This window comes from Paenibacillus sp. PK4536 (assembly GCF_028594455.2).
Classification (GTDB): domain Bacteria; phylum Bacillota; class Bacilli; order Paenibacillales; family Paenibacillaceae; genus Saccharibacillus; species Saccharibacillus nuruki.
This window is the reverse complement of the sequence record NZ_CP126313.1, coordinates 4015834-4073504: the sequence shown is the minus strand read 5'-3', so window position 1 is coordinate 4073504 and position 57671 is coordinate 4015834. Positions and strand designations below refer to the sequence as shown.

The window sequence follows — 57671 nt, the reverse complement described above, 5'->3', positions numbered from 1 at the left end:
GGTATAGAACGGAAGATCATCTTCATGCTGAAGTTGAACAACGTCATAAGCCCATTCATGAGATTGTTTGAGATAGATCGTATTCAATGAAGCATGTAGAGCCGGCTGAACATCAGAACGTAAAGAATTACCGATCATCCAAGTATCCTGACGTGGAAGTACATGAGAATTAATAATTTCTTCGAGCGCATGAATATTTTTGTGTTGACGAATAAAGATACGGGATTCGAAATAAGAGGTTAATTTCATCTGATCAATCTTACGTTGTTGAATCACCGTTTCGCCACCGGTATAAAGATATAAGGTGTGTCCTGCTTGTTGAAGAATCTCTAGCGTTTCAACCATACCCGGATAAGGTTCGACTTCTTTCTCATAGACGCTATTGCCGAGTAAACGCAATTGAGTTTCTTCTTTTTCGTTAATAGGTCGTCCAAATAATTCACTGAAATGATGATACGTTTCGACTAATGATTTGGGAAAATGTTCACTAGCAAATCCGACTCTGTGAACGCCAGCTACATCAATTTCGATCTGCTTTTGCCGAATCGCTTCCATAGTGATGTCGTGATTGTTAAACCATTCTGATAATAAGCTAATAAATTCGTCTAAAATAAGATTGAAATATTTGTTACAATGGATCAGCGTATCATCCATATCAAAGATAAGGTGCTGATGTCTGATATCTTTCATGTGAGTCACTCCTTAAATACGGATATACGATTCGAGGAACAGTTGAAGCTCAGAAGCACCGTCCTGTCGAATACTAAAACGTTCAATATCGCCTCTACCGAGGTGGATACGTAATAAGCCTGCCACTCTAAGCATCATCAGATGATGCATAAGCGATTCTTGCGGTTGTAATAGATAGTGAGCCATATCTTGCAGAGAACGCGGTTCACCGCCAATATAGCGCAGCATACGCAGACGTTCTGGATCAGATAATGCTCGTGTCATACGGAGCAACACATTTGGTGGATCTTCTTCGTCTTGTTCAGGTACATCAACCGGATATTGAATCAATAATACACCTTCATAGAAGCAATACGTATTGATCGGACGATTGTGTACAGTAGGGAATAAGATCACCGTGTTCAGTTCAGGGAAAGGATCTACCACTAAGCCGCCTGAAGCATATTCAATCAGAGCTGTAGGGTCCATTTTATCCAGCAACCCTTTTTTCTCTTTAGCGTCTTCTGTTATCAATTCAAGAATTTCAGCTTCCATATGATGAAAATAATGCTCATACCATAATTTTAACAGTGGAGCATAACTGGTCTGGATCCGTCTTGTATCAATTAATGTCATAGCCGGGAGCAGTTCATGAATCTCATTCCACATTTCATCTTCAGGTGCATTCTCTAAATGATCTAAAAAATCACGAACAGAACCGTCGGCATGACGACAGCTTGCCCAGGCATACAATACATCAAAATCATCAAAAGGCCACGAAGAAGCTTCCAGTATAGCAGAGCGTACTCCAGGGCTTAGTTGGTTGTCGATGTCTCTGATCCATTCTGAACCCAGATCGATATCACGAATCCATTTTTTGGTCACATAGACCATAAAACTTCCTAGTAAATCGTAGATCGGAGACACATCTATTTTCACGTCATAGCTCATGAAACCAGAACCCTCCCAAATAGTATCTATTCAACAATAAATGAATCTGATTTTAGATTCAACATAGTGTAACAATATAACCTGTTTGTACGTCTAATATCAAGTTATACCATCGGTTATCGTCCTGTTATTATGGCTTGTTTACTTATACATTGTCTACTATAATGTTCGGATGGTATTTCGCAAAAAAAAGATTTTATGATTCATTTACATCTTGTTTCATTACATAATTGGAGGAACCGTCGTGCTCAAAACATCGTCCCAACATTCGCAATCGATTCATTCTGTATCCAAAATTCATTTTGCTATTTTGATTATTGCTATTATAGTAGCAGGGATTAGTCAGGGAATGTTATTACCTGTACTGGCTATTTTTCTAGAAAAAATGGGCGTTTCTTCCACATTAAATGGATTGAATGCCGCAGTATTGTATATCGGTTCATTCGGTATGACACTGGTTGCAGAACGATTGTTAGGCGTTTTAGGATTTAAAAAGTTAATGCTAGGAGGATTATTGTTAGTCCTTATCACTTTGCCTCTATTTCCAGTATACCCAAGTATCGCCTTCTGGTTCGTGCTTCGGTTATTAGTCGGTATCGGAGATAGTGCTGTTCATTATTCTGCTCAATTATGGGTACTTATGGTCACGCCGTCTGAACATAGAGGACGTAACCTTTCGATATACGGGATGTCGTATGGTATAGGATTCAGTATTGGACCACTTGGTATTAAATTGTTAGATTGGGGTATCTATGCACCGTTTCTTTTACTTGCTGGATTATTTCTAATCGTAGTTATTCTGGTGATCTGGAAGTTACCGAATGGAACTCCTGAAAAAACAGCAACCAACGAACCTGCACAACGCCGTTTTGTTAAAAGTTATAGCTGGGCATGGTATGCACTTATCCCAGCATTTCTATACGGATATATGGAAGCGGCAATGAATAGCAATTTCCCTGTCTATGGATTACGAGTCGGCTTTTCCACAGGGGATATCGCCTTCTTACTTCCTTTTATCGGTATCGGAGGATTGATTCTTCAACTTCCTTTGGGAATATTAAGCGATCGCTATGGACGCAAAAAAATGCTTATGATATGTGGAGGGCTAGGCGGATTGTTGTTTTTATTCGTTCCGATGGCAGAAACAAATATGATCGCTATTGCAGCTATTTTTGCATTGGCTGGAGGTCTGATCGGTTCTTTCTTTTCACTTGGACTTGCTTATGCCGCAGATATGTTACCCAAAATGTATTTGCCGGCAGCTAATGTCTTAGCTTCGTTCCATTTTAATGCAGGAAGTATTATTGGACCGGCGCTAGGCGGAAAAGGAATCGAGATGGGCTCAACAGCTAGTTTATTTTGGGTTTTGGGTGGTTGTTATATGATTTTTGCAGCAACAGGTTTTATATTTAAAGAAAAATCGAAATAATCCGGTGCCGTAGATGGCATTTCTGTGCTTTTTCCCCTAAACTAATAAGTGATGGCTACACCTCAACACTCAAACAGTATTCACGTATATACAGATGATAGTAAACACGAATAAGTCTTAAGCAATCACTAGATAGAGAAGGGCGGCTCATAATAGATGTCGATGATCAAAATAGAGAATCTTACAAAAACGGTCGGTGAACATAAAACCAAAGTATTGGATCGGATTAACCTAGAAATTCAACACGGTGAAATGATCGCTATTTTGGGACCGAGCGGTAGTGGTAAAAGTACATTACTTAAATGTCTGGCAATGAAAGAATCATGGACAGATGGTAGTTTTCAGGTCGGTGATATCGATATTATGAAAGCAGGCTTTAGCGGTAAACGCAAAATATCGCGTGAATGGGCATATGTTGAACAAAGCCCTCAACTTCATCCTGACCGAACAGCGCTCAAAAATGTGTTGATCGGGCAAGCCGGACAAACCCCAATCTGGCGTATGCTTACAGGTATGGTGCGATCCGATGATTATATGGGCGCAATGGATGTACTGGAAAGTCTGGGCTTATTAGATAAAGCACATCAGAAAGCCAGTACGTTAAGTGGTGGGGAACGTCAGCGTGTAGCGATTGCACGATCGCTTGCTCATGGTGTCAAAGTAGTTTTAGCGGATGAACCGATTACAGGGCTTGATCCGAAGTCAGGGGAAGATGTCATCAAAACACTTCGCGCGCTATGTAGTAGTGAACGAGTCACGATCATTACAGTGATTCCATTAGAGTTAGCAGAAAAATATGCAACTCGTATTATTGGATTACAAGAAGGACATATTGCTTTTGATATTAAAGGTAGACGATTGACCAGTGCAGAACGTCGATTGTTATAACAGATTTAGTTAATGAAAAGAGTGATACTATTGAAATGGAATCTATGGGTGCGCTTGGCGACAGTCACTACATTACTGATCTTGTTGAGTGGTTGTGAACTCATTTCAGATCCGAAAGGGCTTATGCAGTTGCCACAGCTTCCTTCGGATAAACAGACATTAAGTAGCACCATCCAAGCAGCATTACCTCCGGGAGCCAAACTTGCCAATCCCAAAAATGGGAATGCTAACGATTGGATTCAACAAGCAGATCTAGATGGAGACGGCAAAATGGAAGCTATCGCTTTCTACACCACGTCAGATGCGCGAATTAACGGAATGATTTTTGAACAGTCGGGTTCTGATTGGATTAAGAAAAGAGATATTGAAGGTCAAGGATATGTGCTAGAAAGTGTAGAAATCAAAGATATTACTCATGATGGTCATAAAGACCTGATCGTCGGTTATTCGAATGCGATTAATACGATCAATAGTGGCGTAGATAGCATGCAGAAAAATCTAGTTATTTATAGTTATGACAAAGGTGAGTTGAATATTGTAGATAAAAAGCCATACACTTATTATGAGATATTAGATATGAATGGTGATGGCATTGATGATCTAACGACGATGTATATGAGTCGTAACAGTTATTTGACGATTACTAATTTCCGCTACAAAGACGGTTTTCAAGAAGTGGATTCGATTGATCTGGATTCAACGATTACTTTAGGATTCTATAATGTAGTATCTGGCAAAGTGTCTAAAGACCAGAATGGTATTATTATGGATCAATTACTAGGGATCTCCTCTGGATTCACACACCTCATTATTATGGAAAATAATAAGCTTCGAGATGTATTCCCTTTAGGCAGAGCGGCTACATTCAAAGACTCTCTGATCTATAGTGATGATGTTAATGGAGATGGATTATTGGAAATTGGAATGCTACAAATTCCATTAGGCTGGGAAAATATTGAGCCTAGCGAAATTCCATACTTTACGTATTATTATCAATGGGATGGAGATAATGGTCTGAAATTAGTCAGTCAGCAATATCGAGATGATTCGGGACGATTTGTACTCAAATTTGCGCCAGAATGGAATGATAAGATTACGCTCGATACCAAGTCTAATAAAGATCAAGATTTACGTTTTATTTTAAAAGATACGGGAGAAAAAGTAGCTGAAGTACGCTTCTTCACTTCAACCCAATGGGCCAACCAAGCGAGTAAAGATTGGGAGCTTATTACCAACTCTAATGATCAATACATTGCACTTTGGCAAAATACAAAAAATAATCTGATATTGAATTGAGGGGGCTTTTTTTATGAGTAAAGTGTTAATTATGGAAGATGAAGAGTCAATCCGTAGTTTTATTATTATTAACTTAAAGCGCAATGGATTTGAAGTGATTGAGACTGAGAACGGGGAACAAGCGCTGCATATGTTAGAAACGGTACCGGATATCGATATTGCTTTACTAGATGTCATGGTTCCGGGGATCGACGGATTCGAAGTCTGCCGCCGTATTCGTGAAAAAAATGAACGGATTGGGATTGTATTCCTAACAGCTAAAGTTCAAGAGCAGGATAAAGTCTATGCTTTATCTGTAGGTGCAGATGATCATATTAGCAAGCCATTTAGCCCAACAGAATTGATCGCTCGTATTCAATCTTTGTTACGTCGTGTGAATGTACAACGTGAATCCAATACCAAAGTATCGTTTGAATCAGGACCTTTCACTTTGGATCTTATCTCCAAACAGTTCAAGAAAAAAGGGCAACAAATCGAATTGACACCTACCGAGTTCTCATTGGTTCAATTTTTCCTAGAAAAAGAAAATACACCGCTTAGTCGTGATTTACTTTTAGATCATGTATGGGGCAAAGAATATATGGGTGATCCCAAAATTGTAGATGTAAATATTCGTCGTTTGCGTCAAAAAATCGAAAACAATCCGTCTGAACCTGAATTCCTGCAAACAGTGTGGGGACATGGTTATAAATGGAGAGGCCGGGAGTCCTAATGATCAAAAAAGGCATTAGCCGCCAGATTGTTCTACATTACTTTATTGTAGTATTTCTGGCGTTGCTCTTGGTAGAATTGGTATTTCTGTTTTCTATGCGCACGTATTATTACGACAGTATTTACAATTATTTGAATAGTTCGACAGATGTACCACAGAATTATATCAGTGATCAGTCTAGCCCTGTGAAATATCAAGAAATTATTCAACGTTATGAGCTAGGTGATACGGTTGAAGTTCAATTGCTGGATACACAGGGAAATGTGTTGCAGAACTCAACCAACTTTAGAGTCGATAAGCCAATTCAGACCGGTGATATCCCGCAAGCATTAGCAGGCTCTACTGGACGTTGGATTGGGAAGCAAGCTGGCACAGGTGAAAATGTTATGGCGGTTACAAGACAAATTCAAGTGAATGGTGATAATTATCTGGTTCGTTATGTTACTTCACTAGAGCGTGTTAATCAGAAGTTATTAACGATTACAATGGTTGCTGTAGGCGTTGGAGCCGCAGTCTTGATCATTGTACTGGTTGTAAGCTTAGGGCTGGCTAATTCAATTGTACGACCGCTGAACAATATTATTGGTGTCTCGACATTGATGGCAAAAGGAGACTTTAACGCCCGAATCAAGGGGAACTATCCTCATGAAATTGGTGAGCTTGCTTCAACACTGAATTATATGGCTGAAGAAATTATTCGCAGTAATCAGATTAAAGACGACTTTATCTCTTCGATCTCCCATGAATTGCGAACACCGCTTACCGGGATTAAAGGTTGGAGTGAAACGCTAGTCTCAGGTGGATTTGATCCAGAAGAGACTAAGCTTGGGATGAGCATTATTTCCAAAGAAACTGATCGTCTGATTGGATTAGTAGAAGAAATGCTTGATTTCTCTAAATTGCAACAAAATCAGATGAAAATGGTGATCGGGGAAGTTAATCTTAAAGAAGTATTGCAAGAGACGATGCTTAATGTCTGGGCAAAAGCAGAGCAGAAAAAAATCCAACTGAAGTTAGAACCCGGTGCTCGTCCTTTTATAGTACAAGCCGATGGTAACCGTCTAAAGCAAGTTTTTCTAAATATTGTCGATAATGCGATCAAATTCTCACCGGAAGAATCTACAATCTTTATTATGCTTACAGAAGTCTCCCCTGAACGTGTACGAATATCGATTCAAGATGCAGGAATCGGTATTAGTCAGGAACATTTGGAAAAAGTAAAAGATCGCTTCTTCCAGGTGAATCCGAACCGGGGCGGAACAGGCTTAGGGCTTGCGATTACACAGCAAATTGTACAATTGCATAATGGTGAAATGTATATTGATAGTGAGATCGAAAAAGGCACCACAGTTATGATAGAACTTCCATTAACCAAACAGCAAGAAATACTACAACTAACCTAAAACAGACTAAACAAGGGGGATCACCATTTGACATTACAGCAACCTCAAGTTAACGATTTGCCGCTTCGTATTATTAAAGCAAATCAGCAACATGCTGAACAGGTAACCTCTTTGTTAGTGAATGCAGCAGAGTGGATGGAGTCTAAAGGCATAGAACAATGGAAAAAGGAAATGTTTACTCCTGAGTTGATTCATAGCTATTTTCTAGAACGAGAAGTGTTTATTCTATACATGGCAGAGCAACCAGCCGCTATGTTTACTTTACAAGCAGGCGATCTGGAGTACTGGCAACAGCTGAATGATGAAGATTACTTTTATTTGCATCGTTTAACGGTACATCAAGATTTTCGCAGTGTAGGGCTAGGAGCTATTGCTATTCAGTGGGCTAGTGATTATGCACACAGTTCGGGTAAAAAAGGGCTTCGCCTAGATTGCATGGCGCATTTACCTACTTTGAATCGCTTTTATCAAAGTCAAGATTTTCGTTATATGGGTACACATGAGGTAAAAGGTCGCCTAGCTAGTCTTTATGAAAAGCTTGCGCCTGCCAAAGATTATCAGATTCGGTTAGAGTATTTTCTGGAAAAAGATTTCGATCAGTTGTTAGAATGGTCGGGAGATGCTGTGTTTCTACAACAATGGAGTGGATCAGGCTGGGAGTATCCGCTAGATCAAGATGATCTTAATGCTCATATAAAAGGATCGAATCATCCACGATTTTCAGATCAGTTGATCTATATAGCTGTAGATCGCATGACAAATCGTAAAATAGGGCATGTAGCGTTAAGTAAAATAGATCGTAGTAACCGGTCTGCACGTATATCCAAATTATTAGTCGGTGATCCTGAAGCGAGAGGGAAAGGCTACGGGCGACAAATGATTCAAGAGCTATTACGGATTGGTTTTGATACTTTAGGAATGCATCGTATCACTTTAGGTGTGTATGATTATAATGGATCAGCGATTCAATTGTATGAGTCTTGTGGATTTAGTAAAGAAGGATTAATGCGCGATTCTTCTTGGTTAAACGGTCAGTATTACAGTGTATACGAGATGAGTATACTCGAACACGAGTGGAAAGCATTGTAATAGCAAAATAAAAAGCGGAGCCATAAGGCTACCGCTTTTTATTTATTCTATACGTTGTATATCGTAATGATCATCATTGAATGATCTATATTTACCAAAAGGATGTAATAAATTATAATCCGCCCGCACGCAATCTAGTGGATTTATCATAAACTTCTTGAAGTAAGCGAGCAGGTTGTGTACGAACAACAGGTTTAGCATGGATAATCTCGTAAGGAGCAACAACTTTGATATCATCAGCAGTACCTTTGATGACTGCACCTTCTTTGATCACTGCCCCTTCAGCGACAATCGCATATTCTACACGAGCATTTTTGCCTACAATTGCACCTGGCATAATTACACTGTGACGAACATCGGCAAACTTACCGATTTCAGCATTGTTAAATACAACAGAACGTTGTACATCGCCTTCTAATACCGCTTGATTGCTAACCATAGAACATTGAGGGACTTGACGTTCATGAGCGATCGTATTTGTAGCATTTAAACTAGGTGAGAACATCGGCCAAGCTTCATTTTTAAGTTCAAACTGTTGATCTTGACTTAAAATATCCATATGCGCTTCCCATAAGCTATCGATTGTACCTACGTCTCTCCAGTACCCTTGGAATTCGTAAGCTACCACGATTTGGTGTTCTGCCAACATTTGCGGAATAATATCTTTACCAAAATCATGATTAGAATCTGCTTTGACTGCATCTTCGATTAGATGACGTCTAAGGTATTGCCAGTTAAATACGTAGATACCCATAGAAGCTAGATTACTTTCTGGTTGAGCAGGCTTTTCAGAGAATTTGGTAATATTCATTGAAGAGTCAGTACTCATCACACCAAAGCGACTTGCTTCTTCCCATGGAACTTCCATAACAGAAATAGTTGCCATAGCATTATGTTCTTGATGGTAGTTAATCATATCACTGTAATCCATGTGATAAATATGATCGCCTGAAAGAATCAAAACATTTTCAGGATTAAGCGCATCAAGGTAAGCGATATTTTTCGTGATCGCATCGGCTGTTCCCATATATTCACCTGTTGCTTCAGAAGACAACAGAGAGATGTTCATTTGAAGATCGGATGTGGACCAAGCATCCCCTTGATCGATATGGTCATGAAGCGATGCTGCTTCATATTGCGTCAGTACACCGATCGTATCAATGCCTGAATTCACGCAATTACTGAGAGGAAAATCAATAATCTTGAAGTCTCCGCCAAACGGAACTGCTGGTTTGGCTACAATTGATGTAAGTGGTGCGAGTCTGCGCCCTTCTCCTCCGGCCAGCAACATAGCAACACACTTTTGATTTTTCATTAACTTTTCCCTCCAACTGTATAGTGACAACGCTCATGATGATGTAATAATTTATAACCTTGAAAGATATTGGTTGAAACAAGTTTATTGTAAAATTTTTTCATTAACCAATTCTTTGTTCCCCTAATTGCGTAGAAAGGTCTTTTCAACTGGAGCAAATACGGGTAATAATTGTGGTTAGTGACTTAAATCGTTTACCTATTCTAATCAGAAGGATAATAAACTAGAATAGAAGTAGAAGATATAAAATAATGTAAAAAATAAACATACATCTACTATGTAGCGGGGGTGATTTTTTGAGTCAAAAACGAACAGTTTATGGAGAACCAACTCCTGAGGAACTTTATCTTTTTCATGAAGGCACAAATTATCATACGTATCGTCACTTTGGGTCTCATGTGACGTCAGAAAATGGTGAGTCTGGTGTACGCTTTACGGTATGGGCACCTGATGCCATACATGTCGGAGTCGCAGCAGACTGGAACAATTGGGATGGCGAACATCATCCATTACATAAGCTTCCCAACTCAGGAGTATGGACAGGATTTCTGCCGAATGTTCATGAAGGCAGTTTGTATAAATATCATATTACTCCATCTAATGGGGTGCCTTTTCTTAAAGCTGATCCGTATGCGCATTATGCTGAAGTTCGACCAGCGACAGCTTCTGTTGTTTCTTCATTAGCAGGATATACATGGAATGATGCGGTATGGAGACGCAAACGTCGCGCACCTTATCGTAAACCACTTAATATTTATGAAATGCATTTTGGAACATGGAAACAAAAAGAAGATGGGAGCTTTTATACCTATCGTGAGTTGGCAGATATCTTAATTCCTTATTTGGTAGATATGGGATATACGCATTTGGAATTGATGCCATTAACTGAACATCCGTATGATCTATCATGGGGTTATCAAAGTACTGGCTATTTTGCACCAACCAGTCGTTATGGAACGCCACAGGAATTAATGTATTTTGTAGATGCTTGTCACCAAGCGAATATCGGTGTGATCTTAGACTGGGTTCCAGGACATTTCACCAAAGACGCACATGGTCTGAGAATGTTTGATGGTACACCACTATATGAATATGCTGACCCAGATCGAGCTGAAAAGATCGGATGGGGTACGTTATCATTTGACTTTGGTAAGCCAGAAGTTCGTTCTTTTCTAATATCGAGTGCCTTATATTGGATGGAAATGTTCCATTTTGATGGTCTGCGTGTCGATGCAGTCACCAGTATGATTCGACTTGATTTTGGTAGAGAAACGGTTGGAGGCTGGAAGCCGAACGAACAAGGTGGAGCCGAAAATAAAGAAGCGATCTCGTTTTTGCAACAGCTCAACAAAACGATTTTTCAATATTACCCTCATGCTCTGATGATGGCAGAAGAATCCAGTGCGTGGCCGGGTGTGACGAAGCCTGCACATGAAAATGGGCTTGGATTTAACTATAAATGGAGTATGGGTTGGATGAACGATACGCTAGACTATGTCGAATCAGACTTCGACCAGCGCCCTAGTAAACATAATCTGTTAACGTTCCCGATCACCTATGCATTTGCAGAAAATTCCACGTTACCTCTTTCTCATGATGAAGTGGTGCATGGTAAGAAGTCGCTACTTGATAAAATGCCGGGTAGCTATGAGCAGAAGTTTGCAGGACTACGTCTGTTACTGGCTTATCAGATGACCCATCCGGGTAAAAAGTTATTATTTATGGGTGGCGAATTTGGGCAATTTATCGAATGGAAAGATCAAGATCAGTTGGATTGGTTACTGCTTGAATACGATATGCATCAGAAAATGAAAAGTTACACACGCGAGCTAAATCATCTGTATCTACAATTACCTGCTTTGTGGGAACAAGATCATGAGTGGGAAGGGTATGAATGGTTAAATGCAGACGATGCTGCACGTAGTGTGATTACGTATATGCGTAAAGGTAAGAAAACTAACGATACACTGATTATTGCGATCAATTTCCAACCGATTCCACAAGTGAATTACCGTGTAGGTGTACCGAAAGCAGGAACATATGAAGAGATATGGAATAGTGATGAGCCTCGCTTTGGCGGAACAGGTGGACGAACAGAATCATTAGTCTTTTCTGAAAAAGAACCGTTCCATCAGCAAGAGCAAAGTATAGAAATCACTTTACCACCACTTAGTGTGCTTATATTAAAGCGTCGCACTTCCAATAGACGCAAATCATAGAAGGAGGACATAAACGATGAATATTTTATTTGCAGCAGCAGAAGCGAATCCTTTTATCAAAACAGGAGGTCTTGCTGACGTTATTGGCGCATTGCCTCAAGCTCTTCAAAAAGAAGGGGCAGATGTACGGATCGTATTACCCTTTTATAAAAGTATCCCTGCACCCATTCGTGAAAAGTCTGTCTTATTGAAAGTGATTCAAGTACAAGTGGGATGGCGTAGTCAATATTGCGGTATTATGCAATATATCGAAAATGGTGTGACCGTATATATGATCGATAATGAGTATTATTTTGGACGTGATGGGATCTACGGGTATGGAGATGATGGAGAGCGTTTTGCTTTCTTTAACCGTGCTGTGTTAGATATTTTACCAGTGATCGAATTCCAACCTGATATTATTCATGCTCATGATTGGCATACAGGCATGGTACCGATGTTGCTTAAAGCACAATACCGTTATAACCCGTTCTATGCAGATATCCATAGCGTATTTACGATTCATAATCTGCTATATCAAGGTATTTTCCCTTATTCTGTATTGGGTGATTTACTTGGCATGGATGATCGTTATTTCCAATCTGAAGGAATCGAATATCATGGTAATGTAAGCTTTATGAAAGGTGGAATCGTGTTCGCTGATCAAGTGACTACGGTAAGCCCAACCTATGCAGAAGAAATCAAAATGCCTTATTATGGCTATGGATTAGAAGGATTGTTAGGCTCACTCGGTGATCGCTTGCACGGGATTGTGAATGGAATTGATACGAAGAGTTATAATCCAGCAACAGATACGTATCTAACCAGTAATTATCGTAGTGCAACAGCGAAGCGTACAGCTAATAAGTTGGCATTACAAGAAGAATTAGGATTACCAATTGATGCTAAAATCCCTATGATTTCTATGGTTACTCGCTTGGCTGAATCGAAAGGATTAGATCTCGTCACTCGTGTACTTGATGAACTATTATATTATGATGATGTACAGTTTGTTATTTTGGGGACAGGTGAGCAAGAATACGAAGATTGGTTCCGTGAAGCGCTGTCTCGTCACTCTACTAAGCTTGCGGCAGAGATTAGATTCAGTGAAGGCGTAGCACGCCGTTTCTATGCAGGTAGTGATATGTTCTTGATGCCTTCCAAATTTGAGCCTTGCGGGATCAGTCAATTGTTAGCGATGCGTTATGGTAGTATTCCAATTGTTCGTGAAACCGGTGGATTGAATGATACGGTACAATCGTATAACGAATTTACAGGCGAAGGTACAGGATTTACATTTGCTGCTTACAATGCACATGATATGTTATTCACTATTCGTCGTGCATTATCTATTTATAATCAACCTAAAGAGTGGAAAAAAGTTGTGAAAAATGCGATCACTGGCGAATATAGCTGGCAGGTATCTGCGCAAGAATATCTAGAAGTGTATCGTAAAGCATCTGAATCTTAAGGTCGTATAATGATTCAAAATAGTAGGTTAAGCTCAATGAGTGAAGCCAGAAAAGGCTACCCGCAAAATAAACGATAACGGGTAGCCTTTTCTTATTTTGTATAGGATGATTTGGTTATAACGTGCATTATCTATATGGATAAATCAATCAAGAGGTAGAGATGATTCTTGCTTTTGATTAAGTTATCGATGAGATACTCTAAATAACAGTAAAAGGTGGAAATACATATGCTTAGTCTAACCAGTACAAAATGGGAACTTCTCCACGGGCCGTATGGTAACGGTGGACATATTCCTTCACTTATCACATCATTACAACAACATTATGATCAAGAGCAAGCAAACGAATTATATTATGAAGAGTTATATCATCAGAACACAATTTATCCTAGTACGTACGTATCGGTTCCGTATTTGGTACAGATGGCACTGGAAGCTTCTGATCTTCAGACTCAACTGGATATTTATATTGTATGTGGAATGTTTGAAGCGTGGAATGAATTGCCTATAGGTGAAGACACTCATGAACCATCTAAAGAGTGGTATGATTATTTTACAGATTTAGATACTGAAGAAGTAGTGGATGTATACCGATCGTATCAACAATCAATGCAAAGATTAGATTCCGTTCTAAACAAAAATAGGACACAGATCCATCAGGTTGAAGAGAGTGAAAAGATTCATCTTTTATCTGCTACAGCTGCTTTGCAAGGATACCGACATTGGGCGAAATGTTTTCTTATGTACAGTGATGGTGAAGAATACATAGGTGCATGTCCTAATTGTGATCAAGATCTCTATATATGGACCGATCAAAATAGTGAACTCACCGAATGGCGAGCTTATCCTACAGATCCAGTGATGAATATAGAAGCAAACTATCAAAAAATACGACCGGATGCGGAATATCAGAACCAAGAGGATCTGAAATGGTTATATACGTATATGACTTCATTGCAAATGACATATCGGGTAACCCAGCTAGCTTATTTAGGAGGAAAAGTGAATTGTCCTCACTGTTCTGACGATATATCTATAAGAGAAGCTTTATTAAAAAATATCTTCTAAATCGATTATTATATTAGGCTACAGCATTGCTCAACATAAGGGAGCGTTAGGCAGATATGAGTGAAGTAACCATAAGCAAAGAAGTATACCAACGATTACTATCGAATGAAAAGCATTATCAAAATATTATGGATTATTCTAACGATATGATTAGTCGTCATCAGATCAATACAGCATCTACCTATTTGTCAGTATCTGATGCAGCATATACATTAACAGGCTATACCCCAGAAGAATTGCTAGGAACCAGTGGATATCTCTATATACATCCAGAAGATGCTCCTCAAGTTATTGAATATATTAATGTCAGTCTGATTATGAATCATCATGTAACGATTGTATACCGGATTTTGCGCAAAGACGGTTCGTTTTTCTGGGCAGAATCGGCTTGTCATTATTTGTACGATGAACAAGGTCGCAAAAAAGAAGTGCTATCTATTACTCGTGATATCACAGAACGTAAATTGATTGAAGAACAATTGCAATACAGCGAGTGGCAAATGCGTCTTATTACAGATCATACATCTGATTTGATTTCTAGGCATGTAGCCAATAGTGACGTGACATACTTATATGCTTCACCCGCCTGTAAAACATTGCTTGGTTATACCCCAGAAGAAATGTTGGGTAAAAATGGACTAAGTTATGTACATGAAGATGATGTAGAGAAAGTACGTAACTACTTAACAGCCGTTCAATATGTGCAATCCGATCCAGAAGCGGTTATTTTCCGTTTTAAACGTAAAGATGGAACGTATATGTGGTCTGAAACGACTTGTCGGTATACGTATGATGAGCAAGGCGAATTGGAATATCTGGTAGCTGTCTCGAGGGATATTACCGAACGACGTGAACAAGAAAAAAGACTGCGTGAAAGCGAAAGTCGTTACAAATCGTTATTTGAACATAATCCTACAGGTATTAATGCTTTAAGTATAGATGGCACTTATTTGGCTATGAATAAAAGCATGGAGGATCTTCTAGGTTATACGAATGAAGATTTGAAAAATAAACCTTTTGAACCTGTGGCTCATCCTGACGATCTAGCTAGAACCAATTATCATTTTGAATTAGCCAAAAAAGGTGAGACACAGACGTACGAAATACGCACTTTTCACAAAGATGGTCATATTATTGAAGTTCATGTTACGAATGTACCGATTTATGTAGAAAATGAAGTGGTTGGTGTGTATGGGATTATTAATGATATTACCGAGCGTAATCAGTATTTAGCTAAAATAAAAAATTTAAGTAATCAGCAAGAGCTTATTTTAAATTCAGTATCTGAAGGGATATTCGGCGTCGATCTGGAAGGCAATACAACGTTTATTAATCCAGCCGGATCAGCAATGTTAGGGTACGATGTCAATCTCATGATGAATGAATATCATTTGAAGCAGATCGAGCAAAGTCAGCCAGATGGAAGCCCAGCGCTGGCGGGAGATACCCCGATTATGCGTTCTCTGTCAGATGGACAACCTCTTTACCGTGAGGAAGCCGTATTATGGAGACAAGATAATTCAAGCTTCTTAGCTTCATACCGTGTGACTCCTATTATTGATAATGGGGAACGTGTAGGTGCAGTAATTGTTTTTCGAGATCGTACGGAAGAGAATGAAGTGATTCGAGCACGTGAGATTGCTGAACAAGCAGATCGTGCAAAATCTGAATTCTTGGCAATTATTAGTCATGAATTACGTACGCCAATGAACGGTATGATCGGTATGATTGAGTTGTTGTTCGATACGTTAGAGACACAAGAACAACGGGAATATGCTGAGATTATTATAGATAGCAACAATGCATTATTGAAAATTCTAAACGAGTTGTTAGACTTTAGTAAAATCGAAGCTGGACGTATGGAGCTAGAGTATGGTGAGGTCAATATTCAGCATTTACTCGATCAAGTGACGGATATTTTTGTTACACCGGTACAGGAAAAGAAACTGTTCATTAATACACATATCGATCCCAAGTTACCTTCTTATATTATTGGAGATGAAGATCGATTACGACAGGTTCTGATCAATTTAGTCGGAAATGCTGTTAAATTTACAGAGCATGGTGGTGTATTGATTTCTGCTCATCTGAAGCCACAAGTTGATGCGCAATCGATTGTTATAGAATTTTCTATTCAGGATACAGGGCACGGTATACCGGAAGATCAACAAGCCAAGTTATTCCAACCGTTCTCTCAGATCGGGACAGCGACCAATCGTAGGTATGGCGGAACCGGTCTAGGATTATCTATTTGCAAAAAGATTATTGAATTGATGGGCGGTTCTATTCGGGTTGAAAGTAATTCTAATCGAGGAGCTACTTTTGCATTTACACTAACATTAAATGCAGCCGATTATCCTGAAATCGATATGACTGCACAACAAATAGCTGCGCAGCCATCGGTACCGACTTCATTATACGGTCCTTTACGTATCTTGGTAGCTGAAGACAATGCAACCAATCAGAAAGTATTGTTAACCATATTAAGCAAGCGAGGGTATCAGGCAGACCTTGTAGAGAATGGGGCAGCAGCCGTAGAAGCGACCAGTCGTAAAATATATGATTTGATATTTATGGATGTGAATATGCCGATTATGGATGGTATGGAGGCAACACGTCGTATTCGTCAGCAACATCAATCTTCACCGATTATTGTAGCGGTGACTGCATTTGCTCGCAAAGAAGAACAGTTATTATGTATGGAAAGTGGAATGCAGGACTTTGTATCTAAGCCACTTCGGATCACGGATATTGAAGCACAGTTAGAAAAGTGGTCAGAGTATATTCGTACGCATGATAGAAAATAATATAACCTAAACAAAAAAACTCTCTTAACGCTAGAGAGTTTTTTTGTTTACCATTCTATGGCTTGTTCTCGAAAATCAGAAGGCGTATATCCTGTTTCTCTTTTGAAAAATTTACTGAAATGTGTTGCTTCTTTGAAGTTAAGATATTCTGAAATGTGGCTGACCGATTGATCGGTATGCACAAGTAATCGCTTCGCTTCTAAGATCATTCGAGCAGAAATAAAAGCTTTGGCAGTCATTCCGGTTGCTTCTATAGAAGCTCTGGTTAATGTTTTTTCAGTACAATTTAAATAGTGCGCATACTCGCTAACATGACTCCATTCAGCGAAATGTGTCTCGACAAGCTTATGGAAATGAATAAAACGTTGTGATAATTGAGTATAGGTTATGGGAAGAGTATTTTTGTGCAAAATATGAAGCCAAGTCATCAAGGTATAAAGTTGATAACGTAATAACATATGGACATCTTCGGTAGGTTCTGAGATTAGAGAATCTTCGATCATTCTAGCAATCGAATAAACAGCTCGATCTAATTCTGTATTAGTTAGCGTTAGCACTTTGGGTAGTCTTTCAATATCAAAAGCTAGCTTGTGTTCATTTAAAGTTGAAGACCTAGGTATAAGAAACTCGGAACGAAATAAAATAATCCAACCCTCCCAATTTTCATCTTTTCCAAAGTTATGAACCTGATTAGGAGAGACTACAAACAGAGTTCCTGATTTACACAAAACGGGTTCAAAATCAATAGATTGAGTACATTCCCCTTGAGTCACGCAAATAACCATATAGAATTTGTATCTATGATTAATATCTATTCTTCCTTCAGGTGTACGCTTTTTTAATTCGGAAAAACTGAAAATTTCTAAGTCGTATAAATAAGGCGAAGGTGGATTATATCCTAGAGCTTCTATTTTAACATCATGATTTAGTTGAACATTCATAGTATATATTTCCTTTCAGTGAGAAGTTGTATAAAAATATAATGTCCATTTTATATCTTTTTTAGTCCTGATATAGCCTTTATTTCATATCCTAAATTACCTAAAATGATCATATAACATCTTATCAATATAACATAGAAAAGGAGTTTGAAAAATGAATACGATGAACCACAACGAAATTGCTGAAATTGTTATGGATATCGAACGCGCAAATAATGAGCGTTGGAATCAAGGGGATTGTTATGGTTATCTCGATAGTTATAGTGACGATATCAGTTACTTTGATCCCATTACTGCAAAACTGCTCGTCGGTAAAGTAGCTGTAGAAAAGCATATTTTGACACATTATAAAAATCCAAATATTATTCAAAGCGAATATATAGATCCAAATGTAGCTATTAGTGAAGCTGGTGATCTCGCTGTACTCAGTTACAATTTACGCAATTTTATAGTAGGAGAACATGGAGAAGAACAACTTCAGACTTTTTGGAACTCAACAGCCGTTTTTCGCTAGATCAATGGCAAGTGGCGCACAGTCAATGCCCACTGGTCTTTCGTCCAACATCCAGGAATTATGTCGAGACTGGTACATATAGCATATGTCCGATAAAAATATACAAAATGAGATGTCTACAAGTTGGATATGAATGATATAAGTACATCTATCGATTTTCTAAAAATAAAACTGGGTTTATTAGAAAGGAATTTGATTATGACAATAGAAAACAATAAATATCAGATGAAGAGATTTACGGATTTCATTAATACAGCTGACTCAAAGCTCGCTGAAGAGCTTATCGCATCAGATGCAATATTCTACAGTCCTGGAAAAGATGATCCGATGATAGGACCAAGGGGTTACCTCGCAGTCATCGATATGATGCGAGGTGGCTTTCCAGATATTCAATGGACATTGGAAGAGACAGTAGCAGAAGAAGAAATGGTAGCAGCACGCTTCACCATGAGAGGCACACACTCAGGTGATTTTTATGGTTTTCCAGCCACAAACAAGAAGATACAAGTTCAAGCAATGAATTTCTATAAATTTTCTGAAGGGAAAATTGTTAAGGAGTACGGTCAACCCGACTTGCTTGGATTGCTTCAACAAATAGGAGCTGGACCGAAGGGTTAAAAGCGTGTGTTCTAATATAAGCATTACTATAGAAATAGCCGTTAGAAATTGGCGGCTTTTTCTATACTATGTTATTTTAATACTGAAAGTAACATTGAAATAGATTATAAGGGTGTAAACAGATACACAAATATTTTTAAAAAGTTGAAAAGCAAATCAGAACAACGACGAGGAGAAAGAGGTGAAATCAATGAGTATTTATTCTTCAAATCATCATAAAATGAAATGGCTACGAAATGGTATTGTGAGTGTAATGGTCATTGGATTATTAGGGGGTGTGTTTACAATAGGAACAGCTCGAAGTGAGACGAGTATCCAAAGTCCATCTGCATCCAATTACCATCCTTCGTATTTTGTAATAGCTAACCCTGCGCTAGTCATAGCAGTGGTTACAGGAGCTAGTATTGGAATAACTCTAGGTATACCACTTACTGCGAAATTGTATGCTAATGTGCTGCGTGCTATTCAATAAATTATTATGTAACGATCCAATTATGATTGCTTATATATAAAACCAATATAAGCTAATCCGGCTAAACAAACCAAACATCCAAGAATCGCTAAGATTCGTTGAAATGGATTGTATTTTTGCGGATCAATCGTAGAAAATTCTATAACTTGTGTTAACGTCAGCACAAAGTAGGCAAAAGCGGCTAAAGCTAATAAACCAATCGATTGTGGATAAATTAATCTCATTAGTAAGCTAAGTACAGCTACAATAGGGCAAGTCACAAAGATAATTTTAAATAGTCGCGTCATCATCGATGCTCCATTTCCTATTATTTAGAATTCGCAGAGGTAGAACGTAATATGAAAAAAGTAGCTAAAGACATACATAATATACCACCAAACCAACCTATTGTCGGTGCATAGACAAACATATTTTTACTGTACATCCCCAAAAGAATCAAACATATACCTGCTAAAATGAGGGCAATTGCTTTACGTTGTAACAACATAGGATTCATCTTCCTTCCATAAGTAGTCAATAGCAATAATTTAATATTATCAAAAAAAGATAATAATTACTAAATCCCTACGATTATAATGGATAGATGATTTAACATTTAAAGTGTGTTTTTTGCTATCTGACTCGTTTTCTTATAAAATAGTCACGGTAATGATGAATGTCATTATCCTGAAAGATAACGAATCGTGTTAAAGTAGGCAAGCATTACGCTATATTTACACAACAGAGAGGAATGTACGCATGAAAAAAGTAAAGACATTACGAACGATGAGCATCATGCTCATGTTAGGAGCATCGCTCACAGCTGTACATACAGCTTCTGCTGATCCGTTGAAAGTCGATAATGCTTTTTTTGAAAAACAAAAGCAAGTCGTGATGGATCAGACGGTAACTAATTCCAGTAATGATGCTAGTGCATCCAAAGAAGTGCAGAAGCTTGAAAATGCGGATTATTTGTATATGAGTACAGATGGTCAGGTGTATAGTTCCAAACGTGGCTATCTAGGAGCCGCTAAAAAAGATGATGATATTGAAGCTTCGCGTGTTGGCGATCAACCAAGTCCACCGATTAGTGGTAATGGCCCTGCGGTCAAAGATGTAAATGGTGGTACCACAGGAGCTTTTGAACGCAAGCAATTGGCGTACTCTGGCTTTGACAGTATTACATCAGACATTACACTTCCTAAAGTAAGTGGTCTAGGTGCAGGCGAACAGCCATGGGTTTATTATGGATTTGATTCTGATAATGCTTCAATAGAAGCTGGATATGCTTATCAGACAGGTACATTTAGATGGTTGCCGTATATTCGCTCCAATGGATTTTACTATGCTGATTCCGCATACCAGAAGTATGATGGTAACCGGATCAATAGCGTACAGTTCTATTTAGCCAAAACAGCAACATCGGATACGTATTACAATGCATATATGGTCGTGGGTGGCACCCAAGTCACGATTGCGCCTACAAAATTCACGGATAGTGATGCAAATTCGACTTCAGTGAAAAAAGTAACTTCGATTGCCAAGAAAGCTTTTGACGGTACCAATATCGAAGGTCGTACAATGAATCAACGTTATGATAATGTACAAGTGTCTTTATTTTATCAAGACCAGGCTTATCCATGGACACAATATCCAGAGTCTAGCGACTTTAGAAACAACAAATGGTATGGAACGATCGACAATCCAATCTCCTATGTACACCGTGATTGGGATAGTACCTCGATTTATAAAGATACCAACTAAGTTAAAGCTATAACGCTATGTATGATAGAAGTAGATTGACTATTTCTATACTAAGCATGCCTACGCTATCAAGTAGAAGGAAGCCGATCTGTATTAGTCGGCTTCCTTTTTGCAGTTTTTACAGTTGTATCTCACAAATGCTTAAAGAATTTGAATATATGCAATGCTTTGTTTCATGAATTTACATTACATGTTTACTTTAAAGGAACAACGTATTATAATAGCAAACGTTGAGAATAATTATCATTATCACAAAAATACAAAAGATAATGGTACGGATATGAAGGAGACAGGAACATGATACTGAAAAAATTAACAAAAACGATATTGACAGTGGGTGCGATTACAGCAATTTTGGCAGGTTGCGGAAATACCAGTACAGCGAATCAGACAGTAGCAACGACAACGAATAACGCCAATGCGATTACGATTCAAGATACGATAGGAACAACAACATTGCCTGCACCTGCTCAAAAAGTAGTGGCGTTGGAATGGTCATTTGCAGATGATCTACTGGCACTTGGTGTTACACCGATCGGAATTGCTGATGATGATAAGCCAGAAGCAATGACCAAATTAGCAGGTAAAGCATTTGACTATATGCCTTTAGGAAAACGTGAGACACCAGACTTAGAAAAAATTACTGAAGCTTCACCTGATCTGATTATTGCAGATAGTGATCGTCATACGAAGATCAAAGAGCAATTGGATCAGATTGCACCTACGATTGTATTGAACAGTCGTAAAGGTTCTTATGCTGAAAGTATTGATGATTTCAAAGTAATTGCCAAAGCAGTCGGCAAAGAAAAAGAAGCAGACGCACGAGTGAAGCAACATGATCAGATTATGGCTGATCTGAAAAAACAAGTAGAAGCTATGGGTAGCAAAAAAGTATTGATCGGTGTAGCACGTAAAGATGGATTCGATGTTCATACATCCGATTCTTATGCCGGACAAGTTATGACAGAAATGGGCTTCCAAAATGCTATCTCTAATACAGATGAGCCTTATGTTGAACTAAGTCTAGAGACGTTAACTACGCTTGATCCTGATATTATTTTTATTGCAACCGATGATTCTGAAGCTATCACCAACAAGTGGAAAGAAACACCTGTTTGGAAAAACTTGAAAGCAGCTAAAAACAATCAAGTCTTTATGGTAGATCGTGATATCTGGACTCGCTTCCGTGGGATTACTCCTGCTGAGAAAATTGGACAAAATGCACTGGATTTTATAAACGGTAAAGTGAAAAGCCAGTAATTTAGCATATTTGATTAATAAGAATATTCATTGGATTGAAGTATCAGATCAATTCAGATTATAAAATGATCTATTAGATGGATTGTTCATAAGTAGATTGATAGATACACCAGAAAGGGAGATATCGAGCAGCCTATGTGCGCTCGATACCTCCCTTTTTTATTTAACGAATGACTTCTTTTGGATAAGCATTGGAGAAGTATTTATTGATATCTATCTATGGTTAGCAAATCAACCTTTTACTGCACCTGCGACTACGCCTCTAACAATATACTTTTGTAATAATACAAATACAATAATCGAAGGTAACACCGCCATAACCATAGCTGTCATCGCATATTGCCAATCCGATGTATATTGTCCGACAAACGTATAAGCAGCAAGAGTTAGCGTTTTGGTGGCAGGGGAACCATTCACCATCAATAACGGTAACAGAAAGTCATTCCAGATCCACATCACATCAATAATAATAATAGTGGTGGTCACCGATTGGAGTAGAGGGAAGATGACTAAGAAAAATAGCTTAAATCCAGAAGCGCCATCAATCGTAGCACTCTCATCAATTTCGCGAGGAATCCCTTTAACAAATCCATGATAAATAAAGATAGCAAGGGGTGCACCGAATCCCCAGTATAGAATGCCTAATCCCCATGTGCTGTCTGATAAATGAAGACTTTTGGCTAATTGCAATACAGTTAGCATGATCGACTGAAACGGAATCAACATAGGCACAATACAGAGCAGATAGATGGTATTGCTCCACTTGGAATTGGTACGCGATAATTTGTAAGCAGCTACAGACGAGAACAAAATAATCCCGACCAGACCAATCACAGTAATAATAGTGTTATTGATAAATAAGCGAGGGTAATTGATATATTTCCATACATACGCATAGTTATCTAAATTAAATTGTTGAGGCATAGCAATCACATCGCTCATCACTTCGGAAAAGCTTTTGAACGAGTTAATAATCGCTAGAATAAGCGGATATAAGAACAAAAGTGACAGTATAATCATCACAATTTCAAGAATAATACGACCTGTTTTGGCAGATGTCATCAGGCTTCAACCTCCCTGCGTTTGAAGATACCGAGTTGAATAAATGTGATTACAAGTACAGCTATAAATAAGACAAGTGCTTTGGCTGTGCCATAGCCGTATAGATTATTTTGGAACGTATCTCGATAAATATCATAAGCGACACTGTATGTGGTTCCACCAGGTCCACCGCCGGTCAATGAAAGGATCACATCGAATACTTTGATCGAGTTTGTGAGCGCCATAAAGACCGATATCGTAATCGATGGAGCGAGTAGAGGTAATGTAATACTGAAAAATTTGCGGAAAGCACCTGCACCATCAACAGTTGCTGCTTCTTTGAGGTCTTCGGGTACTGCTTGTAAGCCTGCAATATAGATCACCATATAAAATCCGACCGATTGCCAGATTGATACTCCCAGAATCGAGATAAAGGCAAGCCCGGGTTCACCTAACCAGCTCATCGCAAAAATACCCCAGCCTGTCGTAGCTCCAAGCGATTCAAATCCTTGCATGAAAATAAATTTCCAGATAAAGCCGACAATCACCAGACTCAAAATATAAGGCACAAAAAATGCTGCCCGTAGCCATGTGGTTGAACGTAATTTCATATCTAGAATTAACGCCAGTACAATCGCTAACACATTAACCAGTACAATATAAAGCACCATATATTTGATGGTGAACCATGCTGCACTGCTAAAGTTCGCATCGCCTGTAAAAATCCGCTCAAAATTATCGAGTCCGACAAATTTAGGATGCTTGGCGATGCCATTCCATTTGGTCAATGAATAACGTACGGTCATTACGAATGGAATATAAAAAGCAACTGCAATACAGATCAGCACAGGTAAAGTAAAAATACCAAATTGCAATCGATCAGACCATTTTCGCCCCATTTTCATTCTCTATACCTCTTTCCTAAAAATAATATCCGATATCGTATTCTAGAATAAAGCGGTTACATAAAATGTATAGCTTTTTCTGATACTTGTATTATAGAATGGCGTTACGCTCTTCAAAATGGATTTAAGAAAACAGTTAAGGGTAAAAAGGTGAACAGCAAAAGAAATACAATGATAGGAGATGAACAGGGAATGGGGAGAAAGGTAAACAGTAGATTCACGAATACTCATCCCTATTTTAGGCGATATGCTATAGCAATGAAGTCACGAGTAACCGCTATCTGGAATCTATTATCCAGTCGATTGTTATACAAGCTCGTGATCTTATTCACATCTGTTATTATTTTGGTAGTGACCTCATTAACAGTGATCTCTTATCAGATGATTCGCAAAGAATCGGTGAAAAATAGTATCGACAGTACCGCTAATAATTTACTGCTAGTCAATCGTAATCTACAAGATTATATGGAAGGGATCGCTCAGTATTCTTTGCCACAACTGCAATATGATGACCTTATCCATGCGATTATGAATGAGAAAGAAGAGTATGCTTCACGGATGTATCTGGAAAATTATTTACGCCGATTGTATTTTGGACGTAGTGATCTGAATGCCATTTCTCTATATATGGTCAAAGAAAAGAAGTATTACTCGGTCAGTCGTGAATCGTATAATATTGCTTCTCGTTCCGGATACGATAGCGAGATAGTTAATCAACCGTGGTATAACCATGTGCTCCAACAAGCCGATAATCAATATTTTCAATCGCTGGCACTCAATCCTGTAGATCCCAATGATTTGGTACAGCAAGATAGCTTTATGGCGTATCATCGTGTGCTACGTTCGATAGCTTCTCGCCAACCGCAGGCGATTTTGACCTTCTATGTTAATCCTTCTGCGCGAGATACGATTTTGCAAGATACTTCGATCCATGAAGGTGAACATCTTATTTTTACAGATGCTAATCATATTCCTTTTTATGTAGACGATCCTGCTTTTTATCAGTCGATGGTGGCTAGTGGTCTGATTACCCAGTTGCAAAATCAAACCAGTGATCCGTTAACATCGACAATCGATCATGAGCGTTATATGGTCATGTACAATCAATCGAAGCCCAATCAATGGACATTAATGAAGCCTATTTTGTATAGCCAGATTTATGAAGTCGCTAATACTACACGTAATCTGAGTTATTTGATTGGTGCAGGATTCTTGCTGATTGCATTTGCATTGGTAACGATTTTGGCAAATGAAATTACCCGTCCTTTAGGGCATTTATCCAAACAGATGAATCGATTCAGTAGTGGAGAATTTGAGATTGAAGCCACTGTCAAAGGGCAAGACGAGATTGCTCATCTCACCCGACATTTTAACGATATGGTACGCAATACCAATGAACTTATTAATGAGCGTTATCGAATGAAATTAGTAGAACAAAATGCGATTTTGAAAGCGCTTGAAGCTGAACTTAATCCTCATTTTCTCTATAATGCTCTCCAAGCGATTTCAACCAAAGCCCTGCGAAGTGGCAGATTAGATATAGCGGATATGGTCGATAATCTAGCGCAAACACTTCGTTATTGTATCGGTGGTAAAGATATCGTAATGGCTAGTGAAGAGCTCAAGCATATCGAACGCTACCTTTCTTTACAAAAAGCACGCTTTGGTAGTCGCCTACAGATGACAGTTGATTGGGACGATTCTTTGATTCAGTTACCGATCCCCAAATTATCAATTCAATCGTTAGTTGAAAATTCGATCAAGCATGCGGTTGAACAAGTGTCTGAACCCGTGATGATTACGATTACAGCTCATTTAACTGATCAAGATGTACTGATTACGGTACGAGATAATGGACCCGGTATTTCGCCAGAACGGTTACAGCAAGTGCTGTCTTCATTTGAACAAACATTTATCGAGCGTGAAGGCAGTCATATAGGGCTGCAAAATCTGCATACACGTCTACAAATTTTATACGGAGAACAAGCAGGTTTACTTATTGATAGCAATCACACAGGAACAGAATTAAGCATGTATATACCACAAGGGGGCAAATCTTATGTATAGTATTTTGATTCTGGATGATGAAGAACCGTTGCGTGAAGCAATTCGCATATTGGGAGAGTGGGACAATCTAGAGATCAGTCATATCTATGAAGCAATCAACGGACAAGCAGGGTTATCGATATTGCGTGAACATCCTATCGATCTAGTAATGGTCGATATGAAAATGCCAGGAATGAATGGTGTTGAATTTCTGAAAAAAGTCGAACAAGACTATCCCGATATGTTAACGATTGTGATTAGTGGATACAACGATTTCGAATATACTCATCAAGCTATCCGTTCAAAAGTATTAGATTATTTGCTCAAGCCTGTCAATCGACATGAATTAAATGATACGTTACGCAAAGCGGTTCATCTGTTACAACAACGCCAGCAACAGAATCAGCACAATATACAACAACATCGCACACTTAATATGTCTGTACCCAAGTTAAAAGAAACGATCTATCAATCGCTGGTCGAGAAACGGTTCAAAAAGCAAGGGAACGAAGAGATGTTAGCGATGATTGGAGCAGAAGATAAGAACTGTTATCATGGAGCGGTTGTATTGCGTATTCTGAACTTGGAGCAAGTACGCCGTCAGCGCTTTTATGGAGATACCAGTCTATTACACTTTGCGATTGCGAATGTGCTGAATGAATGTACAGAAGATGGACTTCACTATTTCTGTTTTGCTAATCAGCGACTCGAACGTGAAATGATTCTAATCTATCATGCCCGGCATGCATATCCTCAAGAACTTCATTATGCTGTGCAACAACGGGTTCGGAGTTCAATTCAGAACTTAGAACAGTTGCTAGATATTCAAATTATCGCAGGTACAGGCAAGCCGTCTAATGATATTCAGCAGTTAGCGACTGCTTATGAGCAAGGAAAACATATGATTGAGCAAGTCAATATTTTGGAATTGAATCGCTCATTAATCATCCCTTATGAACAACGTGCTTCTAAAGTAGAGTCGCATAGCTTATGCTCACGAATATCTCAGATACGAACGTTGCTTGAAAATGGACATTTTCCTCAAATTCATCGAATTGCTGATGAATGTATCAGCATGATGAAGCAGTCTCCTTATCTGAGTCTGTATATGGCGGAATATAGTTTGGATGATTTGGAAGGGCAATTGTATGAGATTACGAGAGAATTGGATCAGAGGTCATTAGAATCAGAGGGAACTATTGCTAGCCAACGCAAAGAACGAATACAGATACATTCACTCGATATTATAAATATGGCTGAGTGGGAACAACATGTTCACGATATTATTACGTATTATGCAGAAAAGGTACGCCAATCAGGAGGAAGTCGGCAGTCTTTTCATATCAGTGATATTCGGTCGTATATTGATCAGCATTATTTTGAAGACATCAAAATTTCGATGTTTACCGATAAATATTACTTGAGCCGCGAGTACTTGATGAAGTTATTTAAGCAAGAATATCAGATGGGGATTCATGAATATGTACAACAGTTGCGAATGGAGAAAGCCAAAACGCTATTGAATGAAGAAGGACTCAAAATACAAGAGATATCCGAAATGCTGGGCTACAAAGATAAAAACTATTTTAGCAAAGCTTTTCGCAATTATTATCAATTATCGCCTTCAGAATATAGATCTCAATTATCGACAATAGCAAATAAGTAAGCGTATTCATAAATTCACTTTTTTACCCTTAATAGATTACTTATCTACATTTTTATCTGAATAGAGTTTCACTAGAATAAGACTATACCGTACAGCAGAGGCATTGAATGATGAATGCTATGTGCGTACGAATTTGAAAGATGGGGGCAGATATATGTTCAAAAAGATGATGGTCTTACCTATTACCCTTGTGCTGAGCTTATCCATGTTAGCCGCTTGTGGTAACAGTACAGATACAACAGACAATAGCGCTTCTTCAGGAGGAAGTACAGATGGTGCAGTAACGATCAATATGTTCACTGCTTCTCCAGAGTACACCGATGCATTCAATGCTTATATCGAAGAATACAAAAAAGTAAAACCCAATGTGACGATCAATCTAGAAATTATGCAAGCCGACTATAATACCATCCTCAAATCTCGTATCGCAGCGGGAAGTACACCGGATGTATTCCAGACGACGGCAGGTGGAGATATTGATACGTATGCTGATTACAGTGCAGATTTAACCAACGAACCGCTTGCGGCAGCAATGACTGATGCGGTACGTACCAATATGACATCTACCGATGGTAAAGTGTTGGGCTTACCGGTCAAAGGCAATCTGTTCGCACTGATTTACAACAAAGATTTATTTGCCAAAGCAGGTATTACAGAACCTCCCAAAACGATCGCAGAGATGGATGAAGCGATCAAAAAATTAGAAGCAAAAGGTATTACTCCTTTTGCGAACGCTTACAAAGAATGGTGGGTATGGAAACATATTTTCCAACACTATGTAGATGTAGCGGCACTGGATGCAGGTGTGACTTCCAAAGATTTGGTCAATAAATTTATTGCAGGTGAAACGACGATTAAAGAATACCCTGCATTATACAATAACTTCTTTGCTTTTATTGATACGACCGTTCAGTATGGTACAGATAAGCCACTAGAACGTGATAGCAATGCAGAAGTAAGTGATTTTGCTTCAGGTAAAGCAGCCATGATGACAGGTAAAGGCGCTTGGGATGAAGAAGCGATTATTAAGATCAATCCTGACTTCAAAATGGGTATTATGGGTTACCCTGTTAGTGACAAAGCCGATCAATCGATGATTATTACAGGCGCAGATCAAGCGTTGCGTATTAACGCTGACTCTCCTGTAGCCAAAGAAACCATCGAATTCTTCAACTGGTTGTATACGTCAGATTACGGTAAAAACTGGTTCTCTCAAGTCGCCAAAGTAATTCCACCGATCAAAGACGCTCCACTTCCAGACTTGCAAATGCCTAAAGAAATGGAAGAAATCTTAAAAACTGAAAAATCTGGCGATCTATCGGTCAACTATTCTTTAGATACGTTCCACCAGAAATTCGGCGAGATTATGCAAGCGTATATTGGCAAAAGTAAAACCAAAGATCAAGCCGTCGAAGAAATTCAACAAGCTTGGATTCAATTAGGATCGGCTCAGTAATATAAATAAAAGCATCTTCTTCCTGTATGATTGATATGCAGGAAAGAAGATGCTTTTTTGTGTTATTCTATTTTCTGAGAAAATCAGACTGTTCCTACACGCTTAACACCTTGACGGTACATCAAAATTAACAAGTATGAACCGACAAAAGCACCTGTAATCAACCAGATTGGAATACGTGGATCAAGCGTATATGCCCATCCTCCGATAATTCCGGCAGGTGAAGTGAACAGTAGGATTAATACAGATAGCATAGAGAAGATTTTGGCACGCTTTTCATCATCAATAGCATTGGCTACAGCTGTCTCCAAATAAGGAGAGCTGATCATCATACCGATGGCTGCTAAAATGGTACTGATTCCAATCCAGATTAGATTGTGTACAGGGCCGAATACAAGCATTACATTGGAAACAACAGACAGAGCAAAGCCAGCCATCATTGATTTGTATACAGCACCTTCCGGTATACGCGGAGTCAATAACCATAAGGTCAGCAACATAATTAATGACGAAATTGCTGGAACGAGTGAAATGATCCCATCGTCAATATGTAGATAATCTGCAAGATAGAGTGAGAGGTAGGTTGTTTTGAGTGTTGTCTGGAAATTGAACAAAATATACACACTGAAAATCAACAATAACCCTTTGCTTTGCAAAATATCATGAATCGCACCGCTATAGTCAACCAGACTTTGCTTGAGTCCCAATTCACGTGTTTCTTTCATTTTGCGATAACCCATCTCTGTCTCACGTGTAGTCACATGGCGACCGATAAATTGAAAGGTCATTAGTACAAAAGCAATCACATACATAATTCGCATCCCTGATACCAATCCATATTCATATACCAGTAGACCGCCAAGAGGAGCAAATAGACCGCCGATAACGCCAATAATCTGAAGTAATGTGAATATATACGTTCGATCCCCCGGCTTCGTATCTTCGACAAGCAAGCAATAAAATGAAGTAGCAGGAACCCGTTGAAACCCATTAATAATTGCAGCAACAAGGAAAAACCAAAAGTTTTGGGATACTGCCCAGACCAGAGTAGCTACACTCCAACTAAATATATCAAAATACAACAGTGCTTTTTTGCGTCCCATGCGATCTGTTAAATAACCACTAATAAACGAAGAAAATACTTGAAATATTAGACTGATCGTCGTGATCCAGCCAATATTCGTTTCACTAATTCCCAGTTGATACATATACAATGTCGCATACGTAGCAAACATACTATAAGGGATTAGAAAAAAAGGTTCAAAGGCAAGACAGCCGCGACTGTTGCCTTCCAAGCGTGAAAAAAAAGAACGAGCCATAGTGTGTTATATCCTCCGTTGTAAGTGAAATCGTAGAGCAGATAAGGGTTTTTAGGTAATTCGTTAGGTGTAAGATAAGAGTGATTTTGCCGACGAACAGATGAATGCTACTCTCCTCATCAAGGTGGTGCGAATGTATGATTTGGGCGGCGTGCCGATTTCGTGCCGATCAGGATTTCAAAGGAACATACTGAACAAATTTGTAGAGTTCGTTTTCTTCGATCTTTTTTGTGATGGATAGGTATGTATCAGCGGTCGTTTTGATTGTCCTATGACCAAGTCGCCTGGATACATACAGTAAACTGGCGCCAGATTCTAATAACATGACCGCATGCGTATGTCTAAATCCATGCGTTCCTTTGTATTCTACGCCGACTTGTTTGCAATAACCTTGAAATGCTTCTCGCACGACCGCAGGCGTTAAATATTGACCCCATGCATTTTGAAAGATCAAGTGGTCTTCATGTGGATGGAGGATGATCTGCTGCTGGATTTCTTTAAACTGTTTCAAGTAGTCAAGTAAATCATCGTCCAGTTGAATGGTACGGTACGAAGCATAACTTTTTAGTGACGTAATCGTCAGATGATTGTGTTTATCTCGATTTGTTTGGCGTACTATCGTTAATCTGTTGCCAGACAGATCGTCCCAACGCAAAGCGAGCGCTTCACTGATGCGCAAACCAGTACGGCTCAAAAATAACATCAACGTATAATACAGCGGATAATCTTTGAATCGTCTCGGTGTATAGTGTTTCATGAACTCTAGCAACTGATGAAGTTCATGAAAGGTGAAATATTTGACTTTCACTTTGGAATCGATGCTATCCTTGATCGGAACACGTACACGATCGGCAGGATTCTTTTCCAAAATTTCAAGATCGTGCATACAGAAATGAAAAATACTTTTTAATGAACTCAGATACTTCTCACATGATTTGAAAGCATATCCTTGATCGATACGATCTTGGATCCAGTCTTTGACATCTAATCGACGAATTTTGAATAGTTTCATGTTACCGAATCGAGGTAAGATATGCAATCTCAATGTTACCTCCAGTTGCTCGGCACTAGAATCTTTTAATTCATTTTGTTTGTGACGAAACCATACCGCAGCCACCTCTTGAAATAAAAGATGACGCTGATTAAGAATATGTCCATAGTATATACGTTCTTCTACTCGATGGGCTTCGATTTCCGCCTCTTTTTTGGACCGAAAGGTTCCAATGCTACGTTCATGTCCATCACGGGACACACGTGCTTGCCATTTACCACTAGGAAGTTTGCGAAAGGTCGCCATAGGTCATCATCCTTTTACGATGTGATAATCGGGTGAACAAAGCTTGCCCGATGGCTCCCATGGTTTGAAATGTATCTGAGTATCTGCTTGTGATTCATTTACAATAAACTTTGTATAGGCTATAAAGTCCTGAGTTTTTCTGAAATTCAAATAGATACTTACTCATTTAGCAAGCAGAAAGGGCTATATCATACTACAGTTTGATATTGGGAACTTTTGTTCTTGATTTTAGCATGAGAACGAGTAATCCTCAATCTGTTGAAGACTTTCTATCTATTTGCTAAGGCTCATTTAAACTGATGTTATTGCATCAAGATGGACACTTGCATTTAGAGTTTACTAGTCTATTTATGATAAACAATTCAAAGGATGCTAATAATATAATACTTTACTATTCTTCAATATTATAAAATAAAAATAACAAATAAATATAAATTACATAAAGTGACAAAAAAATCAGTTTGAGTATAATAATATATCTTTTGTCTTAGTTTTAAAGTATGTATTTATAAGATGAATTCAAAAGCTGAAAAAATGGATTTAAAAAGAAACAGTATTATTTTAGAGATGTCAGTAGAACTTATACAAATTCTGGTTTAAACTTTACTACTTTAAAAGAGAATATCCAGCAATAATGAACAGGAAAGCTCATGCAAGATGGAGTATTGAAAGGAAATCTAAAAGGCTATCTGAATGCAATCATTAGTAGACAAGAAGTAGACATTATTTTAGTGAAGCGTCTGTAATTTCTAACAAGTGAAAGTCGTATGTTAGATTTTTATCAAAATTATCATTAGATTACTTTATAGAGATAGCCAAGTGTCGTAAGGTTACTCAGCTAATTTGCACGCTGTTAAAGATGGAAAATATTTCACACAGAGTGCGCTCTAGTTACAATGCACTTTTTAGCTGACTAACTTTCTGATGAATATCCATTTTTCTCATGGTATTTTTGAGTACTGGCTTTTAACAAATTTGGGTATCATCCAGATAAAATGTTTTGTGCATAATTGCATGATAAATATGGATTTATTGTAAATAATTAACCGATAATCACAACTTATATAAAATTAAACTTTTAAAATAATGGAGGAAAAATCATGAAAAATCTATTCAATAAATTTGGTGTTAAACAACTGTCTGTAAGCTTGTTTGGAGTATCAGCTACTATTGAAATAAAAAAAAATATTTCCGCTGAAATTAGCAAGCAAGAAGGTTCTGTAAAACAACAAGTGTTAATAGAATTGTATACACTTCGAAATGTTTTATCTGACTTCTATTTTAATTACATTGCTATTGAAGAAATTTCTCTAAATAATGGTTTAGATGAAGAGGAAATGTCTACTGAAAAAGCGGAGCGTTTGTTTATGAGTGCATTTGATGTTTTCTTTAATTTCTCTTCCGAGCTTTTTAAAACAAAATATTTTGTTTTGCTAGGAAAACACGAACGTGCAACTATAATTGGCGTTTTAGATAAAGTTCTTTATGAGAAAATGATGATGAAAGAAGATGAGAATTACTTTATGGATGAGGATGAGCAATTAGAGATAATTACAGAAGTCTGTAATTTGTTTAATGAAATCACTGAGCAAATTGAGGAATTATCTAATTACTTTAACTAAGTCTAAATTACTTTTGGATATAAATAATTAATATAAAAGTAAAAGAGTCTATCAGTGAATGGATCATGCTCAGCAGCAAACTGCATAGTAAATCTCATCTGTAAATAAGCATTTAAATCAAATAGTGTACTAGTATTATATAGTAGGCTGTTTGATTTTATCAAATCAGCAGATAACAGACTAAATTTCTATCTTCCGACATTATTTACTATACACTTATCAGTTTAAGGTTCCGTTGTATTAAGAAGGGCAATTTGGAATTTGAGGACTATATATACATATTAGTAAAGTAGACAATCGGCTCTTCTTTATCCCTATATCAATATAAAGTAAGAAATTACTTTAACAGCCTAGTTAGATTAATCAAAAATGAAGCCAATCTTTGAAGTATGTAGATTTTATAGAGTCCTTTCTTCAATTCCAATAAATAAAAATTATAGTAAAGAAGAGATCACTGGTATAACAAGAGGACTGTACAGCCTTATTCAATCTAAAAATATTTAGTTATTCATCATGATGGGGTGCAAAAAGAAAAGTAGAAATGAAGAAAAATAGTGGCATATCCAAAAGAGAATACAATACTTTGTGTTTTACAACTATTTATATAAGAGAAGGCTTGGTTATGCATAACGTTTTAGTCATTGGTATCTACGACGGAGTCCTTTCTTCAAGTAGAGCACTATCAGTTAGTCAAGTGAACTGAAAAGAGTGTAAGAAAAAGCAGAGTCCGTAACTAAACTTTAAGAAGAACATCGATTAATATATGTCGCGGTGATACGAGCCAAACACAATGTGTATATGACTTTTCCAAAAATGAGTTAGAATCAGCCCATCACACGATCGATTTTTATTAAAAAATTAGGTTGCGATTAAAGAGTAAATAAAAATGTAAAGGGGCACATAAAGTGGGAAATCGATTTTGGGAGTTTTATTTGGTACGTTATTTGCTTGGAACAATTTTTGCGATTATTATCTTATTTTATCTCTTTTATAACTACAATAATGAGATTAGTAATTCATTTTTCCACAGCCAAGACTCTCCCCAAAGCGCTCAATCAGCAGTAAGTGGTTTTTTATTTGATACTACGTATACACTACAAGAGGATAAAAAAAGTTCATTACTTAAATGGACGCAAGAAATTTTGAAATCTGTTGGACTTGAGAATAGTATAGATAGTTTTTTGTCTAATAATATAAATATTACTCTTACTCAATCAGGAGTTACAGTTTTAACTACTATAAATACTTACAGTTGCCGGTTTTTTATATATGTATTTTTCAAGTATGTTAATTCTAGTTTTACATGGTGTAAGAGCAGTATTAATCAGTTTTTGGTTTAATGAAACAGAAATAAATCAGTATAGAGATAATAATAATATAATTTACCAAAAATTAACTGGAAATTTGAGGGATAGTATTGGATTGATAAAACAATTTTATAGAAAAGAAAAGGTTATTTCAACTTTTATACTAATTATATTATTAATTGTATTTTTGGTTCTAACCATAGTGTTTTTCAATGATTCATGGAGGCATAGTGTTTCAATTATAATAGTTATATTTGCTTATTTATTATTAACTACAGTATATTCCCTAAATTATCAATTTTATAAAAGGTTAAGTGAATATCGTGCAAAAAAAGAGAAAATAAAAAGCAGATTTAAGTTATCCGAATTTTGTGAAAAGTCAGAATCAGAAAAATTACCAAAGGAAGAATTTATAGAATCCTATAAGCATCTAAGAGAACATGGTAATGCTTTTGGGATAATTATCTGTGAGATTTTGTTTGCTTTTTGGTTGGTTTTTTGGGAATTCTCATTTTGGGCAGTTTTTTACTGGAGCTTAATAGGATTCAGTTCTTGGATATTAGGGACATATTTAGAAGTTAAAATTGTATCAGAATATAAAAAACAATAATAATGTAGTGATAATTCTGTTTTTTTCAATGATTTGCATCTTCATATTTTAAGTATAAAAATCAAATTAAAATTCTACAAATACCTTAAGTGTTGAAATTTGTCAATTAACAATAATTGTAAAAAAGAAGAGAGGAGTATAAAATGGACATTTTCATGCGCGAAATAGATACTTATTCAAAACAACTTACTTTATTTTTAGCTTTATTTTCTATAATAATAGGATTTTTTATTTATAGAAGTCATAAAAAACATGAACTTTTTATCACAAAAACGGAGGAATCAATTAAAGTATGGTATCCTGTGTTTATTCTCATGAGAAATATTGCATATGAAGTTGATCAGAAGAAAAAATCAAAACAATTTATAGAATTGATGAACTTACTTAAGGGGGATAACTCTCCACTAATAACAGAAAATGACTATAATACATTAGATGCATACGATCAATTTTTTATACAGTATCATACTTATTGCAAAGTACAAGATGAGAAAAATTTACGAGAACTATGGAAGAGATTTTCTACTTTTAATAAGTATGTCAAGAATAATCTTTTTATAAAAAATAGTATAATTTACTTCAATCATTCTTGGTATGAAAAAAACTACACGTCATCATTATTTAAAAAAATAATCTCTTATTTATTTAAATATTCTCTCGAAATACTAGAATTGATTTTTAAAATTTTTACGATAATGACATTATGTTCAGGTTATTGTTATTTAGTTTTCAGACAAGATTTTAGTTTTATAAATGATTTATTCTTTTACTCTCTCATAACTTTTTTATCCTCGACATTATTGTATTTAGTAATTTCGTATATAAATAATAAAAGTATTAGGTATAGAGTGAGAGAGTTTAAAGAGGATATAATTTATTATTATCATGAAGACTGGCAATTGAAAATTCTCAAAAAAAATAAAGCTAATTTTGAACAAGCGCCCAACTTTGAAATTGAACCAGTATTAAATATAAAAAGCGATGACATCAAATAAATGTATTTATATTATAGTCAGAATTAAAAATTACTGCTAAAATCATTATAAAATTTATAAATGAAGTGAACAGTTTGATGGATGAGAAAGGTATGCTATTTTTTAAAGAAGATGAATTTTTTTTCTATTATATATATCAGATTCATTTGAGCACTTTTTTCCACAATGTGAAAATATCAGAGTTGAAAAAATGACGGTTGCTTTGTTCAATGAGAAAGAAGCTAGACGATTGGTAGAGTGGCTAGACACAAATAAATATCAGCAAATCAAAATAAGATATAATAATTTAAACACAAATTTAAAATATGCAATTTCTGATAAAGATCTAATGAGAACAGTACTTTATTCATATATTGATCCCTCTAAAGAAGGCTGGATAAATATAACTTTTAAAATTGGTTAGAATACTTATTTAAGTTCTTGAGTGCTTAGAAAGTTCATAATTTATAAATAAAAGGTAGCTATATAGTTATAATGTAGCTACCTTTTATTTATAAATTAATCAATTGCTAACGTTCTATTTTCCGACATTATTCGCTATTCACTTATCCACTTAGTATTCCGTTGTATTAGGAAGGTATAATTTGAAACCTGAGGGCTACATATTAGTAAAACAGAAAATCAACCCGATTTAATCCCTAAATGAGCATAGGGAGTATTGAGAATGAAAAGTAAAAAGTTTGGAAGATCATTGGATGGATGTTTATTCCATACATTATGATCTTCTTCCAATGGAGAAAGTTAAATAAGATGCAGCGTGGGTTTGGTATGACCTGGGCAATCATCTCTTTAATCTCCGGTACTAGTAATGGACAAGCTGAACAAGCGAAAATGAACTCATTGGCAGTGGAGTCAAGCTCTAACTCCAATTAGGTTGTTTAAGCCGAAGCTAAACAGTCAGTTACCGAATTGACGGATACATCGACAAAAGAAGATGCATCCAAATCAGCATCCATCATTGATGATACTACGTACGATACTGTAGTTAAGTTTCCAGCAGCAAAATACCCTCAAACAGCAAGTCATATTATGACAGCTATTGCAAAGGGAAAGCCAGCAGTATGCACGATTGACCGATCCGGCGCAGAGACGAGCCGTAAAGAAGCACTAGCTGGTATAGCTACAAAAGAAGATTATGATCGAGATGAGTGGCCGATGGCAATATGTGTAGAAGGCGGCGAGGGAGCAGATGTGGCTTATGTAGAGTCCTCTGACAATCGTAGTGCAGGATCATGGCTTGGAAATAAGTTGAGTGACTATTCAGATGGAACGCGAATTCTCTTTACTATGGCTGTTGAAGAGAAGCAGGTATCAAGTACGACTACACAGCAAGAACCAGCTAAAGTAACTAACAAGAAAGCCGAAGTAGTGGCTGAATCTTTGAAAAAAGTGGAGACGAAGAAGGAGTCCGTGGTCGAGGCAGAGCCTGTAATGGAAGATGAACCGGAAGAATATGTATCATATAAGAATTGTTCAGCCGTTCGTGCTGCCGGGAAGGCTCCATTGCTTGAAGGTGAGCCAGGCTATAGCACGAAGTTAGATCGGGATCGTGATGGAGTAGCGTGTGAATAGTGGATAGTTAATCTCTTTCATCTATAAAGAAAATATATATTATAGAGAACGGTTGGTAATAGATATCATGAAATTTAAACAAATAAGAAAAACTTTTAAATTTTTATTTATATTTGTTGCTTTTTTATTTCTACTTGTAAGTTTTCAATCTAAAAATATGATAGCACATGCTTCTACAGGTGAAGAATCTGCTATAAGAGTAGTAACTCCAGGAGGGTACGATAAAATTAGTGAAAAAATAGCTGAAATCGAAAAAGCTAATCCTGGCATTCAACTCACCACTGAACAAGTACAACAAATCGTCAACGATTTAGGACTAGCTGATATTCAAGTAGTAGCTGAAGAAGATACAGTTCTATCTACTGAAAATTCTAGCCAGATTCATGAAGCCGTTAGTGCAGGTGGAGTAGGATTTCAACAATATAGTCGTACTGCTACTTCATTTAGAGCACAAGCTCAAGTTATCAATCTATCCCATGTACAACAATAGAAGCTATAACAGGATATTCTCAACTTACTGGTTCTACATATACTATAACTTTAGGCAGAAATTTTAGCGTTACCAATATTGCGTATGGCAATATCAAAGTTTTAGATCCACTCAATATACTTCATAGTGGAAAAGATGCAAAATATACAATAAATGCTACTGTTAGAGATGAAGGAGAACAGCGTAGATTAGTTAATACCATTGTGAGCCACCCTAATGGTACTTTTACTAATTAATATGTTCAAATAAAATAAGAAGTCAATTCTATTTATTAACAAAATAGAATTGACTTCTTGTTACTTCAAGTGGAATGGCTAATTTAGTTTTTAGATAATTTCTTATATTGTATTGACGATAGTTAATATATGCAAGATACTTGTAAATAAGTTTAAAAATAGGTGGAGATATGTTAAATGATAAAAAAGACAGGAAAAGGTAAAGAGCTACTACTAATAATACTAGTTGGTCTTTCGATTGTTGCTCTTTGGTGTGGATCGGGTTGGTATATTAATAGATTCATAGATTCCAATTACCGTGGAATAGTAGGAGATATGTTTGGAGCAGTGAATGCTTTATTCTCTGGATTAGCATTTGCAGGATTAATATACACGATTACCGTTCAAAGTAAAGAGTTAAAACTACAAAGAGAATCAATAGATATGCAAACTCAAGAATTGTCACTTCAAAGAAAAGTAATTGAAATGCAGACAAACGAATTAAAGCAGCAGCATGTAGAAACAGCACGTTCAGCTAATCAACTACAAATGCAGCAAAAATTGATGAATTATCAAATCGTTTTGACTACAGTTAATGATTTGCTCAAACTGAAGAATGAAGCAATTCACAATATAAATACAAGCGATGGACATACTCAAGTTACTAATCGCTTTCATGCTTGGAATAGGAGCAATAATTATAATGATGAGCAAGTTTTAGGAGAATTGTACAAATACAAAGAGGTTTGTTTTTCAACTCTTCAGTTTGTACTCGAAAATGAATTAAGTCTAAAGCAACTTAGCAATCTAAAACAAATAGTAAAAATAAACTTTACTAAGGTTGAAAGAAGTACATTAACTACGCTTGCCAAACAGGAAACAGATGAACATCGTGTCTATCGAATCCAATTACTTGAATCATTTGATATGGTGGAATAGTAGTAACTTATATATTATTTTCTCAGAAAGATGCAACCTTTAATGGTTGACTGATATGATGATTTTTCTATTGTGTCAATTGATAAGCTATGCTAAAGTAAGGGTGTAATTTAGCTTCACTCCAAAACTCCCGTTTGCTGGAGATACGGAAAGATGTGCTGTTCCCCTCGATCCTGCTGACTTATCGAAAGATAAGAAAGAGTGAGGTAAAAGCAGGCTAAAAGAAGTTGTCCGTCACTCCCGTTTTGCTGGAGACAAGGAACAGAGTACCGAAAGGCTCTCCAAAATGTAGTCCTGATTTAAAAACCACATAAACGTATATTAAAGCTGATTTTTGCATAGAATGACTATGCGAGGATCGGCTTTTTTGCGTTTACATTAAAACTGAGAGGATGATTACAATGCTACTCAACGTATTTAAAAAACAGAATAAACAGGAGAAAAACATCGAACAAGAGGTAACCACTTTTATTCAGAAAGAACAGGAACGTCGGCAACAGGCAGATGCTTTTGTACACATGATGCAGAATGTAGTTCCTTATGCGATGCAAGAAGTATGGGGAATCACTGATCCAAAAATTATTATTGGCGAAACGGTATTGTTCAAGGTAGATAGTAAATCTTTTATTGTCATGAAAACTCAGTTTACTGAAATTCACGTTTTAGAATTACGTGGTCAAGCGTACTGGGCAACCGTTCAAGAAATCATGAATTTTGCTCATGATCTTTTGGAAGATATTAAAAAGCGCGAAGAAGGACGAGACCAGTTACTGATCGACCTAAATAAATTGAGTGAACAAATGAGCAATAGCTCTGTTGGTGGCAAAGTTTCCAAAGCCTTTGTACCTGTAGAACCTCAATTTTTGAAAAATAAACCAACGAGCTAACCTTTGATCTCTGTATAAGCAGAGGGCTTTTAATTTCCATCAAAAGCCTAGAGGGTGATGACTATAAAACAAATGAGCGTAAGCCAATGCTTAAACAAAAAAGATACGGATGCAAGCTAAACTGAATACACAGGATGGACTGGTACGATGGACAATGATAGGCAGGCTAGCATTGTCTATTGTGTATTAGGCAAGCCAGCTTTCTTACTAGCTCACGAAGAACTCCAAACAGCTCTTAAACGCTGCTTTGGAGTGCTATTTATTTTAAAGGGAGGGTGAAGCCTGTGATGGTAAATGATTATGTATCATACAGTATGGAACGTGCTTATAGTGCTTTTGTACTTGGCAACATCAGCCGTAGTGAATATTGCAACTGTTTGGGCTATCTAATTTACATGAGGAGGTAAAAAATGAATCCAATTCTAAATGATATGGCTGCCGTGTCAGTGCAAACGACAGCAGAGATAATCGGTCACTTAACTTGGGCCGGTGTAGGTGCAATGATTATCAGACCGGATGAACTTAAGCAAAAGCTGATCGATTCTGGATTGGGTGAAGGGTGGATGCCTAAACCGATCCGGCTGCCGGATGCATTTCGCCGGGCAACTTCAGCTAAATTTCGCCAGGAAGTAGCGGAAGGAATGTTTGAAAACTATATGTTCCGAGAAGTCGCTTCCAACAAACAAAGCGTTCAACGCAACCTGGTGTGTGAAACGGTGGATACCAAAGGACGGCGGCTTAGCTATAATGAAACGGCTGGTGTCGTTGTACTTGATAAAAATACAGGTACGATTGATACTAGCCACACATCGCCCACAGCCAGCCAGATGACTCAAAATGTCATCTTGCGATTCGACATTTGCAAAAATCATTATGAAAGCACAACACTGCGCACGGTTATGACGAATATTTTAAAAAGTATGTCTCCTACACCTGTCCGGCAATCGGGCGGTGTTTATTTTGTTCCAAAGCAATTTGATGTGGAACTTTATGCGTATATCGATTTTATTCGTTCGCTCGAAAAAGGCGAAGCAGAGAACATTCCAATTATTAACACGAATGATATGCGCGGAATGATTACAAGAAAGCTACTGGAGCATTTAAAAGCAACACTGACGGCTTGTAAAACTGGAGTTGACAATCAGCTCAAAAAAACGGAGCTGAAAGTGATTTTGGACGACGCCAAACGGATTGTGGAGGACTGTGAACAATATGAGACCATCATGAACGGCGATCTGAAAAGCATAGAGGAGCTATGTTTGCTGATCCGGCAGAAGGTGGCTATGGCTTTACAGAATATGGCGGATGATTAAATAACGAAAGGGTGTTTGGGTAGAGAAGGACAAGCCTATATGGAACACTGGGCATTGATTCACCAAGTGTTACAAAATCACATAGAACTGGACAAAGTAAGGTACAGTCAACATGCCTGTGAACGTATGGAAGAGTGCAGCATTACCAAGCGGATGGTTCAGTATATCTTGTACCATCATGAACCGACTGAAGCCTCCGTTACCATCGACTACGAACAAATTCCGATTACTTCCTGAAAGTAAAACAAGAGCTGAAAATCCGACCTGTCAATCATGAGAAGGCTGCACAGCACGAGCAGAAACTGCTGGATATGCTAAATCATGCCGGAGCTTTTCCAGAACACAACAATTAAATTGTGTATGTATGAACAGAAAAGCTGAGAGCTTCCTAACTAGGAAGCTCTCAGCTTTTTTTATTTTACAATTAGAGGAATGCACATAAAAATTTGGAACCTGATGAACGAATTGAATAAGCAATTTGCTGTACGTGAAGAAGCCATTGAAGGATTGGTCATTGCTTTGATTGATCAGGAGCATGAGCTACTAATCGAACCACCAGAAATAAGAAAAAGTACATTAGTGACTGAACTTGCATATCGTGTTAACGGTGCAAATTACTTTCAGTGTCTGCTTATACGCTTCAGTACTCCAGAAGAACTATTTGATCCTACTTCATTACAAACATTGGTGCGGGGCGTATATAAACGAAATACGAGTGGCAAATTACCAGAGGCGCATACATCCTTCTCAGACGAGATCTTCAAAGAATCACCTTCTTGAAGCCAACATTACCTCTCATTGAATAAGACTACAGTAGAGGGATAAGTACTTTCGCAAACAATGAGATGTACTCGAACAGATAATTTATTAAAATCGAGTGAATTTAAGTGAACTTAATTTTTCAGTCGTGCAATCAATGTACGAGATGCAATTGCTCCGAAAGACTCTTTTGGAACAACATAGGATTGTCCCTATAGAGAAAATTCTCATAATCTTGCCATACTCATTTAACTTTCCTATAGGTAACTTATTTTGTCCGTTCTATATCCGCAGATTATCTGCATTAAATCAATTAAACCTAAAAACCATATGTGAACAGATACAAAATACCAGTAACTATTTTCCCTTCATACAACTGGTGTACGCCGAATATAGCTAAACATAAACAAACAATAATATCTATCATTTTAGACTTTTTTGACAATATATATTTTCCTTGATGCAGTATTGCTCTTGCTCAAAATCAATTAATAGCTTTAAGAAATAACAGAGTTAAATTACATAACAAAAAAAGAGGAACCCTAGCCTCTTCAGAGTTCGATTTATTGTGTATTGTCTTCTTTAGTATACTTGTTAATAAAGGCTACTAACCTTTTAAAACTTTTTTGTGCGTTTTGATCTGATTTTAAATTGCTTAGATAACCATGAGCAATTTTACCATGTGTCTTATCAAGGTAAAAATAGTCATGATCTATATGATAAAATGTAAGTTTATCGGATAAAGCTTTCATATCTTTAGGAAATCCATCATCATTAGCTGCAGTTATAAAAGAGGGAGGATAATGACTGTTCACATGCAGAAGAGTATTGTATTGTTCTGCAATTTTAGTACTTTTAAATTCATTAGTACCTATACCTAGATAATTACCGATTATTACTCTTGTAGCAAAATTAAATTCATCAGTCTTTATAGGAGCGTCATCAATAACTAAAGCTTTTACTTCTTTAGGAGTAAGCAACGGGTGAATATTAAAACTATCCGCATAATTCTTGTTTGAAATGATCGCGCCATATTGACTGGAAAGTATGGCACCAGCAGAACTACCCATAATGACAACATTGTTCATATCTAAATGATACTTCTCACTATTTTGTACCAAAAAGTTAATCGCTTGATTCATCTGAATAACAGGAACGGGAAATTTGTAATCGGGTACTAAAGCATAATTAACGTTAACTAAGTTATAGCCTTTTTCTACAAGCCTATTAAATAGAATATTAGCGTCGTCATTTATTGCGATAGGATCTCCCATGGCTTTATCACCACCGAAATATCCTCCACCATGAAAAAAAACGATGGTTGGTCTTTTTATTGAACTATCTTTACTAGGATATGATATATCTAAATAGCTATTAGGGTATTTATCTGCATATTTAATATCATTTAAATAAAGCATGCCATTACTTTTGATTGTTTTTCCTGGTCGATGAAAAGGCTTAAAGGAATTAATTTGATTTTGTTTATACAATACATCTTGAATCAAACCAATAATGATTCCCGGGTGTGAACGTACATAAAAGTACATACTTCCCAATATAAATAATAATGTGATTAGAGCTATACCTATTATTTTCAGTATTTTATTTTTTGGTGAGCTAGGATTTGAGTCCTTTGAATTATTCATTGTTATCCTCCTATTTTCTTCTCAGTATATGTTTAGTATACGTTTAAAAAATCAACTGAAAATCAACTGATTTGAACGATGTTGTTTATATTCAGTTGATTTTTTAACAGTAAAATAAAATTTCTTATTAATAAACAAAAGGAGATATTTCAATGTTGAATATATTAGTGGTAGAAGACGACGAGAATGCTCGTAAATTAATGTGTATTGTCTTACAAACGAAAGGATTTAAAACCTACTGGGTTGAAGATGGGATAAAAGCTCTTGAGATGATGAATAAACAACATATAGATTTGGTAGTACTTGATTTGATGATGCCAAATATGGACGGTTATGAATTAACAAGACAACTTCGATCACTATCAGAACATCTTCCTATTTTGATGGTTACAGCCAAGCAGGATTCAAAAGATAAAAGAGAAGGGTTTCTTGTAGGGGCAGATGATTATATGACGAAACCCGTAGATGAAGAAGAAATGGTACTCCGTATTAAAGCTCTTCTACGTAGATCAAGGATCGCTAGTGAACACAAACTGAATATCGGAAATATCGTACTTGATTATGATGCGCTGATGGTTACACGAGACGAAGATGGTACTATCCTTCCAGCAAAAGAATTTTACCTGTTATTTAAATTACTTTCATATCCGAATATGATATTTACTCGTTTACAGTTAATGGATGAAATTTGGGGGATGGAATCGGAAACAGATGATCATACATTAACGGTTCATATCAATCGCTTGAGGAATCGTTTTCGAGAATGGGAAGAGTTTGAAATTATTGCGATTAGAGGACTTGGTTATAAGGCGGTGATCCCAAAAAAATGAAAAATTTTTTTTATAAACGCATAAGTCTTACAATTACATTAGTCATGTTTGTTTTTGGCGTTTTAGTATCTACATTTCTATTACTAATTGGCGGCGGTATTATCTTACAGTATTTTGGTATTATTTCTCTTGCGCCTTCGCCGAGCCAAGGATTAGGTGAACGCTTATTTTCTATTCTTTTTCTTTTTGGTTTATGTGTATTAATAGGGACTTCGCTTACTGCCTTTCTTAGCAAAAAAGCATTAAACCCGATACGGAAGGTGATCGATTCTATCCATAAAGTTGCAGATGGTGATTTTAGTGTAAAGGTGAATTTGAAAGGAATTGGAGAGTTAGAAGAGTTGTCGGAAAGCTTTAATAAAATGACTAAAGAGCTGGCAAGTATTGAGACCTTAAGAAGTGATTTTATCAATAATTTTTCTCATGAGTTTAAAACCCCTATTGTTTCTATTCGTGGCTTTGCTAAAATTCTCAAAGATGATCTATTAGCGGAGAAGGAAAAGCAAGAATACTTAAATATCATTATTAAAGAATCTGAACGTTTAGCTGCACTTTCTACCAATGTGCTTATTCTAGCAAAATATGAGAATGTTGAAATTTTAATGGATAAAAATTCGTTTAGGCTGGATGAACAAATCAGAAGAACCATTATATTAATGGAACCTAAATGGGCAGATAAAGCCTTAACGATTAATTTAGAACTAGAAGAAGTGACTTATAACGGCAATGAAGAAGTGATACAACAGATTTGGATTAATCTTTTAGATAATGCCATTAAATTTTCTCATAAAGATAGTTCTATTGAAATTACTCTTACTACTTTTAATACACACATTTATTTTAGTATTGAAGATTACGGGATAGGTATGGATGAATATACCCAAGCTCATCTTTTTGATAAGTTCTTTCAGGGCGATTCTTCTCATACTAAAAAAGGGTATGGTCTTGGGCTTCCTCTTGTGAAACGTATAATTGAACTTTGCAGTGGTAATATTATTGTACAAAGCGAGCGAGACAGAGGCAGCAAATTTATCGTTGTTTTTTATAAATAAAAGGGAAGTCTTTAATGTGAAAACAGCTGGCAACCGAACATTTCCAGTTATCAGCTGTTTTTTTTATTTAAGCATTCTAGATGTATTCTCTTCGTATTTGGAATAGAACACTAGGTTGAGCCTCTCACTTAAGACATATTAAGAATACGATACATATAATTCAATTCCTCTATCATGATCAAGAAAAAAAGGAAGTCTTTCGAAGTGATCCATACTGCTGTGGGTCAGTCTTGGATATGAAAAAACAGGAAAGTAGTCCTTGCGCTTAACCCAAAGCAGTGGTAAGTAAGGTATTCATCTCATCAGCAGACTCTTGCATACCCCGCATCATCCATTCTACGATCCAGCCATATAGTCCATAGGCAAAAAAAGATTTTCTATAAGCCTCTATATTTGAAGATTCTTCCTTAGGACCACATATATCCAAAATGGTATCCAAAATTAATTCTATTAGATGATTACGGTACAAAAGCAGATAGAAATTGTCATTGTCCTTATAGTGTTGAAACAGACTACCAAAAAGATTTTGCGGATTGGAGTTTGGGTTATTTTCAAACTCTGATCCCCATTTTTGTGTTAGATACATAACGTGTTGCCTGAGGACATCTCTTTTATCCGTGAAATTACGATAGAAGGATGCTCTGCCAACCTCAGCAGTTAGTGTTATTTCACTGATAGAGATTTCAGATAAAGTACGTGTCTGCATAAGCTGAATAAGTGCATTTGTCATTTGTTCTTTTACATATCTGTTTTTTTGTTGATTATTAATGATGATACATTCCTTTGCTTTTGTCTCATTTTGGGTAGTTGCATTGACGATGCATCAATTAGGTTGATACAATTGTAACATCGCTAAAAAATACAATAAATAATTGAATTTGTCAAGGGAGTAATTTATGAGAAAAGCAGATGGCAAGAAACGACATATTTTACGAAATACCATGATAAGCATTTTTATAGTCATTTCAGTTTTGGCTATTGTAATTGTTGTTATGTTGAAAAACTCCGTTCTCATCAGCTTTCCGGAATTAAAAGGAAGCCCCAAACTAGGAGAGTGGTATGCTATTACGCCAGAAGAAGCAAAATCGTCTGATGGAAGTGCATGGAATGGGTTTATTCGTTTAGGGAACGAAAATAAAGTTATGGTGTATTTCTTTGGCGGTGGAGCAAGTATAAATGAATACACTGCAGCGCATCCAAAAAATTTTTATGCAGATACGGTGAAGAATCAGGATTTTGTTGCTAAGATGGGAATTGCTAGTGATATAGAAAATAACCCATTTAAAGATTGGACCATTCTCGTTCTTCCATATAGTACTGGTGATTTTCATTCAGGAACAGGTGAATATACCTATTCAGATGCAAAGGGAAACTTAAAAACGTTCTATCATTATGGCTACACTAATTTCTCTCTTTTCATGAAGGAGGCGGTAAAGTATACTGGCACGCCAGATACACTGCTTGTTACTGGGTTTTCTGCTGGTGGATTTGGAACATCACTACTTGCAGATGATGTTATTGATTATTTTCCATCGACCTCAAATGTTACAGTTACTGTTGACAGTTCATTGCTACTCACAGATGATTGGCAGAATATATCTAAGAATATCTGGAAATCTCCACAGTCAATATCCAAACGTCTAAATACAAATAATATCGTGCTGGACAGTCTGACAGCATTATATAAAAAACGTGGAGATAGTGTAAAAATATTATTTGATAGTTCTGTACGAGATGGGGAACTAGCGAAGTGGCAGGCATATCTTGACCATGGAGAAATGTCGGCAACCGACAAAAGTGGGGATGTTTTTCAATCAAATCTGAAAGCGATGGTTAAAGGACTTCAAAATAATATACCAGGCGTAGGAATCTATATCTGGGATGGCTTGTCTTACAACAAGGAGCTAAATCTTACGCAACACACAATCATTTCAAGTAATGTGTTTGATAAATTAGACGGTAAGAAGAGCATAAGTGATTGGATAATGGATGCGATAAATGGTGATATCAAACAATATGGAATTGAATTATTAGAAAAGGAATATTGATGATATTTATCATATAATATCTATGTGTAAAGCAAATAAGGAGATATTTATGAAAAATAAAGAAAAATTTTTGAGAAGGATAGGAAAAATTTTGTTAATCATGTTAGGAATCATAGTAGTAATAGTGGTTTCTATGATTCTTTATGGAAAATGGAAATCGACACAGCCTCTTTTAGAAGATGGCTATTCTTATGTTTACAAGACTACAAGTCCATTAGAACAAAAATATATCAAAATGGGAACGTATGATGTTTCTACTATTAAATATGACTCAAAAAATGATGAAGGTTTTCAGACTAAAGTTTGGTACCCGACTGAATTGACAAGTACCAACCATACTTATCCGCTAATTATGATTGCAAATGCTAGCGACATGAGCGCAAGCAGATACGAACCTTTCTTTGAGCATCTTGCGACATGGGGATTCGTAGTCGTGGGAAATGAAGACCGTATGTCTAGTAGTGGAAAGTCTAATGCAGAAAGCCTTGACTTAATGCTCAAATTAAATTCAAATACTAATACTATATTCTATGGGAAAATAGACATTAACAATATTGGAATAGCAGGATATTCTCAAGGTGGCGTTGGAGCCCTCAATGCCGTTACAGCTCAAGAAAATGGTCATTACTACAAAACCATTTTTACAGGTAGTGCTGCAAACTTTGAACTCTCAAAAGCGCTAGGGTGGAACTATGATGTAAGTAAAATCACTATTCCTTATTTTATGACAGCCGGCACTCTCAAAAATGATACGGGAGAGGATAACGGAATAGGAGTAGCACCACTATCTTCCCTTGTTCAAAACTATAATTCGATTACGAATAATGTTTTGAAAGTCCGAGCTAGGGCAGTGAACGCTGATCATGAAGATATGTTGGTACGCTCTGATGGATATTTGACAGCATGGATGATGTACCATCTACAAGGAGATAAAGAAGCAGGTAAGGCATTCCTTGGAAAAAATGCGGAGATTCTAAATAATGCCAACTGGCAGGATGTGCAAATATCAAAATAAGTGTAGAATACTCACACTTATTTATGAGGGTGTCGGTATTCTACGTTTGACTTAACTCTTAAAACATGGCACGTCAGTAGAATTTTTGAATGATATGGTATTATTTGAAAAAAATGTGCCAATTCCGCAAGAGATTGACACAAAAGTACCAATTTCGTAACAAAAGGGGCTTTGTAGGAACAAAAATTATTAAAATGTCGTTTAGAAATATAAAATTATTATTTATTTTTACATACATAATGTTGAAAACTCTTTAATATTTCACTATATTTTGGTCAAGATGAATTACTATACAACTGAGTGTCTTATACTATATCTAGTTCCTTATTAATATTTTATTGAAATCAATAATGATATCTAATAAAAGAAATAATTATCCATATAAATTCTAATAATATTGTTGTATTGGAAAGGGTATCTCTGCCATTAATGAATCAGGAAAATGTAGAACGATACCGTCTCTCTCCGTTAGAATTGGAAATAGAAAGTTTGTTCATAAATACGAATAATGTTCTAATGGAAGGCATATGACTAAAGAAGGAAATTTCAGCACTAGGAGTCGACGATAAGTTAGCACCACTTATTGAGCCTGTAAAACTTCATAAATCAAACGTTTAAGATATGGCTGTCACCAGCTTGGCATGTAGAAAAATCTAAGATAATCAGACTGGTATGATTTCACTTCAATAATTTAGCAAATCATTTATGCAAAGCGGCTGGAATACCAATCGAATAAATTTAGAAAAGAAATGAGGATTTAATATGTATAACGCACAAATAGTATTAGCGTTTGCTTCTACATTATCAATTATAATCTTGACTATGGTTTAATTAATTAAAAACTCTGTGAACATTCCCCAAATTTAATTTACTTGATCGGTATCTTAATTGGATCAGGAATTGGATCAGTTGCATATCTCTTTACTGATCTAGATCATCAGTAATAGGATTATTTGAGCTAGTAATTAGTAATCGTCTAGGTAACAGTAAAAATATAGACAATTAATTATTAAACAACTATAATTTACTATATGAAGAATTAACTAAAAGCTCCTATTAGCCTGTTGCTAGTGGGAGCTTTTTGCAATTAAAGGGAGGATTAATATGAAAATTGTAGTCGATACTAATTTTTTCTTGAATTTTTATAGACAAGGACAAGATCATTTAGATGCTTTGGATTATATGCGTTTAAATGGGGGAAATATTATTTTTCCAGAACAAATATACATAGAGTTTCAGCGTAACATACTTCAAGTACAAAATGAACAATTAGAAGGATTTAAAAAACAATATCCTGTATCAAAAGGAAGTAATTCAAAACTGATTAGAGATTTACCAGAATTCAAGGGATTCTTGGATCAACAAAATTTGTTTAATGAAACAAGAAATCTAATTGTTCAAAAAGTTGAAAGTCTTATAAAGGATCCTAGTAATGACGCTGTTTACCAAATTGTAGAAAATATATATAGAAATTCTGCTGTGAAAATTATAAAAATTACAGATGAGATTATAGAAAGGGCTAAGAACCGTCAACTTCTAGGGAATCCACCAGGGAGTGGAAAAACTGTTATTGGAGATCAAGTTATATGGGAATCTTTATTAGCAGAAGTAAAAGAAGATATCGCAATTGTGACTAATGATAGAACTTTTATTGATAACTTCTTTTTTTTGAAAAATGAGTATAAAAATCGAACAACTTATGACTTGAAGATTTTTAATAGTTTAGCAGATGCCATAAAAATAATGGGGGATACACCATCTAATTCATTATTACAATTTGAATTGGAAAAAGACTCATACGTAAATGTAAATTTAGAGGATGAAGTTGCATTTAATTATGATAATAATAATGGTTTATATACTCTGGGTAGAGATGAATATTGTTTTGAAACTAAATGGAGTGGAGCCAGTAAAAAAAGGATCTATGCTTATAGTGATGGGAATAACATAAAATCTATCGGTTATACTAAAGGATCCATAGGTATTCCTGAACGATATGCAATTAAACTTACGGATCTAAGAAATGGTCTGTTTGATTTTAGTTCTAGGGTGAGAACTCCGTCTATTGGAGAAATAGTTGTATGGGAAAATATTTATGGAAACTTTGCAACCACTAAAATTAAAGAAATAAAAATGTCTTCCAGAGGAGATGAATGTGATCTTTTAGTGTTCAACTACACTATCTATGGATGAAAAATATTAATTAATATATTAATCGTTAAAATTTCTGTAATAATGGATGAAGAGTATCTAATGTAGCTGAATTTGAAAGAACTTGGAGTGGTATAATTAAATGCTGCTAAAGCTGATTTTATGTAACAGGAAGAGGATTAATTTAGGAATATCACTAAATAAAGAATTGAAAACAGATATAGCAATATTAGCTGCTGAATTATCGCAGTTACAAGTCAGAATAAAAATTGAATCAGAACATGATATAAATATTATTATGGACTATAGTATAGGCATTAAAAAATACACTCTACTCACGTAAAATGTATAAGGTTATAGTCCAAAAATAAAACAAGACTCTGTCAGCTAAACGCCGATAGAGTCTTGTTTTATGTTGATCGTATCTTGGTATTCTGACATGTTCTAAACACAATTATATACCTATGGAGCTGGATTTGCTCTTCTAGCTTTCATTTCTTCAAATTTTGGTCTTAAGTGGTATAAGGTTTCTAAAATAGCTTGTAGAAAATCGATAGATTCTGTAGTATCTTGTTGATCTATTTTTTCTAAAGTCGCATGCGCTCCTAAGTTTCTCAAAATTCTTAATTCATTTGCCCAATTGAATAGTTCTTGACTTATTATTCCGTTTTCTAGCATTTTTTTTAATCCGTCATTGATTGTCTTTGAAGTCGGAACTGCCTCTTTACATGCTGCTTCCAGTGCTCTTCCGACCATTACAACTGCTGGTGCCCAAATTTTATAATTTTCACATTTTACAGCATCATCATAAGCACTTTTTATTATTTCTGGTAGTATAAAATTAAAACTTCTTGCGTTTTTAGGATATAATCTAAAATAAATATCCTGTTCAAATCCTTGGCCAAAGTCTTCTCTTATGAATAGACTAGGTTCACCGCAATTTTCACATTTAGATAAAGTATATTCGCTTGGTGGGTCATACTCAGGATTGTATGCTACGTACACATGAAGGATTTCAAAACTATGATATTCTTGGCAAATCTTACAATAATGTACCATATAAATTGTCCTCTGCAATAGATTTTTTTTAGAAAATATCCTTCACCAAGGCTAAAAGTAATGCTATTACCTTCTCCATAAATTAAAATAAGTTTTTCACCTATATAATAACTTATTTACTGTTTATTGTATATTATAATATATTACTTGTGGATTATATTTCATCTATTCTTACGTATCGCAGATAGAGTATATAAAGTAATAATTAAGTATACAATTGATATAGCTAATGTTGTGTACTGAAGCATATAAATTCCTCCTAAGCTGTAAATGATATGATTTCATTTGATATCAGTTATAATATTGTCAGCTCTGAGGAGTTACTTAAGAGTTGTAAAGCGTCACAATTGCTTTGGAATTTTTTTCTTTGGACGATTTTGTAATACAATATACAAGTTTAAAAGTACAACTAGCAATTGAATGATCGCTGTCACAAAAGGAAGCATAAGTATCATCTCCTTCATAATTAAAGATAGCCTAATAATTAGTTTTTATATACATTTCATATGGGATTAAAATAATAAAAATACCATCCATGTCTGTATTTAGAGTGTTTTTTTAGATTATTTATTAATAAAACTATAGAATTGTATATAATATATAGTGGAAGGGATACGTTATGTTACAGGATTCAGAAAGAAAACTATTTAGAGTTATCTAATATCACTTTACTCAATATCGCCAGATGCCTAATCTTACATTTTTACAACGTAGTAATAGAAATTTAAAGAACAAATTGAATTAAGCTTAAATAAGCTTTAGAAGACGAATACATTCAATAGGATGGATCTGATCCGTCATCTATACTTATGCTTAAATAACCATGTACTAATAAACTTATAGTAGAAGATGGTTCTAAATACTTTACTGAACATTAAGAGACCCTTCCATAATGAAAGGGTTGTTTTTATTTTTTAATTGAATGTACGTATTAATCTCATTGTGAAGTGTCATAACATCTGTAATAGCTGAGTCTTAATAATTCGTAAAAGTTGTAAGTACTTTATTGAATATTAAAAGCTCTTCTATTATGAAACAGACTTTTTTGTTTCTTACTTTTGATTACTAGTAAGTTAGTTAATTTCTTTTTTTCATTTTGAAGTTTTGTTGAGTTAATTCTATTAATAGAACAATAGACGGCTTTATCAGTATAAAAAAATATAAATTATAGCAAATCTATCCTAGTAATAGAATGCAATATATAAAGAGATAGGATTAAATTTACTCTAATCGCGTGCCGATTTCGTGCCGACAGCGCTAGATATTCAATGATAAAATATACAAAATCTAATTTAAAAAATTGCGATTTTACTAGAGTTTATGCGGAATTTGATGGCTTATGATATTCAATACTAAAGGGGATTAGAAAAAAAGGTTCAAAGGCAAGACAGCCGCGACTGTTGCCTTCCAAGCGTGAAAAAAAAGAACGAGCCATACGATAATCCTCCACCATATCATTTGTTTATTGTATAGAAATGTTTTATAAAGCGCTCTCACCAATAAATATACAGAACAGGTCTGTATGAAACGTTGGGTTCACCAATAAGATCAATCGACTTAATCACCACCACCGCCGCCACAACTACTACATGAACTATCACTGCTACACGAACTCCCACCTGAATCATGACCACTATGGTTATCTGATGAATGATTAGAATTATCGGTAGAAACATAACCTGTACCACAAGAAGAACTAGAACTATACGATTGCAAGGTCTGCACATCTGCTGGCAAATAGGTATTCACAGACGAACAGAAATGCTGTACGTCGTTCTGAGAATAATACACCGCCGCACAACCGGCTACACCTAGACCGTAATTATCACTAGGTGAAGTGTAATTACCAGTATCATAGGTTTGATTTTTGTTTTGCTTATCATACTTAGCAGGCGGTGTTTTTTGCACTGCTTGTTGATTATGATCTCGAAATTGTTTACTCAAATAAAGGATAACCGTTTTGGCTTCAGGAACATTATTGAATGTTTGGCGGTTAAATAGGCTATGATTGATACGATACTCATTAAAAGAATATAGATTGTTCATCGTTGCCTGTGACAATGGATAATTGAAAAATCCATTCCACAATCTAGAGTTGGGACGAGTCATCGGAAACAATTGCGAATACGTCCAATCAAACAGCGCACGTTGATCGGGTTGAGAGACTGATTGTCCATGTGGAGAATGATGTAACATATATCCATAGAATTGCTTACAAAACTGCTGATACTCTCTTGTAAACATCAACATTTCATGCCAGATATCATCGACTTTACTACTGAACATCGGCATTTGCTTGAATAGGGCGCAGATTAGGAAATATCGACGCATTTCCACCCACCGCCAATCCCATTCTTCCTCTGTCATGTCAGGATGTTCTGTAAAGACACGTTGCCTTAATTGATGAGCATAGTCATTAGGTAAAGCTCTTTCGAGTCTAAGAGCTAACGGTACACAAGGATGCCCGGCAGGCACAATCAATGTAGGCGCAGCAACAGCAGACTGGAAAAATCGTTTATCCGATTGAAGTGTCCATGATCGACCCCAATTTTTACGAGCGATTCTACGGAACATGATAATAAACAAAACGATAAAGGCTAATAGTAATAAAAGATCAAAGGACATTCACAATCACTCCTGTCTTTTAACATAAGCTGATTTTGAAAAATACGCTTAAGATGGTTACTTATCGTGCTGCAAATTCTTGCTTAATTTGTTGTAACAATTCAGGCTGACTGATTACATCGTATGCCGTTTCTGCCAGAACTTTACCCCCAAATATCATTGCTTCTAAAGCTTCCGGTTGCTGAGCACGATCACGGAATCCAATACTATGCAATTCATGCTTTTCTGTGGTGACTTGAATATAAGGGTGAATAGCAGGGCAATGTGTAGATACATTTCCTAGATCTAGCGAACCTGCATCTTTACCGCTATGAATATCAGAACGTGCAATACCATGGGATACCAGATTATTTGTAAATGCTTCAGATAACGTCGTATTCGTTATTAATTCATCATACGAATATTCATAATTGGATACTTTTAGTGTACATCCTGTTTGTAAAGCGGAACCTTCAGCTACACGTTTTACTTTTTCTACTAATTCATTCGTATACTCCCGACTAGCAGAACGGATATAGAATTGAGCAGAAGCGTAGTCCGGTATAATATTAGCGGCTACACCACCTTGATTAATAATGCCATGAATTCGTGTATCACTACGTGTCTGTTGACGTAACGCATTGATTCCATTGAACAGTTGTAATACACCATCTAACGCATTAATACCATGTTGAGGACTGGCTGCCGCATGAGCAGATTTGCCAAAATACTCAAATTGTAAAGCATCCATCGCTAAAGAAATCCCTGATTCTTCATAGGCATAATAAGGATGCGCCATCATCGCAAAATCACAATCGTCAAATAATCCCGCCGCTGCCATGGGCACTTTAGCACCACGTGTTTCTTCTGCTGGTGTGCCATAGACACGAATTGTGCCACCCATTTCATCTATCACCGATTTGAGACCTACAGCTGCACTTACACTCATCATACAAATTAAGTGATGTCCACAAGCATGTCCAATTTCAGGTAATGCATCATATTCGCATAACAACGCAACAATAGGACCTGACTTTGGAGCTGTATATGTAGCGATAAATGCAGTCTCTATTCCTAAGATCGGTGCTTCAATTTCAAATCCATGAAATAACAATTCTTCTTTCAGTCTAGCTGAAGCTTTGAACTCTTCATTACCAAGCTCAGGGTTTTGCCCTATATATGTAGAAACAGCTTTGAAGCGCTCGGCATGTTGATCAATTGTTGTACCTATTTGAGTTTTGAGGGTTGATATAACGGACAATTGCATCGTCTCCTTTAGAAGTCATCATATAATGTTTAGACCAAAGTAGTATATCATAAAGTGGAACATAACTGATTATAAAATGATTGAATAATCATACATATTCATTTATAATAACCCGGTTAGACTTTTTAACTAAATTGTTTAAATGGATATGATTGTAGGAACACTTACTTCGATCCGGTAGACGGCATCGTCTGCATTGATAATATGGAAGGGGATAAAAAAATTGAAAGTATGTAAATCGTTATTTGCGCTTTGCTTTAGTGTGTTAATTGTATTTCTAGCAGTTGCTCCTATGGCATCAGCAGGGCAAGATACAGGCAAAAAAATAGTGGTAGGTTTGAGTGCAGACTTTGCACCTTATGAATTTCGTAAAAATATCAATGGTAAAGATGAGATTGTCGGTTCGGATATAGAGATTGCTAAGCGAGTCGCTGCTGATATGGGAGCTGAACTGCAAATTCAAGATATCGCTTTTGACAGTCTATTACCTGCATTAGATAGTGGAAGGATTGATATGATTATTTCGGGGATGACACCAACGGATGAACGTCGTCAAAATGTTGATTTCTCGGATACGTATTATATTTCTCGCCAGGTTATTGTCACTCGAGCAGAAGATACGACGAAATTTAAAACGATGGAAAGTCTTAAAGGGGCTGCGATCGGTGTACAAAGAGGATCTATTCAACAAGATATCGCAGAAGGCATAGAAGGAG

51 protein-coding genes and 1 pseudogene (2 of these 52 only partly in view) are annotated in these 57671 nt (G+C 36.4%); 35 read left to right on the top strand and 17 right to left on the bottom strand.

From position 1 onward, the window contains the following. Positions 1 to 690, bottom strand: the 5' portion of a protein-coding gene (locus PO903_RS18015) for an HAD family hydrolase (RefSeq protein WP_069325957.1). 78 nt of this gene lie to the left of the window's left edge; only the first 690 of its 768 coding nucleotides appear in the window; its start codon is at positions 688 to 690; the stop codon falls past the left edge of the window. 12 nt (positions 691 to 702) lie between these two features. Further along, positions 703 to 1620 carry a winged helix-turn-helix domain-containing protein gene (locus tag PO903_RS18010; RefSeq protein ID WP_069325956.1) on the bottom strand — a complete coding sequence of 306 codons (918 nt, stop codon included), beginning with the start codon at positions 1618 to 1620 and terminating at the stop codon, positions 703 to 705. A 244-nt stretch (positions 1621 to 1864) separates the two neighbouring features. Between PO903_RS18010 and PO903_RS18005 the strand changes: the two genes are divergently transcribed. From PO903_RS18005 to PO903_RS17980, 6 genes are all read left to right on the top strand, one after another. Beyond that, the gene (locus tag PO903_RS18005) at positions 1865 to 3049 is read left to right on the top strand and encodes an MFS transporter (RefSeq protein WP_350339074.1); all 1185 of its coding nucleotides are present in this window, start codon (positions 1865 to 1867) and stop codon (positions 3047 to 3049) included. A 162-nt stretch (positions 3050 to 3211) separates the two neighbouring features. Then, positions 3212 to 3937 carry a phosphonate ABC transporter ATP-binding protein gene (locus PO903_RS18000; protein ID WP_137222010.1) on the top strand — a complete coding sequence of 242 codons (726 nt, stop codon included), beginning with the start codon at positions 3212 to 3214 and terminating at the stop codon, positions 3935 to 3937. Between the two features lie 30 nt (positions 3938 to 3967). Continuing rightward, positions 3968 to 5233 carry a hypothetical protein gene (locus PO903_RS17995; RefSeq protein ID WP_083243302.1) on the top strand — a complete coding sequence of 422 codons (1266 nt, stop codon included), beginning with the start codon at positions 3968 to 3970 and terminating at the stop codon, positions 5231 to 5233. Between the two features lie 13 nt (positions 5234 to 5246). Then, positions 5247 to 5945, top strand: a complete 699-nt coding sequence (locus PO903_RS17990) for a response regulator transcription factor (protein ID WP_069325954.1) — start codon at positions 5247 to 5249, stop codon at positions 5943 to 5945. Beyond that, positions 5945 to 7348, top strand: a complete 1404-nt coding sequence (locus tag PO903_RS17985) for a sensor histidine kinase (protein WP_069325953.1) — start codon at positions 5945 to 5947, stop codon at positions 7346 to 7348. Before PO903_RS17990 ends, PO903_RS17985 begins: the two co-directional genes overlap by 1 nt. 27 nt (positions 7349 to 7375) lie before the next feature. Next, positions 7376 to 8437, top strand: coding sequence for a GNAT family N-acetyltransferase (locus PO903_RS17980; RefSeq protein ID WP_273594186.1), 1062 nt, complete (start codon positions 7376 to 7378; stop codon positions 8435 to 8437). Positions 8438 to 8549: 112 nt separating this feature from the next. Here PO903_RS17980 and PO903_RS17975 read toward each other — a convergent pair whose 3' ends face one another. Next, entirely contained in the window at positions 8550 to 9752 is a 1203-nt protein-coding gene (locus PO903_RS17975) for a glucose-1-phosphate adenylyltransferase (protein ID WP_273594185.1), read from the bottom strand. 296 nt (positions 9753 to 10048) lie between these two features. Here PO903_RS17975 and glgB point away from each other — a divergent pair, with 296 nt between their 5' ends. The 4 genes from glgB to PO903_RS17955 all read left to right on the top strand — a co-directional run bounded on the left by glgB (position 10049) and on the right by PO903_RS17955 (position 17296). Further along, positions 10049 to 11971, top strand: coding sequence for a 1,4-alpha-glucan branching protein GlgB (glgB, locus tag PO903_RS17970; protein WP_069325951.1), 1923 nt, complete (start codon positions 10049 to 10051; stop codon positions 11969 to 11971). Positions 11972 to 11987: 16 nt separating this feature from the next. Further along, positions 11988 to 13421: a glycogen synthase GlgA gene (gene glgA / locus PO903_RS17965; protein ID WP_069325950.1), complete on the top strand. Its 1434-nt coding sequence runs from the start codon at positions 11988 to 11990 to the stop codon at positions 13419 to 13421. Positions 13422 to 13649: 228 nt separating this feature from the next. Beyond that, entirely contained in the window at positions 13650 to 14489 is an 840-nt protein-coding gene (locus PO903_RS17960) for a hypothetical protein (RefSeq protein ID WP_273594184.1), read from the top strand. A 56-nt stretch (positions 14490 to 14545) separates the two neighbouring features. After that, complete coding sequence (locus PO903_RS17955; protein WP_273594183.1) at positions 14546 to 17296, top strand: PAS domain-containing hybrid sensor histidine kinase/response regulator; 2751 nt, start codon at positions 14546 to 14548, stop codon at positions 17294 to 17296. Between the two features lie 47 nt (positions 17297 to 17343). On the opposite strand, the gene PO903_RS17950 is transcribed toward PO903_RS17955, so the two are convergent. Then, positions 17344 to 18237, bottom strand: a complete 894-nt coding sequence (locus PO903_RS17950; protein WP_273594182.1) for a helix-turn-helix domain-containing protein — start codon at positions 18235 to 18237, stop codon at positions 17344 to 17346. Positions 18238 to 18391: 154 nt separating this feature from the next. Between PO903_RS17950 and PO903_RS17945 the strand changes: the two genes are divergently transcribed. The 3 genes from PO903_RS17945 (at position 18392) to PO903_RS17935 (ending at position 19841) form a co-directional block, all read left to right on the top strand. Then, complete coding sequence (locus PO903_RS17945) at positions 18392 to 18751, top strand: YybH family protein (protein ID WP_273594181.1); 360 nt, start codon at positions 18392 to 18394, stop codon at positions 18749 to 18751. A gap of 129 nt (positions 18752 to 18880) precedes the next feature. Next, complete coding sequence (locus tag PO903_RS17940) at positions 18881 to 19369, top strand: ester cyclase (RefSeq protein WP_273594682.1); 489 nt, start codon at positions 18881 to 18883, stop codon at positions 19367 to 19369. Between the two features lie 190 nt (positions 19370 to 19559). After that, on the top strand, positions 19560 to 19841 hold the full coding sequence (locus PO903_RS17935) for a hypothetical protein (RefSeq protein ID WP_273594180.1): 282 nt from the start codon (positions 19560 to 19562) through the stop codon (positions 19839 to 19841). Between the two features lie 20 nt (positions 19842 to 19861). Here the strand turns inward: PO903_RS17935 and PO903_RS17930 are convergent, their stop codons facing one another. Further along, on the bottom strand, positions 19862 to 20128 hold the full coding sequence (locus PO903_RS17930) for a hypothetical protein (protein WP_273594179.1): 267 nt from the start codon (positions 20126 to 20128) through the stop codon (positions 19862 to 19864). A 20-nt stretch (positions 20129 to 20148) separates the two neighbouring features. After that, a complete protein-coding gene (locus PO903_RS17925; protein ID WP_137221590.1) occupies positions 20149 to 20328 on the bottom strand; it encodes a hypothetical protein in 180 nt (59 codons plus the stop codon). Positions 20329 to 20579: 251 nt separating this feature from the next. Here PO903_RS17925 and PO903_RS17920 point away from each other — a divergent pair, with 251 nt between their 5' ends. Beyond that, complete coding sequence (locus PO903_RS17920; protein WP_137221592.1) at positions 20580 to 21584, top strand: hypothetical protein; 1005 nt, start codon at positions 20580 to 20582, stop codon at positions 21582 to 21584. Positions 21585 to 21881: 297 nt separating this feature from the next. Beyond that, positions 21882 to 22844, top strand: coding sequence for an ABC transporter substrate-binding protein (locus tag PO903_RS17915; RefSeq protein WP_069328160.1), 963 nt, complete (start codon positions 21882 to 21884; stop codon positions 22842 to 22844). 231 nt (positions 22845 to 23075) lie between these two features. Here the strand turns inward: PO903_RS17915 and PO903_RS17910 are convergent, their stop codons facing one another. Together PO903_RS17910 and PO903_RS17905 are read right to left on the bottom strand one after the other, a co-directional pair. Beyond that, positions 23076 to 23906 carry a carbohydrate ABC transporter permease gene (locus tag PO903_RS17910; protein ID WP_069328159.1) on the bottom strand — a complete coding sequence of 277 codons (831 nt, stop codon included), beginning with the start codon at positions 23904 to 23906 and terminating at the stop codon, positions 23076 to 23078. Beyond that, the gene (locus tag PO903_RS17905) at positions 23906 to 24790 is read right to left on the bottom strand and encodes a carbohydrate ABC transporter permease (RefSeq protein WP_206665599.1); all 885 of its coding nucleotides are present in this window, start codon (positions 24788 to 24790) and stop codon (positions 23906 to 23908) included. The genes PO903_RS17910 and PO903_RS17905 overlap by 1 nt, the downstream gene beginning before the upstream one ends. Positions 24791 to 25048: 258 nt before the next feature. Between PO903_RS17905 and PO903_RS17900 the strand changes: the two genes are divergently transcribed. The 3 genes from PO903_RS17900 (at position 25049) to PO903_RS17890 (ending at position 29958) form a co-directional block, all read left to right on the top strand. Further along, positions 25049 to 26857, top strand: coding sequence for a sensor histidine kinase (locus PO903_RS17900; RefSeq protein ID WP_273594178.1), 1809 nt, complete (start codon positions 25049 to 25051; stop codon positions 26855 to 26857). Further along, positions 26850 to 28502, top strand: a complete 1653-nt coding sequence (locus tag PO903_RS17895; protein ID WP_273594177.1) for a response regulator transcription factor — start codon at positions 26850 to 26852, stop codon at positions 28500 to 28502. Before PO903_RS17900 ends, PO903_RS17895 begins: the two co-directional genes overlap by 8 nt. A 154-nt stretch (positions 28503 to 28656) precedes the next feature. Then, positions 28657 to 29958: an ABC transporter substrate-binding protein gene (locus tag PO903_RS17890; RefSeq protein WP_273594176.1), complete on the top strand. Its 1302-nt coding sequence runs from the start codon at positions 28657 to 28659 to the stop codon at positions 29956 to 29958. 83 nt (positions 29959 to 30041) lie between these two features. Here the strand turns inward: PO903_RS17890 and PO903_RS17885 are convergent, their stop codons facing one another. Together PO903_RS17885 and PO903_RS17880 are read right to left on the bottom strand one after the other, a co-directional pair. Next, positions 30042 to 31277: an MFS transporter gene (locus PO903_RS17885; RefSeq protein ID WP_273594175.1), complete on the bottom strand. Its 1236-nt coding sequence runs from the start codon at positions 31275 to 31277 to the stop codon at positions 30042 to 30044. A gap of 169 nt (positions 31278 to 31446) precedes the next feature. Continuing rightward, entirely contained in the window at positions 31447 to 32574 is a 1128-nt protein-coding gene (locus PO903_RS17880; protein WP_273594174.1) for a tyrosine-type recombinase/integrase, read from the bottom strand. 1100 nt (positions 32575 to 33674) lie between these two features. Here PO903_RS17880 and PO903_RS17875 point away from each other — a divergent pair. The 10 genes and pseudogenes from PO903_RS17875 (at position 33675) to PO903_RS17835 (ending at position 42524) form a co-directional block, all read left to right on the top strand. Further along, positions 33675 to 34196 carry a hypothetical protein gene (locus PO903_RS17875; protein ID WP_273594173.1) on the top strand — a complete coding sequence of 174 codons (522 nt, stop codon included), beginning with the start codon at positions 33675 to 33677 and terminating at the stop codon, positions 34194 to 34196. Between the two features lie 905 nt (positions 34197 to 35101). After that, positions 35102 to 35536: a hypothetical protein gene (locus PO903_RS17870; RefSeq protein WP_273594172.1), complete on the top strand. Its 435-nt coding sequence runs from the start codon at positions 35102 to 35104 to the stop codon at positions 35534 to 35536. After that, on the top strand, positions 35481 to 36113 hold the full coding sequence (locus tag PO903_RS17865; RefSeq protein ID WP_273594171.1) for a hypothetical protein: 633 nt from the start codon (positions 35481 to 35483) through the stop codon (positions 36111 to 36113). Before PO903_RS17870 ends, PO903_RS17865 begins: the two co-directional genes overlap by 56 nt. Before the next feature lie 143 nt (positions 36114 to 36256). Further along, entirely contained in the window at positions 36257 to 37108 is an 852-nt protein-coding gene (locus PO903_RS17860; protein ID WP_273594170.1) for a hypothetical protein, read from the top strand. A gap of 972 nt (positions 37109 to 38080) precedes the next feature. Next, a pseudogene (locus PO903_RS22325) lies at positions 38081 to 38392 on the top strand (NucA/NucB deoxyribonuclease domain-containing protein); the annotation flags it as partial. Positions 38393 to 38395: 3 nt separating this feature from the next. After that, positions 38396 to 38680, top strand: a complete 285-nt coding sequence (locus PO903_RS22320; RefSeq protein ID WP_502921695.1) for an excalibur calcium-binding domain-containing protein — start codon at positions 38396 to 38398, stop codon at positions 38678 to 38680. A gap of 67 nt (positions 38681 to 38747) precedes the next feature. Further along, complete coding sequence (locus PO903_RS17850; protein WP_273594167.1) at positions 38748 to 39170, top strand: hypothetical protein; 423 nt, start codon at positions 38748 to 38750, stop codon at positions 39168 to 39170. A 413-nt stretch (positions 39171 to 39583) separates the two neighbouring features. Beyond that, a complete protein-coding gene (locus PO903_RS17845; RefSeq protein WP_273594166.1) occupies positions 39584 to 40324 on the top strand; it encodes a hypothetical protein in 741 nt (246 codons plus the stop codon). A 401-nt stretch (positions 40325 to 40725) separates the two neighbouring features. Further along, on the top strand, positions 40726 to 41211 hold the full coding sequence (locus PO903_RS17840) for a hypothetical protein (protein ID WP_273594165.1): 486 nt from the start codon (positions 40726 to 40728) through the stop codon (positions 41209 to 41211). Positions 41212 to 41621: 410 nt separating this feature from the next. Continuing rightward, positions 41622 to 42524, top strand: a complete 903-nt coding sequence (locus PO903_RS17835) for a DUF6744 family protein (RefSeq protein ID WP_273594164.1) — start codon at positions 41622 to 41624, stop codon at positions 42522 to 42524. Positions 42525 to 42593: 69 nt separating this feature from the next. On the opposite strand, the gene PO903_RS17830 is transcribed toward PO903_RS17835, so the two are convergent. After that, complete coding sequence (locus tag PO903_RS17830) at positions 42594 to 42743, bottom strand: hypothetical protein (protein WP_273594163.1); 150 nt, start codon at positions 42741 to 42743, stop codon at positions 42594 to 42596. 237 nt (positions 42744 to 42980) lie between these two features. On the opposite strand from PO903_RS17830, the gene PO903_RS17825 reads away from it, so the two are divergent. Continuing rightward, a complete protein-coding gene (locus tag PO903_RS17825) occupies positions 42981 to 43304 on the top strand; it encodes an AAA family ATPase (RefSeq protein ID WP_273594681.1) in 324 nt (107 codons plus the stop codon). A gap of 298 nt (positions 43305 to 43602) precedes the next feature. Here the strand turns inward: PO903_RS17825 and PO903_RS17820 are convergent, their stop codons facing one another. Together PO903_RS17820 and PO903_RS17815 are read right to left on the bottom strand one after the other, a co-directional pair. After that, on the bottom strand, positions 43603 to 43728 hold the full coding sequence (locus tag PO903_RS17820) for an NINE protein (RefSeq protein WP_273594162.1): 126 nt from the start codon (positions 43726 to 43728) through the stop codon (positions 43603 to 43605). A gap of 118 nt (positions 43729 to 43846) precedes the next feature. Further along, positions 43847 to 44929 carry an alpha/beta hydrolase gene (locus tag PO903_RS17815; RefSeq protein ID WP_273594161.1) on the bottom strand — a complete coding sequence of 361 codons (1083 nt, stop codon included), beginning with the start codon at positions 44927 to 44929 and terminating at the stop codon, positions 43847 to 43849. Between the two features lie 152 nt (positions 44930 to 45081). Here PO903_RS17815 and PO903_RS17810 point away from each other — a divergent pair, with 152 nt between their 5' ends. Both PO903_RS17810 and PO903_RS17805 read left to right on the top strand, forming a co-directional pair. Further along, a complete protein-coding gene (locus PO903_RS17810) occupies positions 45082 to 45759 on the top strand; it encodes a response regulator transcription factor (protein WP_273594160.1) in 678 nt (225 codons plus the stop codon). Continuing rightward, complete coding sequence (locus tag PO903_RS17805; protein WP_273594159.1) at positions 45756 to 46811, top strand: HAMP domain-containing sensor histidine kinase; 1056 nt, start codon at positions 45756 to 45758, stop codon at positions 46809 to 46811. The genes PO903_RS17810 and PO903_RS17805 overlap by 4 nt, the downstream gene beginning before the upstream one ends. Before the next feature lie 265 nt (positions 46812 to 47076). On the opposite strand, the gene PO903_RS17800 is transcribed toward PO903_RS17805, so the two are convergent. Then, complete coding sequence (locus PO903_RS17800) at positions 47077 to 47541, bottom strand: TetR/AcrR family transcriptional regulator (protein ID WP_273594158.1); 465 nt, start codon at positions 47539 to 47541, stop codon at positions 47077 to 47079. A gap of 166 nt (positions 47542 to 47707) precedes the next feature. Between PO903_RS17800 and PO903_RS17795 the strand changes: the two genes are divergently transcribed. The 3 genes from PO903_RS17795 to PO903_RS17785 all read left to right on the top strand — a co-directional run bounded on the left by PO903_RS17795 (position 47708) and on the right by PO903_RS17785 (position 52067). Next, complete coding sequence (locus PO903_RS17795) at positions 47708 to 48859, top strand: pectin acetylesterase-family hydrolase (RefSeq protein ID WP_273594157.1); 1152 nt, start codon at positions 47708 to 47710, stop codon at positions 48857 to 48859. 49 nt (positions 48860 to 48908) lie between these two features. Then, a complete protein-coding gene (locus PO903_RS17790; protein WP_273594156.1) occupies positions 48909 to 49874 on the top strand; it encodes a poly(ethylene terephthalate) hydrolase family protein in 966 nt (321 codons plus the stop codon). A gap of 1104 nt (positions 49875 to 50978) precedes the next feature. After that, positions 50979 to 52067, top strand: coding sequence for a PIN domain-containing protein (locus PO903_RS17785; protein WP_273594155.1), 1089 nt, complete (start codon positions 50979 to 50981; stop codon positions 52065 to 52067). 420 nt (positions 52068 to 52487) lie between these two features. On the opposite strand, the gene PO903_RS17780 is transcribed toward PO903_RS17785, so the two are convergent. From PO903_RS17780 to PO903_RS17770, 3 genes are all read right to left on the bottom strand, one after another. Next, positions 52488 to 53084: a DUF4145 domain-containing protein gene (locus tag PO903_RS17780; protein ID WP_273594154.1), complete on the bottom strand. Its 597-nt coding sequence runs from the start codon at positions 53082 to 53084 to the stop codon at positions 52488 to 52490. A gap of 1557 nt (positions 53085 to 54641) precedes the next feature. Further along, positions 54642 to 55709 carry a UCP032817 domain-containing protein gene (locus PO903_RS17775; protein ID WP_273594153.1) on the bottom strand — a complete coding sequence of 356 codons (1068 nt, stop codon included), beginning with the start codon at positions 55707 to 55709 and terminating at the stop codon, positions 54642 to 54644. Between the two features lie 61 nt (positions 55710 to 55770). Beyond that, complete coding sequence (locus PO903_RS17770; RefSeq protein WP_273594680.1) at positions 55771 to 56940, bottom strand: M20 family metallopeptidase; 1170 nt, start codon at positions 56938 to 56940, stop codon at positions 55771 to 55773. A 238-nt stretch (positions 56941 to 57178) separates the two neighbouring features. On the opposite strand from PO903_RS17770, the gene PO903_RS17765 reads away from it, so the two are divergent. Then, positions 57179 to 57671, top strand: the start of a protein-coding gene (locus PO903_RS17765) for an ABC transporter substrate-binding protein/permease (protein WP_502921654.1). 995 nt of this gene lie beyond the right edge of the window; 493 of the gene's 1488 nt are visible here — the first part of the coding sequence; its start codon is at positions 57179 to 57181; the stop codon falls past the right edge of the window.

Excerpts from the sequence above, each read along its gene's own strand:
- PO903_RS18010 (WP_069325956.1), bottom strand. The coding sequence starts at position 1,620 with ATGAGCTATGACGTGAAAATAGATGTGTCTCCGATCTACGATTTACTA.
- PO903_RS18000 (WP_137222010.1), top strand. The coding sequence starts at position 3,212 with ATGATCAAAATAGAGAATCTTACAAAAACGGTCGGTGAACATAAAACC.
- PO903_RS17990 (WP_069325954.1), top strand. The coding sequence starts at position 5,247 with ATGAGTAAAGTGTTAATTATGGAAGATGAAGAGTCAATCCGTAGTTTT.
- PO903_RS17985 (WP_069325953.1), top strand. The coding sequence starts at position 5,945 with ATGATCAAAAAAGGCATTAGCCGCCAGATTGTTCTACATTACTTTATT.
- PO903_RS17975 (WP_273594185.1), bottom strand. The coding sequence starts at position 9,752 with ATGAAAAATCAAAAGTGTGTTGCTATGTTGCTGGCCGGAGGAGAAGGG.
- glgA (WP_069325950.1), top strand. The coding sequence starts at position 11,988 with ATGAATATTTTATTTGCAGCAGCAGAAGCGAATCCTTTTATCAAAACA.
- PO903_RS17960 (WP_273594184.1), top strand. The coding sequence starts at position 13,650 with ATGCTTAGTCTAACCAGTACAAAATGGGAACTTCTCCACGGGCCGTAT.
- PO903_RS17955 (WP_273594183.1), top strand. The coding sequence starts at position 14,546 with ATGAGTGAAGTAACCATAAGCAAAGAAGTATACCAACGATTACTATCG.
- PO903_RS17950 (WP_273594182.1), bottom strand. The coding sequence starts at position 18,237 with ATGAATGTTCAACTAAATCATGATGTTAAAATAGAAGCTCTAGGATAT.
- PO903_RS17945 (WP_273594181.1), top strand. The coding sequence starts at position 18,392 with ATGAATACGATGAACCACAACGAAATTGCTGAAATTGTTATGGATATC.
- PO903_RS17940 (WP_273594682.1), top strand. The coding sequence starts at position 18,881 with ATGAATGATATAAGTACATCTATCGATTTTCTAAAAATAAAACTGGGT.
- PO903_RS17935 (WP_273594180.1), top strand. The coding sequence starts at position 19,560 with ATGAGTATTTATTCTTCAAATCATCATAAAATGAAATGGCTACGAAAT.
- PO903_RS17930 (WP_273594179.1), bottom strand. The coding sequence starts at position 20,128 with ATGACGCGACTATTTAAAATTATCTTTGTGACTTGCCCTATTGTAGCT.
- PO903_RS17925 (WP_137221590.1), bottom strand. The coding sequence starts at position 20,328 with ATGTTGTTACAACGTAAAGCAATTGCCCTCATTTTAGCAGGTATATGT.
- PO903_RS17920 (WP_137221592.1), top strand. The coding sequence starts at position 20,580 with ATGAAAAAAGTAAAGACATTACGAACGATGAGCATCATGCTCATGTTA.
- PO903_RS17915 (WP_069328160.1), top strand. The coding sequence starts at position 21,882 with ATGATACTGAAAAAATTAACAAAAACGATATTGACAGTGGGTGCGATT.
- PO903_RS17910 (WP_069328159.1), bottom strand. The coding sequence starts at position 23,906 with ATGACATCTGCCAAAACAGGTCGTATTATTCTTGAAATTGTGATGATT.
- PO903_RS17905 (WP_206665599.1), bottom strand. The coding sequence starts at position 24,790 with ATGAAAATGGGGCGAAAATGGTCTGATCGATTGCAATTTGGTATTTTT.
- PO903_RS17900 (WP_273594178.1), top strand. The coding sequence starts at position 25,049 with ATGAAGTCACGAGTAACCGCTATCTGGAATCTATTATCCAGTCGATTG.
- PO903_RS17895 (WP_273594177.1), top strand. The coding sequence starts at position 26,850 with ATGTATAGTATTTTGATTCTGGATGATGAAGAACCGTTGCGTGAAGCA.
- PO903_RS17890 (WP_273594176.1), top strand. The coding sequence starts at position 28,657 with ATGTTCAAAAAGATGATGGTCTTACCTATTACCCTTGTGCTGAGCTTA.
- PO903_RS17885 (WP_273594175.1), bottom strand. The coding sequence starts at position 31,277 with ATGGCTCGTTCTTTTTTTTCACGCTTGGAAGGCAACAGTCGCGGCTGT.
- PO903_RS17880 (WP_273594174.1), bottom strand. The coding sequence starts at position 32,574 with ATGGCGACCTTTCGCAAACTTCCTAGTGGTAAATGGCAAGCACGTGTG.
- PO903_RS17875 (WP_273594173.1), top strand. The coding sequence starts at position 33,675 with ATGAAAAATCTATTCAATAAATTTGGTGTTAAACAACTGTCTGTAAGC.
- PO903_RS17865 (WP_273594171.1), top strand. The coding sequence starts at position 35,481 with ATGTTAATTCTAGTTTTACATGGTGTAAGAGCAGTATTAATCAGTTTT.
- PO903_RS17860 (WP_273594170.1), top strand. The coding sequence starts at position 36,257 with ATGGACATTTTCATGCGCGAAATAGATACTTATTCAAAACAACTTACT.
- PO903_RS22320 (WP_502921695.1), top strand. The coding sequence starts at position 38,396 with ATGGCTGTTGAAGAGAAGCAGGTATCAAGTACGACTACACAGCAAGAA.
- PO903_RS17850 (WP_273594167.1), top strand. The coding sequence starts at position 38,748 with ATGAAATTTAAACAAATAAGAAAAACTTTTAAATTTTTATTTATATTT.
- PO903_RS17845 (WP_273594166.1), top strand. The coding sequence starts at position 39,584 with ATGATAAAAAAGACAGGAAAAGGTAAAGAGCTACTACTAATAATACTA.
- PO903_RS17840 (WP_273594165.1), top strand. The coding sequence starts at position 40,726 with ATGCTACTCAACGTATTTAAAAAACAGAATAAACAGGAGAAAAACATC.
- PO903_RS17835 (WP_273594164.1), top strand. The coding sequence starts at position 41,622 with ATGAATCCAATTCTAAATGATATGGCTGCCGTGTCAGTGCAAACGACA.
- PO903_RS17825 (WP_273594681.1), top strand. The coding sequence starts at position 42,981 with ATGAACGAATTGAATAAGCAATTTGCTGTACGTGAAGAAGCCATTGAA.
- PO903_RS17815 (WP_273594161.1), bottom strand. The coding sequence starts at position 44,929 with ATGAATAATTCAAAGGACTCAAATCCTAGCTCACCAAAAAATAAAATA.
- PO903_RS17810 (WP_273594160.1), top strand. The coding sequence starts at position 45,082 with ATGTTGAATATATTAGTGGTAGAAGACGACGAGAATGCTCGTAAATTA.
- PO903_RS17805 (WP_273594159.1), top strand. The coding sequence starts at position 45,756 with ATGAAAAATTTTTTTTATAAACGCATAAGTCTTACAATTACATTAGTC.
- PO903_RS17800 (WP_273594158.1), bottom strand. The coding sequence starts at position 47,541 with ATGACAAATGCACTTATTCAGCTTATGCAGACACGTACTTTATCTGAA.
- PO903_RS17795 (WP_273594157.1), top strand. The coding sequence starts at position 47,708 with ATGAGAAAAGCAGATGGCAAGAAACGACATATTTTACGAAATACCATG.
- PO903_RS17790 (WP_273594156.1), top strand. The coding sequence starts at position 48,909 with ATGAAAAATAAAGAAAAATTTTTGAGAAGGATAGGAAAAATTTTGTTA.
- PO903_RS17785 (WP_273594155.1), top strand. The coding sequence starts at position 50,979 with ATGAAAATTGTAGTCGATACTAATTTTTTCTTGAATTTTTATAGACAA.
- PO903_RS17780 (WP_273594154.1), bottom strand. The coding sequence starts at position 53,084 with ATGGTACATTATTGTAAGATTTGCCAAGAATATCATAGTTTTGAAATC.
- PO903_RS17775 (WP_273594153.1), bottom strand. The coding sequence starts at position 55,709 with ATGTCCTTTGATCTTTTATTACTATTAGCCTTTATCGTTTTGTTTATT.